Source organism: Arthrobacter sulfonylureivorans, from assembly GCF_022637435.1.
GTDB classification, from domain to species: domain Bacteria; phylum Actinomycetota; class Actinomycetes; order Actinomycetales; family Micrococcaceae; genus Crystallibacter; species Crystallibacter sulfonylureivorans.
This window is the reverse complement of sequence record NZ_CP093326.1, coordinates 2,274,016-2,330,225: the sequence shown is the minus strand read 5'-3', so window position 1 is coordinate 2,330,225 and position 56,210 is coordinate 2,274,016. Positions and strand designations below refer to the sequence as shown.

Here is a 56,210-nt window from a genome sequence, read left to right as displayed (position 1 = left end):
ACAACATTAAGTACTTCGTGCGCTCCACGGAGAAGCAGGCCAAGACGTGGGAGGACCTGCCTGAGGACATCCGGGTCACCTACGAAAAGCTGGGCATCCCCGAGGCCGAGCGTGAGCGCTTGGTGTCCGGAGTCGCCGCCCAGTACGAGTCCGAGGTGGTTTACCACCAGCTGCGTGAAGACCTCGAAGCCCAGGGCGTGATCTTCCTGGACACCGACACCGGACTGAAGGAACACCCGGAGATCTTCCAGGAATACTTCGGCTCGGTCATCCCGGTGGGTGACAACAAATTCGCCTCGCTCAACACTTCTGTCTGGTCCGGCGGGTCCTTCGTCTACGTCCCCAAGGGCGTCCACGTGGATATTCCGCTGCAGGCCTACTTCCGGATCAACACCGAGAACATGGGCCAGTTCGAGCGGACGCTGATCATCGCCGACGAAGACTCCTACGTGCATTACATCGAAGGCTGCACGGCGCCGATCTACAGCTCGGATTCGCTGCACTCCGCCGTCGTCGAAATCATTGTGAAGAAGGGCGCCCGCGTCCGCTACACGACCATCCAGAACTGGTCCAACAACGTGTACAACCTGGTGACCAAGCGCGCCATTGCACACGAAGGCGCCACCATGGAGTGGATCGACGGCAACATCGGTTCCAAGGTGACCATGAAGTACCCGGCCGTCTACCTGGTCGGCGAGCATGCCAAGGGCGAGACCCTGTCCATCGCCTTCGCCGGCGAAGGCCAGCACCAGGACACCGGCTCCAAGATGGTCCACATTGCCCCGAACACCTCCAGTGCCATCGTGGCCAAGTCGGTGGCCCGCGGCGGCGGCCGCTCGGCCTACCGCGGATTGGTCCAGGTCCGTGAGGGCGCGAAGAACACCAAGAACTCCGTGGTGTGCGATGCCCTGCTGGTGGACACGATCTCACGCTCGGACACCTACCCGTACATCGACGTTCGTGAAGACGATGTCACCATGGGCCACGAGGCAACCGTGTCCCGCGTCAGCGAGGAGCAGTTGTTCTACCTGATGTCCCGCGGTCTGGCCGAGGACGAGGCCATGGCCATGATCGTGCGCGGCTTCATTGAGCCGATCGCCCGGGAACTGCCGATGGAATATGCACTTGAGCTGAACCGCTTGATCGAACTGCAGATGGAAGGGTCCGTAGGTTAATGACTGAGATCACTGAGAAGGCACGTATCGGTGCTCCGGCCATCGACGGATTCACCGAAGAGGGCGAAAATCTCTCCCCGGTCAACGCCGCGGCGGGTCCTCTGGCCGGTGCCAGCGCCAAGAGCCACAGCCACGGCGGCGGCGTCGGCATTCCGGACAGCTCCCGTGCCGGCCGCCTGACCTCCTACAGGGCGGACGACTTCGGTCCGCTGACCGGCCGCGAGGAAGACTGGCGGTTCACCCCGCTCAAGCGGCTGCGCGGCCTGCAGAGCGACGCACTGGTCGGAACCGCCCCGGCGGTCACCGTCAGCGGTCCCGAAGGCACCGACCTTCCGGCCGGAGTCGTCGTTGAAACCGTCGGCCGGGACGATGCACGCATCGGCGTTGCCGGGATTCCCGAGGACCGCGTCTCCGCAGCAGCATGGGAGGCCTTCAAGGAAGCCACCGTGGTGACCATCCCGGCCGAGGCCCAACTGGAGACCGGGGTCGCCGTCGTGATCGAGGGCACCAGCACCGAACTGTCCGCCCAGCACGTAATCATCGTGGCCGAAAAGTTCTCCAAGGCCGTCGTCGTCCTGGACCACAAGGGCAGCGCTACCGTCTCCCAGAACGTGGAGATCGACGTGCAGGACGGCGCGGAACTCACCGTTGTCTCGGTGCAGGAATGGGCCGATGACGCCGTTCATGCCTCCTCGCAGCAGACCCGCGTGGGCCGCGACGCGAAGTTCAAGCACGTGACCGTCAGCCTCGGCGGCGATCTGGTCCGTTTAACGCCGTCCACCCGCTTCACCGGCACCGGCGGCGACGTGGAAATGTTCGGCCTCTACTTCGCCGACGCCGGACAGCACCTTGAGCACCGGTTGTTCGTGGATCACGCAGTCGCCAACTGCAAGTCACGCGTGCTGTACAAGGGAGCCCTGCAGGGTAAGAACGCGCACACCGTCTGGGTGGGCGACGTTCTGATCCGCAAGGAAGCCGAAGGCACCGACAGCTACGAGGCCAACCGGAACCTGGTTCTGACCGACGGCGCGCGCGCCGATTCGGTGCCGAACCTCGAGATCGAAACCGGACTGATCGAGGGTGCCGGCCACGCCAGCACCACCGGCCGCTTCGACGACGAGCACCTGTTCTACCTGATGGCACGCGGCATCCCCGAGGACGTCGCCCGCCGCCTGGTGGTACGCGGGTTCCTCCACGAGATCATCCAGCAGATCCGGGTTCCCGCCCTGGAAGAGCGCCTCAACGCATCGCTGGAACGCGAACTCGAGGCGGGCAACCTCTGATGAGCGAGGCTCCGCGCGGCGAACTGGTGTGCAACGCCTCGGACGTACAGGTCAATCAGGCCGTGCGCATCCTGGTCGATGACTATCCGGTAGCCATCGTCAGGGACTCCGAAGGCGTACTGCACGCCATCGGGGATACCTGTTCGCATGCGGACGTCTCACTCTCCGAAGGCGACGTCGAAGGCAGCACGATCGAATGCTGGGGCCACGGTTCCCAGTTCGATCTGCGCACCGGCGAGCCCCTGAGCTTGCCGGCGTTCGAACCCGTCCCGGTGTTCGCGCTGACGCTCGACGGCGACAGCGTCTACGTGGACGTCACGAACGTCCTCAACGGGGCGCCTGCTCCGGACCTCAACTAAAAACTTCAACACGCGAACTTACGCCCGCCCTCACCGGGCGCAAAGGAGAAAGCAGACAGATGTCTACTCTTGAAATCAAGGACCTGCACGTCAGCATTGACACCGAGCAGGGCAGCAAGGAGATCCTCAAGGGCGTCTCCCTGACGATCAACACCGGCGAAATCCACGCCATCATGGGCCCGAACGGTTCCGGCAAGTCCACTTTGGCTTCCACCATCGCCGGGCACCCCCGCTACAAGGTGGACTCCGGTTCCATCACCCTGGACGGCGAAGACGTGCTGGCCATGAGCGTGGACGAGCGCGCCCGCGCCGGCCTGTTCCTGGCCATGCAGTACCCGGTCGAGGTTCCCGGCGTGACCATGACCAACTTCCTGCGCACCGCCAAGACCGCCCTCGACGGCGAGGCCCCGAGCCTGCGCCACTGGACCAAGGACGTCAAGGCAGCCATGAGCCAGCTGCGCATCGACGCCGACTTTGCCCAGCGCAACGTCAACGAAGGCTTCTCCGGCGGCGAGAAGAAGCGCGTGGAGATCCTCCAGCTTGAACTGTTCAAGCCCAAGTTCGCCATCATGGACGAGACCGACTCCGGCCTGGACGTTGATGCGCTCAAGGTGGTCTCCGAAGGCCACAACCGGGTGCACGCCGAAGGCGCCATGGGCACCCTGCTCATCACCCACTACACGCGGATCCTGCGCTACATCAAGCCCAACTTCGTGCACGTCTTCGTAGACGGCCACATCGCCGAAGAGGGCGGCCCCGAACTGGCCGACCGGCTGGAAGAAGAGGGCTACGACCGTTACCTGACCGCAGCAAAGGCCTAATTATGACTGAAGTCAATGCCCCGCAGACGTCCCTGGAGGACGTCGAAGAAGCGCTCAAGGACGTCATCGACCCTGAGCTGGGCGTCAACATCGTGGACCTTGGCCTGCTGTACGGGCTGAAGTACGCGGACGACGGCGCCCTGCTGATCGACATGACGCTGACCACCGCCGCCTGTCCGCTCACCGACGTCCTCGAGGAGCAGACCGGCAAGGCATTGGACGGAGTCGTCGACGAGTGGCGGCTCAACTGGGTCTGGATGCCGCCGTGGGGACCGGAACGGATCACCGACGACGGCCGCGACCAGATGCGCGCGCTGGGCTTCAACATCTGATCCACAGTTTGAAATAACGACGGCGGACCGGTCACCTTCGGGTGGGCGGTCCGCCTCTGTCTGATCCCCTGTCTGGTGCCCGGCCGCCGCGTTAGGATCGGCGTATGGGAGTTTCCACCGTGGGCAAGGCGCAGGAGCGCGGGCGTTATGACGAAGTCCATGTTGCCGCGGCCTTCCACGGGCTGACGGCGCTGCTCGCCGTGGTTGGCCTCGCCCTCGGAATCACGGCTGTGCCGGCAGCGCCTGGCTATGCCGCTGCCGCCGCGCATTCGTGGTGGAACTACGCCAGCGCGCCCGGTGTCCAGTCGGCACTGCTGGTCTTCGTGGTGAGCCTGACACTGCTGATGGATTCGGCCATGGCCGGGGGACGGCTCTGGCGTGCGGCCCGCACGGCCACGCTGGCGGCCATGCTGCTGGTCTTCCTGGCCCAGTTCACCCCGTTCCGCGGACTGCCCGACACCGCCGAGATGAGCGTTGCCGGGGTGATGGCGGACCGGCTCCTGCTGTACGCGCTTCCGGTGGTGGTCGTGACCGGCTGGCTGATCTTTGGTCCCCGTCCCCGCATCAGCGCCGGTGCAGCCACCCTCGGTCTGGTCTTCCCAGGCTTCTGGCTGCTCTGGACGGGCCTCAGGGGAGCCATCACGGGCTGGCTGCCGTACACCGCCGGACCGGTGCCGGCAGCCGGGCAGTTGCTGATGATGGGCATCGGCCTGATCCTGCTCTGGCTGGGAGCCACCATGGTTTTCCTGCTGCTGGACTCAACGATGGGACGTGAGCCCGACGGTTACCTGCCGGGCTTCGGACCGCCTGATGCTGCCGCAGGCAAGGGCGCGGACGGCCTGCCGTTCGCCGGAGGCGCCCGGGAGGCCGAACCGGTGGATCCGCGCGACCTGTAGCCCCTGCAGACTGGATGGCTCGGGACGTGCCCGCGTCAGGCGGGCCTATCGAGGTCCGGCGCGGAGAAGGTGTCGCAGCGTCCGGCATCCCCGGTCTGGTAGCCCAGCAGGAACCAGCGCTGGCGTTGCTCACTGGAACCGTGTGTCCAGGTGTGTGGATTGACTTGGCCGGTGGCAGACTGCTGGATGCGGTCGTCGCCCACCGCGGCTGCGGCGGAAAGAGCGTCCCTGAGATCTTGCTCCGTCAGCGGTTGCATGAAGGGCTGGCCGGTCCGCTCATCGACTTGCTCGGTCGCATTCGCCGCCCAGACACCGGCATAGCAATCGGCCTGGAGTTCCACCCGGACCGCGCCGGATTCCGCTCCCTGCGGATCTTGCCGGGAGTAATCGATGGCCCCGGTCAGATTCTGAATGTGGTGTCCGAATTCGTGCGCCACCACATACTCCTCAGCCAACGGTCCGCCGCTGGCGCCAAACCGGCTGGTCAGTTCGGCGAAGAAAGCGGTGTCGAAATAGGCGGTCTGGTCTCTCGGGCAGTAAAAAGGGCCCACAGCGCTGCTAGCACTCCCGCAGCCGGTGCTGACACCGCCGTCGAAAAGGACCGTCTGGGGCACGGGATACTGCATGTTGTAGCGGGGGAGATAACCGGCCCAGAAATCGTTGAGACTGTTGACCGTTCCCACGATGCGGCAATCGGTTCGTTCGTTGGCGTCGGCACCGGTGAGGCATTCCTCCTGCAGGCCCGGGCCGCCCGCCTGCTGCTGTTCCTGGCCGCTGCCCAGCCCGAATCCCTCCAACAGTTCAGCAGGCACACCCAACAGGCTGGCAATGAGCACCAGCAGACCGCCGCCGCCGATGGCGATCTTGCCGCCTAAACCGCCTCGACGGTCCTGCACCTGGGACGTATCCAGCCGGGAGCCGCGAGAGAAACTCATGAGCCAAGAATAACCGTCCGGTCAGCGGGCGGCTGGCGGACTGGTGGGTGCGGGCTGCCGATACCGGTAGACTGGAAAGGTTGATTTCCGCCCCGTCCGTTCATGGACGGCGCCCGGGCATCTCGTCCCGCACCCTTTTGAAAGGCCTCCACTGTGATTACAGTCAACGATCTTGAGCTGCGTGCTGGAGCCCGTCTGCTCATGGAGGCGGTGTCCTTCCGGGTGGACAAGGGCGACAAAGTGGGCTTGGTGGGCCGCAACGGCGCCGGCAAGACCACGCTGACACGCGTGCTGGCCGGCGAAGGCCTGCCTGCCGGCGGAACCGTGGTGCGCAACGGGGAGATCGGCTATTTGCCGCAGGACCCTCGGACCCCGGACATGGAACAGTTGGCCCGCGACCGGATCCTCTCGGTCCGCGGACTGGACGTGGTAACCCGCAAACTCCGTGAAGCGCAGTCGGACATGGCCAGCAGCGATGCAGAGGTGCAAGCGAAGGCGATGCGCCGCTACGACCGGCTGGAGGCCGAGTTTATCTCCGGCGGCGGCTATGCGGCCGAGGCCGAAGCAGCTGCCATTTCCTCCAACCTGGCCCTGCCGGAGCGGATCCTGAACCAGCCGCTCAGAACGCTCTCCGGTGGACAGCGCCGCCGCGTGGAGCTGGCTCGGATCCTGTACTCCGGCGCGGAGACCATGCTTCTGGACGAGCCGACCAACCACCTTGACGCCGACTCGATCAGCTGGCTTCGCGAGTTCCTCAAGAATCATCAGGGCGGCCTGATCGTGATCAGCCACGACACCGGCCTGTTGGAAGCGACCGTCAACAAGGTGTTCCACCTGGACGCCAACCGCGCCACCATCGACATCTACAACATGAACTGGAAGCGCTACCAGTTGCAGCGAGAGACCGACGAACGCGCGCGCAAACGCGAGCGGGCCAACGCGGAAAAGAAGGCCCAGGTCCTGATGGACCAGGCAAACAAGATGCGGGCCAAGGCCACCAAGGCGGTGGCGGCGCAGAACATGGCCAAACGCGCCGAACGGCTGCTCAGCGGACTGGACGAGGTCCGGGCACAGGACAAGGTGGCGGCTTTGCGCTTCCCCGACCCCGCTCCGTGCGGCAAGACTCCACTCACTGCCGAAGGCCTGAGCAAGTCCTATGGCTCGCTGGAGATTTTCACCGACGTCGATCTGGCCATTGACCGGGGCTCCCGCGTGGTGATCCTGGGCCTGAACGGCGCGGGCAAAACCACCTTGCTGCGCATGCTGGCCGGCGTGGACACCCCTGACACCGGCGATGTGCTGCCCGGCCACGGACTGAAGATCGGCTACTACGCCCAGGAACACGACACCTTGGATGTGGAACGCACCGTCCTGGAGAACATGCGCACGGCTGCCCCGGACCTGCAGGACGCCGAGGTGCGGAACATCCTCGGTTCCTTCCTGTTCTCCGGCGACGACGTCAACAAGCCGGCAGGCGTGCTCTCCGGCGGTGAAAAGACCCGGCTGGCGCTGGCCACGATCGTGGCGTCATCGGCGAACGTGCTGCTGCTGGACGAGCCCACCAACAACCTGGACCCGGCCAGCCGCGCGGAGATCCTCGGCGCCCTGCGCAACTACAGCGGCGCCGTCGTCATGGTCAGCCACGACGAAGGCGCGGTCGCGGCACTCAATCCGGAACGCGTTGTACTGCTGCCGGACGGCGTCGAAGACCTCTGGAACGAGGACTACCTGGACCTCGTCACGCTGGCCTGAGTCTTGGGCCTACGCCGCTGCAATCGGAATTGCTAAGGCGCGCATCGCCGACCGAGGAACGAGGGAGGCGTCTAAGCGCCGTGCAATTTCGGTTGAAGGCGGCGCGGCAGTTCAGTCGTCGCGGCTGAGCAGGGACCCGTCGGTCCGGAAGCCCTGGGCGTCCAGCAGGGCGTCTTCCTCTTCTTCGGCGGTGGGCCGCTTCCGGCTGCGCTTTGGGGCTGCGGCGGCACGCGGGGCCGGGTTGGCCTGATGGAAGCCGCTGAGCGCCTCTTCTTCCTCGGTCAACCGGCCATGGTGTGCGTGCTGTCGCGCGGCGTAGCCGTAGCCGACGAACAGGAGCACGCCGAAGGCATACCACTGCATGGAGTACGACAGGTGGGGGCCTTCATCGATGGCGGGTTTGGGGATCTGCACAGGTTGCTCGGCGGCGGCGGGGGACTCCGCCGCCATCAGGCCGTAGCTGCCGGTGAAGATCGGGTAGTCCAGTTCGGCCGCATAGGAATCCAGCTGGATTGACGCCAACTGTCCTTCGGGGGCACCACGACTGACCGCACCTTCGCCCGGCTTAACACGTGCGACGACGGTGACCTCGCCCTTGGGGGCGGCCGGGATGGCGTCCGGATGGCCAGCCTGGTTGTTGCCGATCGGCAACCAACCGCGGTTGATGATGACGGCCTGCCCGTCCTCGAGGCGGAGCGGGATGAGAACCTCGTAACCCGGCCGGCCGTTCAGGGGCCGGTTCCGCACAATCCGCTGGCCGGCGTCGTCGTACTTGCCGTTGAGGACCACTGGGGTCCATTCCACCGAATCATCGGCAGTGGCGAAAATCTTCGGAACCTTGGTGAACGGCACAGGATTGGCGTCGTAATGGGTCTCCACGGCGGCGATAGTGGCACGCGCCTGGTCCCGGCGGTCCATCTGCCAGTTGCCCAGCACCACGCAGACCGCGGCGAGCAGGGCAACAATCAGCAGCCAACCCAGCCACTTGCCGCTGAGCAGGAATCGGTAGGACATTCAGGCACTGCTTTCCGGTGTAGCGGATTCTTCCAGGGGAAGCGTTTCCTTCCAAAGGCTTCGCTGGACCAGATAGTCCTGCAGCCACTCGCGATGCCCATCGCACGCGAGCCAGATCTTGCGGCGCCCGGGCGTATGGATTTTCGGGTTGTTCCAGAGCAGTTGCCACTGGGCGTCCCCGCGGCAACCTTTCCGTGAGCAGATTGGTGTCTCGGCGGCCGCTGCACCGCCAAGCTGGCCCAAGAGGTTCATGCGGCGGTCTTCCGGCGTCGCTTGACCACCGGGCTGAGGCTTCCCATAAACGCCGGCTGCTCATAGTCGTCTTGCTCTGCGGGACCGGGCGGCGGTTGGCTGGCCGTTGAGCCGGTGCCCGCCGATGCTGTCGGTTGGTCCGCGTCCGGGGCGGCCTCTGCAGGGCTGCGCCGTTCCTGGGCGGTGGTTGTGGGGTCCTGGCCAGTGGCCGAGGGCTGCGCGGCGTCGTCGATAACCACCCCGGTCAGGAAGTCGCCGTCGTCGGTTGCTCCGGCGTTGGCACCGGCGGAGGGGGCTTCCAGCTCCGGCAGGGGAGCCTGGTCCAGCAGCGCGGTGCTGTGCGTCAGGTGCGACTTGTCGCTGCCGCCATTGGCGATGATCACGGCTATCCACGGCAGGAATACGGCGCCGGCCACAAAGAACCAGCGGAACCAGCTGTCGATGAAGAAGAAGAGCAGCAAACAGGCCAGTCGGATGCCCATGGCGAGCGAGTACTTGACCATGCGCCGGTGCATCTCATCGGTGTGGCTTTCGGGGACGTCCGTAATGCTCAGGACTTCCGGTTTCTCGTCAGGCTGCTTGCTCATCACACTCCATCAGGGCTATATCAATTCTCCCACGACGGCCCGAATGTCTAAAGCCGACGCAACGATCACCAGCCGCAGGAACTCCCGGGCTAGGATTCCTTAGGAAAACAGCAGCTTCATGGAGGTAAGTGTGAGCAACGAACAGCAGACCGGCCGCAGCGTGCTGGTCACCGGCGGTAACCGGGGAATTGGCTTGGCCATTGCCCGGGCCTTTGAAGCCAACGGTGACAAGGTAGCGATCACCTACCGCAGCGGCGACGTGCCCGAAGGGCTTCTGGGTGTGAAGGCCGATGTCACGGACGCCGGGTCCGTGGATGCTGCGTTCACCGAGGTCGAGGCAGCCCACGGCCCGGTGGAGGTGCTGGTGGCCAACGCCGGCGTCACGCGCGACATGTTGCTGCTGCGGATGAGCGAAGAAGACTTCACCAGCGTGGTGGACACCAACCTTTCCGGAGCGTTCAGGGTGATCAAGCGTGCCTCCAAGGGGATGATCCGGCTGCGCAAGGGCCGCGTGGTGCTGATCTCCTCGGTGGTGGGCCTCTACGGGTCGCCCGGCCAGATCAACTATGCCGCGTCCAAGGCCGGCCTGGTGGGCATGGCCCGATCGCTGACCCGCGAGCTTGGATCCCGCAACATCACGGCCAACGTGGTGGCTCCGGGATTCGTCAACACGGAAATGACCGCCGTGCTGCCGGAAGACACGCAGAAGAGCTACCTGTCCTCTATCCCGGCGGGTCGTTTCGCCGAACCCGAGGAAGTGGCGAAGGTGGTCCGGTGGATTGCCAGCGACGAAGCTGCCTACATCTCCGGCGCCGTGATCCCGGTGGACGGCGGATTGGGCATGGGCCACTAAGCTGCCCAGCAGGTGAGCGGCCCGCTTTTGTGGGCTTTCTACAACGGATAAGGCTTCGGGGGCTGGCAAGATGGAACCCGAAGCCTTATCCGGTTAAGCGTTTCCTACAAGCGCGCGGCCGGACCACCACAGAAAACTTACCGAGAACCTTAAGGAGCAGCCATGGGCGCACTGGATGGCAAAGCAGCAATCGTAACGGGATCATCCCGCGGCATCGGCGCCGAGGTGGCCAAGCTGCTTGCGGCCGAGGGCGCAGCGGTAGTTGTCAATTACCGCCAGAAGGCACCGCGGGCCAACAAGGTCGTGGCGCAGATCGAGGAAGCGGGCGGCCGCGCCGTCGCCGTCGCTGCCGACCTCACGGCCGAAGAGGGCTCGCAGGCACTCGTGGACGCCGCCCGGCAAAACTTCGGCGGCCTGGACGTGCTGGTGCTCAACGCCTCCGGCGGCATGGAGACGAGCATGGGTGAGGACTACGCACTGCGCCTGAACCGCGATGCCCAGGTGAACATGCTCAAGGCGGCGGCCGAAGTGATGCCGACGGGATCACGGGTGGTTTTTGTCACCAGCCACCAGGCCCACTTCATCCGCACCGTGCCGACGATGCCGGAATACGAACCGGTGGCGTTGAGCAAGCGCGCCGGTGAAGACGCGCTGCGCGACCTGCTGCCGGAACTGGAAGCCAAGGGAATCTCGCTGGTGGTGGTCTCCGGCGACATGATCGAAGGCACCGTGACCGCCACTCTGCTGGACCGGGCACGCCCCGGTGCCCTCGAAGCCCGCCGTGCCGAGGCCGGCAAGCTCTACTCCGTGGAGGAGTTCGGCGCAGAAGTGGCGAAGATGGTCACCGCCGATGTTCCCTCCGGTCACACCGAATACGTGGGCGGGGCCGAGTCCTTCCAGTCCCAGGGCTAGGGGCACGGGCGGCTGTTGATGACGGCTGAGGGAACGGTGCCCTCCCGCGCCGTTCCCCGGACGCCATGTTCCTCAACGGCGCCCCTCAACGGCGTGACGCATCAGTGCCGGGAACGGCATGACGCATCAGTGCCGGGCATGCCGGGTAGAAATCCCCGACGCTGTCGGTAGCGGGTGCTACGTTGGCCGCATCCTTGGACCATTAGGAGGGTAGCGAAGATGGCAAAGACACATTCCCGCGGCGTCGGGATCGACTTCATGGAACCGAATTCGTGCGGACGTTGTGATGCCTGCGACGAATTACCCGCGCCGGCTATCTGCGAGGACTGTTCTTACGACGAGGACGGCAACTTTGTCCGGCTCGTGGAATGGCCCTGTCCGTCTGCGGAGGTCTCCCTCGCGGCCTAAGGGGCTGCCTTGGGCCCTTTAAGCCCAAGGGCTTCTGCGGTCGGGCAGGCGGCCCGCGGATTAGGCTGCCTGCTACCCGCGAACCAGGCTGCGCGCCGCCTCCGAAATGTGCCGCGCCGAAATGCCCGCCGCGTCCAACAACTCCTCCGGCGCGCCGGAGGTGGGCAGTCCCCGCACGGCCAATCGGACCAGTTTGAGTTCCGGGACCTGCGCCTGCGTCAGCGCATCGGCGACCGCTGACCCGAGGCCGCCCTCGGGATAGTGGTCCTCGACCGTGATGATCCGCCCGCCGGTGGCCCGGCACGCGGCCAGCAAGGTGTCCTGGTCGATGGGCTTGATCGAGTACAGGTCGATCACGCGGGCGGCAATGCCTTCACCGGCGAGTTGGGCGGCGGAGGCGAGGCATTCGTGCACGGTGACCCCCGCGCCGATGAGGGTGACAGCGTCGTCACCGGTGGCTCCGTGCACTTTGGAGCCGCCCAGCGGAAATTCCTCGCCCGCCTCGTAGAGCACGGGGTAATCGCCGCGGGTGGCGCGTAGATAGCAGATGCCAGGCGTGTCCGCCATGGTCTGGATCAGCCGTGCGGTGGAGGGTGCATCCGCCGGGTAAAGAACAGTCGAGGTGTGGATCGCGCGCATCGCGGCGAGGTCCTCGAGCGCCATCTGGGACGGCCCGTCCTGGCCGATCTCTACGCCCGCATGGGTCCCGACCAAGCGGATACTCACCTCGGAAACGCCGGCCATCCGGATGAAGTCGTAACCGCGGGACACCAGGAAGGCCGCAAAACTCGCGGCGAACGCCACATATCCGCGCACGGAGAGCCCCGCCGCCGCAGCCACCATTTGCTGCTCGGAGATGAACATCTCGAAGAAGCGGTCCGGGGCGGCCTTGCTGAATTCACCGGCCTTGGTGGAATTTCCCACTTCGCCGTCCAACATCACCACCTCGGGCCGTGCGGCGAGGGCAGAGACCGCTTCGCCGAAGGCGGTCCGGGTTGCCACGGCGTCGCCCACCGTGTAGCTGGGAAGTTTGACGGCGGCCGACGGGTTGGGCGTGATGGCCGGTGCGCCCGAGGCCGGGGCATGCGTGGTGACCCGGATCTGGGTGGGTCCGCCCAGCGCCTTAATGGCAGGCTCGGCGATGTCGTCCGGCAGCGCCTTTCCGTGCCAGCCGTTCTTGTCCTCCACCTCGGGGACGCCCTTGCCCTTGATCGTCCGCGCCAGGATGACGCTGGGCTGGTCCCTAGTGGCACGGGCCGTGGCGAGGGCGTTATTGATCGCGTCCAGGTCATGGCCGTCAATCGGCAACGGCTGGGCCCCGAAGGCCCGGACCCGCTCGGCGTATTGGTCCAGGTTCCACCCCAGCTCGGTCGGCCCGTTCTGGCCCAGCCGGTTCACGTCCACAATCGCCGTCAGATTTCCCAGCCGGTAGTAGGCGGCCTTGTCCAACGCCTCCCACATGGACCCTTCGGCCAGCTCGCTGTCGCCGCACAGCACCCAGGCCTGATACGGCAGCCGGTCCAGGAACTTGCCCGCCAGCGCGATGCCGACCGCGTCGGGCAGTCCTTGGCCCAGGGATCCGGTGGCCACGTCCACCCACGGCAGGGCAGGAGTGGGATGTCCCTGCAGCCTGCCGCCGAACTGCCGGTAGGTATCGAGCAACTCGGCTTCGTCGACCACGCCGGCAGCCCGGAAGATGGCATAGAGCAGCGGCGAGGCGTGCCCCTTGGAGAAGACCAAGTGGTCGTTCGCCGCCAGCTTGGGACGCTGCCAGTCATAGCGGAAATGGTTCACCAACAGCACAGCCATGAGGTCGGCCGCCGACAGGGAGGAGGTGGCGTGGCCGGATCCGGCCCGGCTGGTGACGCGGATTGAATCGACCCGCAGCTGCGCAGCCAGCGCACGGCAGGCCTCCGCCAGGCTCGGATCCCAGATGGTGGTTGACGTGGAGTCGGCGCTCATCACTGATCTCCTTCACGGAAGGTTCAGGGAATCCCGGGCCCCGTTGCACGCATCGGCAGCGCTGTCCGGGGGATGTTCAAACCGACCCTACTCCCGTGCGCGGTCCGGCGACAGGGCCGCGTTGCATCCCACGTGAGCAACATGCGGATGCCGGCCGGTTAGGCGTCAGACTCCGGCGAAGTAGCGCGCTACATCCAAGTAGGGGATGTTGATGGCGGCGTCTGCGGCCTCGCGGACGGCGGGCTTGGCGTTGAAGGCAACCCCCAGCCCCGCGGCGGCCAGCATGTCCAGGTCGTTGGCGCCGTCGCCGATGGCAATGGTCTGGGCCAAATCGATCTTCTCTGCGGCGGCCCATTCGCGCAGTGAGGCCTCCTTCGCCGCCCGGTCCACCACATCGCCATCCACCGTGCCGGTCAGCATGTCGGCGTCGATGCCCAGCGTGTTGGCCCGGTAGTACGTCAGGTTGAGTTCCTCGGCCAGCGGGTCCAGGATCTGGCTGAAGCCGCCGGAGACAACCGCCACCGCATGGCCGGCGGCCAGGAAGGCCTCCACCAGTTCCTTGGCGCCGTGCGTCAGCAGCAAGGCATCGCGCACCCGCTCGATCACGCCGAGCGGAAGGTCCTTCAGCGTGGCCACGCGGGCGTGCAGGCTCTCGGCGAAGTCCAGTTCGCCGCGCATCGCCGCTTCTGTCACAGCGGCAACCTCGTCCCGTTTGCCGGCGTGATCCGCCAGCAGTTCAATCACTTCCTGCTGGATGAGCGTGGAGTCCACATCCATGAGCAGCAGCTTCCGGTCCGGCCCGGCCAGCGACGCGTCCATCACGGCCGTGCCCAGCTCACCGGTGAGCACGGGGTCCACCGCCGCCCGCAAAGCCGTGACACCGTCGGAGGCACCGCCGTCGTACTCCACTATCAATACGGTGACCTGGAAGCGGCCGTTGGCCGCGTTCTCCAGTTCAACGATGTTCCCGCCGGCCCCGGTGACTGCGGCCTGCACGGCGGCAAGGTAGGCATCGGGCAGTTCCCGGCCGTAGGAGACTACACGGAGGAGCGAGGGCATGGTAATTCCGTTCTGCGTAAAGCTGGAGGGGATGGCCGGATCCATCAGGGCAGGGTCCGGCGTCGCGTTTGGCGATTACTACACGTTTTAGCCTACTGTCTACTGATATGAGCGATGTACTTGAGTTTGCCGGGGTCACTGTTGTCCGCGGGCGGAAAACCCTGCTGGACGGCGTCGACTGGCAGGTCAAGGAGGGGGAGCGCTGGGTGGTGCTGGGCCCCAACGGGGCGGGCAAGACCACCCTGCTGCAGATCGCCGGCGCGCGCATGCACCCCACCCGCGGGATGGCCGGCATCCTGGACGAGACCATGGGCAAGGTGGACGTGTTCGAGCTCCGCCCGCGGATCGGCCTGGCCTCCGCCGCCTTGGCCAACCAGATCCCGGAGCAAGAGCAGGTGCTCAACGTGGTGGTCACCGCCTCCTACGGCGTGACCGGCCGCTGGCGCGAACAGTACGACAAGATGGACGAGCGCCGGGCGTTCCGACTGCTTGACGCGTGGGGTATGTCCACCTTCATGAACCGCACCTTCGCCACGCTGAGCGAGGGGGAACGCAAGCGCGTGCAGATCGCCCGGGCGCTGATGTCCGATCCGGAACTGCTGCTGCTGGACGAGCCGGGCGCCGGCCTTGACCTGGCCGGCCGCGAAGACCTCGTGGAGCGCCTGAGCGAACTGGCCAAGGATGAGGACGCGCCGGCCCTGGTGCTGGTCACGCACCACCTGGAGGAAGTGCCGCCGGGCTTTACCCATGCCTTGCTGCTGCGCGAGGGCGGCGTGGTGGCCCAAGGCCCCATCGCCGAGGTGCTGACCGAAGACAACCTCAGCACCGCGTTCGACATGCCGCTCAGCCTTAAGCACGACGACGGCCGCTACACTGCCGTAGCCAAGCGCGCCTAGGCGGTCCCTACCCCCGTGGATCTACTCAACGCTGCCCTGATAGGGCTGGCCGGGCTGTGGGCCGGCACCATCAACAGCATCGTCGGATCCGGCACGCTGGTCACCTTCCCCGTCTTGGTGGCGCTGGGCTATGCCCCCGTGACGGCGACCATCTCCAACGCGATCGGCCTGATCGCGGGCAACGTCGGCGGGGTCTACGGCTACCGCCGGGAACTGGCCGGGCTGCGCCGCACGGTAGCCATCCTGTTGCCGGCGTCGCTGCTGGGCGGGGTTACCGGCGCGTGGCTGCTGCTGCACCTGCCGGAGGAAGTGTTCGGGATTGTCGCACCGTTCCTAATCGTAGTGGCGCTGTTCTTCGTGGTGTTCCAACCGAAGCTGCAGGCCTGGGTGCGGGAGCGTCAGGCAGCACAGGCCCGCACCCGGCCACGGCCCTGGCTGTTGCTGGGACTGGTTTTTTTCGCCGGCGTCTATGGCGGCTACTTTGTGGCCGCCCAGGGCGTGCTGCTAGTCGGCATCCTCGGCGTTTTCCTGCACGGCACGCTGCAGCAGGCCAATGCCATGAAGAACGTGCTGGTCCTGGGCGTGAACATCATTGCAGCGATCTCCTACATGCTGTTCGCCTTCGACCGGATCGAATGGCCCGTGGTGCTGGTGATCGCCATCAGTTCGCTGATCGGCTCGCTGATCGGATCCGCCGTAGGACGCCGGCTGAAGCCGGTGGTGCTGCGCGGCGTGATTGTGGCGCTGGGGCTGGTGGCCCTGGTTGTGCTGGTCAGGAACCTCTTCGTATGAACCTGGTCCGGCTGGATTCCGCCGACGACCCGCGGGTGGCCGACTACACCCAGCTAACCGACACCGCCCTCGCCGCCGCCGCGAACCCGCGGAGGGGATGTACATCGCCGAAAGCTCCAAGGTGCTGCGCCGGGCCGTTGCGGCCGGCCATATCCCGCGGTCCTTCTTCCTGACCGACAAGTGGCTGGACGACCTGCGCGACGTGATCGGCCGGTTCCCGGAGGTGCCGGTGTTCATCGGAACGCCGGAGGTCCTGGAGGCGATCACCGGATTCCACCTGCACCGCGGCGCCATGGCCGCCATGCACAGGCCTGCGCCGCGGTCCGCGCAGGACGTGCTGGCAGGTGCCCGCCGGGTGGCTGTATTGGAAGACATCGTGGACCACACGAATGTGGGAGCGATCTTCCGGTCCGCCGCCGCCATGGGCATGGATGCCGTGCTGCTGAGCCCGCAGTGCGCCGACCCGTTGTACCGGCGCAGTATCCGGGTCTCCATGGGCACCGTTTTCCAGATCCCTTGGGCCAGGCTCGAGGAATGGCCGGCGGGACTGGCCGTGTTGAGCAGCGAGGGATTCACGACGGCGGCGCTGGAGCTTGCCGCCGACGCCATCACCTTGGACGAGCTGGAACGGCGCACTTTCGACAAGCTGGCGCTGGTGCTTGGCACCGAGGGCGCCGGCGTGCAGCAGCAAACGCTGGAGCAGGTGGACCTGACCGTGATGATCCCGATGCGGGCCGGCGTCGATTCGCTGAATGTTGCCGCAGCCAGCGCGGTGGCTTTTTGGGCCTGCCGGCCGGACTAGGCTTCTGGTCTTGCGGTCCTGCCGTCCGGAATGTCCGTGTCGCTTCGACGCGGGACCGGGCGATGCGGTAGAGTTGTTTGCTGGCCCTCATGGGGCTGCCATCTTTCCATCCTTCTAGCCGCTGGCAAAATCCAGGGGCGTGTAGAAAAGGTTCAACTATGAAGTCTGATATCCATCCGGCATACGCCCCGGTTGTTTTCCGCGACCTGGCCTCCGGCGTTTCCTTCCTGACCAAGTCCACCGCTACGTCCAGCAAGACGGTGGAGTGGGAAGACGGCAACAGCTACCCGCTGATCGAGGTTGAAATCTCCTCGGAGTCCCACCCGTTCTACACCGGCAAGCAGCGCATCATGGACAGCGCCGGCCGCGTGGAGCGCTTCAACGCACGCTTCAAGGGCTTCGGCGGCAAGAAGTAACTCTTCGCCCCGCGCCCTTCAGCTGAGCCCGCACCGCTTGGTGCGGGCTCTGCTGTTTAAACAAGACGGTGGGCACGGCAGTAACAAACACGGTAGGCACGGCCGGCGGGGAGGGACACCGGCCGTGAATGCCAGCCGAAGCCGGTTTCGACGCTACGCTGCTGCCATGGCAGCACCTGGTAGCGGCGGCATGGTCCCGGTCCCCTTGAGCCGGCATCGGGGGAGCGGTTCCGGACGGCTGGCTTTCGCCGCACTCAACATGCTGGCCTTGTCTACGTTCCTGGTAACCGGCTGCGCCGCCGGCCCGCAGCAACTGCCTGCTGCGATTAGCTGCACCACCCAGTACCGTCCGGACTTCGGCAGCAGCGCCGGAGAGGAGGCCGCTCAACTCGTCCTGCCGCGGGTCGACGGGCCGGCGACAACCAGACAGGAATTGTCCACGGGCACTTTCCGGCTGTCCGGAAGCTATCTCGGGGAGGGTCCTGACGGCCGGGCCGTCTCGCTGTCCATCAGTAACGCTGAGGGGACAATGCTTGCCAGTGTGCTGTACCAATTGGAGGACGGCTCGTCCTTGGCATCGCGCTTCAGCGGTGGTCATGGGTTTACCGGGCTGCACAATGTCCGGGATGGCGAAGCCGAACTGCAGCTCTACTGCACTGCGGGGGAGTAGGCGTCATGGCCGATGGCTGGTCCGCTCTCGCAGCGCCGTTTGCCGGACCTGATCGTCCCGCCGTCGCACGGCGGACGCCCATACCCAGGTAACCCGCCGGTCCCCCGCATCCGTCCACGCGACCTCAACCGCCGCGGCGTCCAGCCGAATGCCTCACCCTGGACCAGCTCGGCGGCCCCCGGGAACCGGATCCACGCCCATACCGGCACCCCTGGTACCACGCGGGTCACCTTGCAATGCTCAAGATCCAGCTCCTCCGGCGTCAAATATCACCGACCGATCAATAGCTGCTGCCAATCGTCGACCACATAGACCGGGTAGCCTTCCGGCCCTGCCGGGTGGGCAACCGCCGTCATCGGGTGTAGTCGGACGATGCGACGCAACATGGTGCCCCGAGACGGGGTGAGCAAACCACGTACCCGTCTGATACACGGGCTCTCGGAATCGCGGTGTCCGATACAGGGTCCTCCACTAGGATGCCGCTGTCTGGCCAGTCGCATCACCGGTCCGGCCAAAAAGGCATTCCGTATGCCCAGTCCGGTGCACTGTCCGGTGAGGGAGCGGGAATTACCGGCGACCCCGCCCTATGCGATGAGGGCTACCGCCAAGACCATCGGTAGCGAAACCACCGACGCGATGGATGTACCCATCGTCAATGTCTTGAAGGTCCCCTGAGTCGACAGTCCGATCAGCGATTTGAACATCCAGAAAAAATTGCTGTTGACCTGAAGCGCGAACATCGCACCCGAGGCGATGGCTAGGCCGATGACGAGCGGCGAGATGTTGATCGACCCGAGTACCGGACCGATGATCCCGGCGGCCGCGATGGCCGCTACCGATACCGATCCGATCGCCAGGTGAAGCACAGCGGCGATGACCCAGGCGAGCAGGATGCTCAGGATTACAGGCGCCGCTGCATCGGCAGTGAAGAGGCCGGCCAGGATCGTGTCGAGCCCGGTCTCCCCGATGACTGCGCCCAGGGACCCGCCGATGCCGGTGATGAGCAGGATCTCGCCCGTGGTGTGGAAGCCCTCGCTCATTGCCGTGTCTGTGCCCTTCGAGCCCAATGTGCGCCGGCACAGCGCGTAGGCACCGAGGAGGCCGACAAAGAGCGCAAAGTTGGCGTCACCGAGGAAGGTGATGAAGTCGTTGGAGAACCCGAACAGCTCCGCGAATGCACCGAAGGCGATCATCACCAGCGGCACAAGAATGGGCAGCAGGCAGACGAACAGCGGGGGAGTTTTGGTGTCCTCTTCTACCAGTTCTGTGGTGTCCAGTTCGGCCATCGCCTCATCGACCTCTTCGTCCCTGTCCGATTTCCAGTACCGGCCGCGCAGGAGCCAGCGGAAGATCAGCGTTGTTAAGATCGCGGTCAGCGGCCCGAGCACGAGGCCGTAGATCAGCCAAAGGCCTAATGGGATATCCAGCAGGCCCGCGATGGAGACGGCGGCCAGACCCGGGATCACGAAGACGTAGCCGGCGAAGATCCCGGTCCCCAGTGCACCGGCCATGTGGGCCAAACCTGTCCGGCCAATAAGTGGCCCGCTTGAGCGGGCAACCGGAGAGGCCAGCACGACCTGCACGTCCACGTAGATCGAGGGGAAGATCGTCGACATCGCAGCGGTCAATGCGTACGGGAGCCGGCGTGCGCCGACACCGTTGACGAGCATCGTCACCATCTTCCCGAAGGCGCCGATCGCATGGAGCATCGCTCCAATGAGCACCCCGAAGCCGATAAGCAGGCCGACCTCGCCCATGATTTCGCCGAAGCCGGTGGCGATCGCCACGATCGTCGCCGTGAAACCGACACCGGTTGCGAGGCCGAGGTAGAGCGCGCCGATGATCAGCGAGATCACCGGGTCGACCTTGGCCTTGATGATGAGCACGATGATGACGACGATGGCTATGGCGGTATGAATGACGATCATGGCCTGCTCCTGCCTTTATGGAGTGGCAACGTCACTTAGTACCGTAGCCACATCGACCCCCGCTCTGGTACGGCGCCGCCGCCGCAGCCGTCGACGATGAGCTTGGCGTCGGTATGAGTACGGGCACCGCAGGTCCCCGCAAAGATGCACACCGGTCCTATACGGGAACTCATTAATGCACCTTAATCCCGGGACCAAGTTCATATTGGCAGGTTGGCGGTGTCAAGGCTCTAAAGGAAGTAATCCAGTTCCAGGCAGAGATCTCGTATCCGGGACTCCAACGCGGAGTCAAGAAGCTGGCGCAGATCTAGAACTCACCGATGGACTCTTTCGGGGGAGGCAAGGAGACGGAAGCTATCTGCTGCCGTGCATACTGCCTGTAGTGCCGGCGGATATCATCGGTCTGTCCTTACAATCAACACGTCGCAGGGTGCATTGCGGGCCACGCTGTTCGCGACGCTGCCCAACACACGACCGAGGCCCTTCAATCCGACGTTGCCCACAACCAGCAGCCCGGCCCCCACACGCGCCGCTTCCTCGACCAATGCCTCCTGCGGCTTCCCGCGAACGGCGACGGGGCGGATGATCAGGTCGGGATGTTCCTCGCGCAGTTTGGCCGCGACGCGTTCCGCCATTTTTTGCGCTTGCTTGGCGTCGTCAAGTATCCACGTGTCATTGCCGATCTTGATGACCTCGGTATTTTCCTTGACATGGGCGGTGAGCACGGCGAGTTCGGCGTTGAGGCCCTCAGCGATGTCTGCCGCCCGCGAAGCGGCTTTGAACGCAGTGTTGCTGCCGTCGACGCCCACCATGACGATTTCTGACATTGTTGCTTCCTCCTCATTGCTTCGCTCTCGGCCACGGTCTGGCCCTGTCCAAAGATAAATGTTTCGACTACGGCGGGTACCTTCTTGTCCCTGTCGACAACAGTAGATGTGGAAGAGGTTTCCACACATAGAAGATGGCGCCATACACCAGTCCTGGGACCTCGAGCCCACCCATTGCCGCGGGTTGGGGGCGCCGTTGAAAACTCCAGGAGCTATTCTCCTGAGACGATGGTGTATGACTTTGGTGACCGATGCTGTCCTCGGGCCCGTGGTCCTGCCCGTTGACAATCCGGAGACCGGCGCCTCCCTGCTGCGCCCCGAAAAGTGCCCGTCCGAGAGCCGACGTATGCTGCGTAACAAATTTCAATGCCGCACTAAAAGTTAGACTAGTTAGGCTTGGCTAACCTAAGCTTCGTTGAGGGTTCCAACATCCCCTCCATGTCTTCAGAAAGAAGCTCCCCCATGAAGCTCCGCAAGAACGCCCTGGTCGGCATCGCAGTGGCTGCCACCTCCGTCTTCGGCCTCGCAGCCTGTGGTTCGAACGCCGACACCGACTCCGGCGCGTCTGGATCCGTCGCCGCAGGCGAGGGCATCACGGTCTACAACGCGCAGCACGAGAGCCTGGCCAAGGAATGGATCGACGCCTTTACCGAGGAAACCGGCATCAAGGTCACCGTCCGTCAGGGCTCGGACACTGAAATGTCCAACCAGATCATCCAGGAGGGCGCAGCCTCGCCGGCCGATGTGTTCCTTACGGAGAACTCCCCGGCAATGACGCAGGTTGAGAACGCCGGACTCTTCGCGGACGTGGACAAGGCCACCGTCGACCAGATTCCGGCCGAATTCCGTCCTTCCACCGGCAAGTGGACCGGCATCGCTGCCCGTTCCACGGTCCTGGTGTACGACAAGAACAAGATCAGCGAAGACAAGCTGCCCAAGTCGATGCTGGACTTGGCCAACCCCGAGTGGAAGGGAAAGTGGGCCGCCTCGCCGACCGGCGCTGACTTCCAGGCCATCGTCTCCGCGCTGCTTGAGCTCAAGGGCGAAGCCGCCACTGACGCGTGGTTGGCGGGCATGAAGGAAAACTTCAAGGCCTACAAGGGCAACAGCACGGCCATGAAGGCTGTCAACGCCGGTGAAGTCGACGCCGCGCTCATCTACCACTACTACTACTACGGCGATCAGGCCGAGACCGGCGAGAACTCCAACAACGTGACGCCGTACTACTTCAAGAACCAGGACCCGGGAGCCTTCATCTCGGTTTCCGGCGGCGGCGTGCTGAAGTCCTCCAAACACGCAGCAGACGCGCAGGCCTTCCTGAAATTCATCACCGGCAAGCAGGGCCAGGAAATCCTGAAGAACGGCACCTCGTTCGAGTACCCGGTGGGCTCGCAGGTGGAGGCCAATGAGGCGCTGGTGCCGATCAAGGACCTCGAGGCTCCCACGGTGGACCCGGCCAAGCTGAACTCCACCCAAGTCACCGACCTGATGACCAAGGCAGGATTACTGTAGTTCTGTGACAACTGATCTATCGGCTCCCGGTACGCCGAGTACGGGGGCCACGACGGCGGGCGGGGGCAAGCGCCTTCGCCCGCCTTTCGGCGTGTCCACGGTGTCCCTGCTGGCGGTCTTGATCGCCCTGTTTTCGCTCGTCCCCCTGGGCTATGTCGCCTACATGACGGTCGCAACGGGCTGGGACACCGCCGTCGAGCTCATCTTCCGTCCGCGAGTCGGCGAACTGCTGCTGAACACCGTCATGCTCACTGTCATCACCGTCCCGCTGTGCCTGGTCCTGGGCGCAGGCGGCGCGTGGCTGGTGGAGCGCACCACGCTGCGCGGGCACCGCTGGTGGGCCGTCGCCCTGGCGGCGCCACTGGCCATTCCGGCCTTTGTGAACAGCTATTCGTGGGTCTCTGCCGTCCCGTCCCTTGCGGGAATCTGGTCCGGCGTGCTCATCGCCACCTTGTCCTACTTCCCGTTGGTCTATATTCCGGCGGCCGCGGCGCTGGGCCGCCTGGATCCAGCCATCGAGCAATCCGCCGCATCGCTCGGCCTGGGCCCGTGGGCAGTCTTTTTCCGAGTGGTGCTCCCACAGCTCCGGATCGCCCTCACCGGCGGTGCACTGTTGGTATCCCTGCACCTCTTGGCGGAGTACGGCGCGTTCGCCATGATCCGCTTCGATACCTTCACGACGGCGATCATGGTCCAGTTCCAGTCGACATTCAACGGCACGGCCGGAAACATGCTGGCCAGTGTGCTGGTGTTCCTGTGCCTCATTTTGCTGCTGGCTGAGGTGAAGAGCCGCGGCACCGCACGCTATGCCCGCATCGGCTCGGGCGCGCCGGCCAAGGCGACGCGGCTACCCCTTCGCCACTACCAGCTGCCTGCGCAGCTCGGGCTGGCAGCTGTCACGGTGCTGGCCTTCGGGGTGCCTGTCTGGTTTGTTTTGAAATGGCTCATCGCGGGCGGGACGGAGGTCTGGGCGGCCGACGAATTCATGCCCGCACTGCTGCAGACGCTGATGTACGGGGCCGTTGGTGCGGCAGTCACCACTGTGGTTGCCTTCCCGATGGCCTATCTGGCTGTGCGGCGACCCAGTGGGTTCAGCAAGCTGCTGGAACTCTCCAACTACGTGACCAGCTCGCTTCCGGGCATCGTGGTGGGCCTGGCATTCGTCACCGTCAGCATCCGGGCGGTCCCGGGGATCTACCAAACGGCGGGAGTGCTGATCGCCGCCTATGTGCTTCTGTTTCTTCCCCGGGCCCTGGTCAACCTCCGCTCGGGGCTGGCGCAGGCGCCCAAGGAACTCGACGAAGCCGCCCAGTCCCTCGGCAAAGCACCGCTGACTTCCTTTGTTCGGGTGACGCTGCGACTCACCGCACCGGCTGCTGCCGGCGGCGCCGCACTGGTTTTCCTCGCCATCGTCAACGAACTGACGGCCACGCTGCTCCTCTCTCCGAACGGGACCCGGACCCTGGCCACCGAGTTCTGGAGCAAGAGCAGCGAGATCGACTACACCGGCGCGGCACCCTACGCCTTGCTGATGATCTTGCTCTCAGCGCCCATGACCTACCTGCTCTTCCAACAGTCCAAGAAAGTGGCCGGACAGTGACCGAACAATCCCCTCCCAGCCTCCCGGCGTTTCGCGTCGCGCCCTCCGTGGCTCCGACCACCAACACGCATTTGGAGATCGCCGAGGTCACCAAGAACTTCGGTTCACAGTCGGTGCTCAAAGGCGTCGATCTGTCAGTGGCCAAGGGTGGAACCACTGCGATCGTGGGCCCGTCGGGCTCGGGCAAGACTACGCTGCTGCGGCTGATCGCCGGCTTCGAACATCCGGACACCGGCTCCATCAGCCTCAGCGGACTACCCGTTGCCGGAAACGGTGTGTGGATTCCTGCCCACAAGCGGCATGTCGGTTACGTAGCGCAGGACGGGGCGCTCTTCCCGCACCTGACAGTGGCGCAGAACATCGCTTTCGGTCTCAACGCCGGAAAACTCGACGGCGGTCGCCGGGCCCTGAATGCGCGCGTCCAGGACCTGCTCGAAATGGTCTCGCTGGACGCCGCGATGGCCAAGCGACGCCCGCACCAATTGTCCGGGGGCCAGCAGCAGCGCGTTGCGTTGGCGCGTGCGCTGGCCCGCGAACCCGAACTCATGCTCCTGGATGAGCCGTTCTCTGCACTCGACGCCGGGCTCCGGGTTGCCACCCGCCGCGCCGTGGCCAAGGTGCTTAATGAAGCCGGCGTGACCACCATTCTGGTGACCCATGACCAAGCCGAAGCCCTCTCCTTTGCGGATCAAGTAGCGATCATGCGCGGCGGAAAGCTGGCCCAGATCGGCAACCCCTTCGTGGTTTACACGCGGCCGGCCGACCGTGCCACGGCCGAGTTCCTGGGCGACGCGGTGATCCTGGATGCCTGGATGGAGGGTTCGCTGGCGACCTGCTCGCTGGGCGGAGTCCCGGTCCGCCGGCCGCCGGCGCAGGGCAAGGTCCAGCTGATGCTCCGCCCTGAGCAGATCCGGATTGCACCGGACGGTCCCATCCGCGGCGTGGTGGTAGACACCGACTACTTCGGTCCGGAAACCACTGTTCGCATTAAACTGGCCGAGAATAATGTGTCCGAGCGCGCCGCATCCAGCAACGGGCACCGATACCCCGGCGGCGGCGAGGTCATCACCATTCGGCACTGGAACGCATCCATCACGAAGCCCGGGACTGAGCTCTGCCTGCGGGTGGTCGGCGAAGGCGTGGCATTCCCGCAGGATAGCCCGTAGCAGCGTCACCGGATTCTCTAGCCGTTCTTGATCCTTGCTTCTGCCCGCGCCTCTACGACCGGCCGCCGCACATACTCGGATACCACCACACCGGAGTTGTAGGCGGTGGTCTCCACTTCATGGAAGCGCTGAGGCTCGTAGGCGCCCGGCGCGAAGAGCGGGATGCCGTCGCCGAAGAGCAGGGGATTGCGCTTGAGCACCAGCCGGTCGATCTCATCGGCCAACACGGACGCTATTGAACCACCGCCGCAGAGCCAGATTGATGATGTGCCGGGCTGGTCCTTCAACCGGCGGACGACGTCGACCGGGTTGTCATTGCTGACGCTAAGGTTCGGCGGATCTCCCGGGATATCAGCCTGGGTTCGGGACTGGGAGAACACGACCTGACGCAGGTGCCGGTACGGACTCGTGACGCCGGCGGGGAGCCCGACAGCATAGGTGTTCCAACCCATCACTACCGTGTCGAAGACCGAACCGTCCTGTTCGATGCCATAGGCATCGGAAATATTGGTCGGAATGGCGTCGGCGAATCGAGCGGTGAGCGGCTGCATGTGATCGCCCTCGAGCGGAAACGCGTCGAATTCTCCTGCTGGTCCGGCGATATAGCCGTCAAGACTGACGGCGACGAAATAGACGAGTTGCCGCATGGCGCTCCAATCACGACTTATCTGGTGAAGCGCAGACTACATCAAATGTAGTGGTTGGGCTAGGATGGAGCATGGCAAAGAATGATGAGCGGAGACGACTGCTCGCCGACGCAGGCTTGGCAGTTCTCGCTCGCGAAGGCTCGCGCGGACTAACTCATCGCGCGATCGACGAAGCAGCAGGCGTCCCGGTCGGGACCGCGTCGAATTACTTTCGCAGCCGCGACGCGTTGATCGCCGGCCTCGTCGACCGCATCGGCGAGCGTCTAGGCCCGGAGCCGGAGGTCCTCGAGCGCCTCGCGGCCGAGCCGCCCAGCCGCAGGCTTTTCTCCGACTATCTACGCGATATCGTGCGTCGGCTCACCGCGGAACGGGAGGTCACGCTCGCGCTCTTCGAGCTCCGCCTTGAGAGCACCCGGCGCCCAGCTGTCGCAGCCGTCCTGGCGGAATGGCAGCGGGCAGCCTTTGAGGGCGACATCGCGTTCAACACCGCTGCGGGGCTTCCCGGCGGCCGTCGAGACATCGCGCTCTTCCACTATGCGGTGGACGGCTTGCTGTTCGACCGGCTCACCAACCCGCTGGATCCGGACACGTCAACCGACGACGTTATCGAAGCGCTCGTCGCGGGACTCTTGGGCGGCGATGATTGATTCTGAACCAAGCACCGCACAAAGCACCGCGATCGGAGAGGACGCATGCACAACGAACCGATACCGGCCGGGGCAGGCGACCCCGGCCCGTTCTACCACGGTACGAAAGCCGACTTGGCGCCTGGCGAGTTGCTGGAACCGGGCTACAGCTCGAACTACGGAGCGCGGACGAAGGCGAACTACGTCTACCTCACCGCAACCCTGGACGCCGCCACCTGGGGAGCCGAACTCGGAGAGGGGGAGGGGCCGGGAAGGATCTACCGCGTAGAGCCCACCGGCCCGATTGACAACGATCCCAACCTGACAGACCAACGGTTCCCGGGCAACCCCACGAGGTCCTACCGCACGAAGGAACCGCTGCGCATCATCGAAGAGGTCCTGGATTGGGAACCGCATCCTCCCGAGGTGTTGCAGAACATGCGGAACCATCTGGAAGAACTCAAGCGGCAAGGCGTCGAAGCCATCAACGAGTGATCCGCCAGCGGGCCCCACCCGTCCGGCGCGCCGGTGAGGTCGGCCACCAAAGCTGCGCACCGGCGTCGTGCTTTGCTATTTTTGAGGTCAAGACCTCACTCCTAGGTCTCCGGACGACGGTTCAGTACCCGGTGCGCGACAAGACTGGCCAGAGGAATCAATCGTGGAATGGGTCATTCTCATCCTGTCCGGTGTCCTGGAAGCTGTGTGGGCCACGGCGTTGGGCGCATCTAAAAACTTCCGCCGGCTGTGGCCGTCAATCATTTTCGTTGTGGCCATGGCGTTGAGTATGGCCGGCCTGGCCTACGCCATGACCGTCATACCGGTGGGAACTGCCTACGCGGTCTGGGTTGGCATCGGCGCGGTGCTGACGGCCGCCGTCGCCATGGTCACCGGGGCCGAGAAGGCCTCGCTGATCCGGGTCGCCCTGCTGCTGGGCATCATCGGCTGCGTCGTCGGCCTCAAGGCGATCGGCTAACGGGGGCTCACATGTATTGGATCATTTTGCTGGTCAGCGCCGTCCTGGAAGCCGTATGGGCCACGGCGCTGAGCCTCTCCGACGGGCTGAGCGACCCGCTGCCGACCGCAGTGTTTTTTGTGGCCGTGACGCTGAGCATGCTGGGGCTGGGCTATGCGATGCGCGGCATCCCCATCGGCACCGCCTACGCGGTCTGGACAGGAACCGGCGCGGCACTGACCGTCGGCTACGCCATGGTCTTTGGCGGCGAGCAGGCCAGCGTGCTGAAGGTGCTGTTCCTCGCCGGCATCATCGGCTGCGTCATCGGCCTGAAGGTGGTCGACGGGAAGCGCAGCGAGAAGGCATGAAAAAGCGCCGGCAGGTAATGGAGAAGTCGGGGGAAATACTCCATACCCGCCGGCGCTTGGACCGGGCACGTCCGGTCCCTCTTTCACTCGCACCGTGATGAGGTGTCTATGACACTACGGCAGGCTTCTGGGCACAGCCCCGGCAGCAGCTGGGAGAAAGCTGGATTTATCGGCGGACCGCTGAGGCAGCAGGGGAGCGGCGCCCGACGGCAGGAGGCCGCGCCGTCGTGATAAGACTGTGGTGGCCCCAACCAGCGCCTGCCGACCCGACGGCTGCAGCCGAACCCGCCTGATCAAGGAGAGCGTGTATGTCCGACCATCGCCACGGAGAGTACAAGGTCCAGGGCGGCAAGCTTGTTGTTGTCGATTTTGACGTGACGGACCAGAGGATCGTCCGTCCGTCGGTCAGCGGTGACTTCTTCCTGGAACCGGACGAGGCGCTGGCGGACATCAACACGGCGCTGGACGGCATGAGCACCGAAAGCAGCCACACCAGTTTCGCCGCGGCCATCAGCGCCGCGCTACGGCCCGACGCCCAGCTGTTCGGCTTCTCCGCCGACGCCGTTGCCGTTGCCGTGCGCCGGGCCCTGAACAAGGCCACCGGATGGCTGGACCACCAGTGGCAGGTCATCCCGCCCACTCCGCTGCCCACGCACATGCATGTGGCGATGGACGAGGTCCTGACCCGCCAGGTGGGCGCCGGGAAGCGGCAGCCGACGCTGCGTTTCTGGGAGTGGGAGGCGCCCTCAGTGGTGATCGGCAGCTTCCAGTCGGTGCGCAACGAGGTGGATCCGGATGGGGCGGAACGCCACGGCATCATCGTGGTGCGCCGGATCAGCGGCGGCGGGGCCATGTTCATGGAGCGGGGCAACGCCATCACGTACTCGCTGTACCTCCCGCAGACGCTGGTGGACGGACAGAGCTTTGAGGCCTCCTATGAGTACCTCGATGCGTGGGTCATGGCCTCGCTGGAGAAGGTCGGCATCAAGGCGTTCTACCAGCCGCTTAACGACATCGCGACGCCGGAGGGCAAGATCGGCGGCGCCGCACAGAAGCGGTTGGCCAATGGCGGGATGCTCCACCATGTGACTATGTCCTACGACATCGACGCGGACAAGATGACGGACGTGCTGCGGATCGGCAAGGAAAAAATCTCCGATAAGGGCATTACCAGCGCCAAAAAACGCGTTGATCCGCTGCGGCGGCAGACCGGCCTGAGCCGGGAGGAGATCATCGCCGTGATGATCCGGACGTTCAAGGACCGCTACGCCGCCGTGGACAGCGGATTCTCGGACGAGGAGCTGGCCATGGCCCGGGAACTCGTGGACACCAAGTTCGGCACAGACGAGTGGCTGCACCGGGTGCCGTAGCGGCGGCCGGTAGGAGCTACCGGGTTAGCCGCGGCTCTCCGCCGGGGCAGCCACCTGCTGGGCGCGAAGTGCCCGGACCAAGTGGTCGCGCTGTTCGATGACGATGCGGCGCAGGGCCGCGGGTGCATCGCTGTTGCCGTCCAGCCAGGCGTCGGTGCGGACGACGACGGGGTGCTCGGTAGGTGCCTGCCCGGCGGCCAGATCCTCGCCGCCCGGGTAGAGCCCGCGGACCAGCCGGGCCGCTATCTCGATGCTCTTGGACGACCAGATCGCGACCAGTTCCGCAAAGTAGGGGTTTACGTACCCGCTGAGCAGCTCGTGCGGTCCCTGGCAGAAACCGTCGATCGTGGCGTCCAGCAGCTGGTTCGATAGCGAGTCGGTGTGCACGGCGGCGCGCCACGCGTCCGCCTTGACCTCCGGATCCGGCCGGGCCGTCAAGGCGGCCAGGTGGCCGGCCCGCGCAGCGACCGTCCGGTCTCCCTCCAGCGCCGCATCGAGTTCGGCCACCGCAGCGTGGCCGGTGGCGGCCAGCGCCTGCCAGAACCGCCAGCGCAGATCGGTGTCCACGGCCAGCCCGTCCACCACTACCTTGCCCAGCACCAGGTCGCGCAGGAACGGGGCCTGGCTGTCCGCAGCACGGGCCACCGCGGCCAGCGACCTCGCCCACGTCAGCTGCTGGTCGCTGCCCGGATCCGCGGCCTCCACCTGCCGCCGTGCAGCGGCGACGAAAGCTTCCTGGAGTGCCGGCCGGCGGGCCGCCGGTGCGTACCGGTCCATGGCCGTCTTGGCGCAGTCCAAAACCACCTGCAGCACACTGTTCTCGGTCTCGGCCGGGGCAAAGCGCTGCACGGCCTCCACATACTCCGCGGCCGGGAGCAGTCCGTCCCGCGTCATGTTCCAGAGGCCGGACCAGCACAGGGCACGGGCCAGCGGATCGGTGAGTCGGTCCAGCGAAGACAGCACGGTCTGCAGTGAGCGCTGGTCGAAGACCACCTTGGCGTAGGTCAGGTCGTCGTCGTTGAGCAGCAGCAGTGCCGGCTGCTCCCTGCCGGCCAGTTGCGGCAGGTCCGTGCGGGGACCGGCCACGTCCAGCTCCAGCTGGTCCGTGCGGAGCAACCGGCCGGAGGCATCCGGGTTGTAGAACCCCAACCGCAAACGGTGCGGGCGGTGCGCCGGTTCGTCCGTCACCGGATCCACCGCATCCTGGACGATGGCCGCAGCGGCGATCGCCCCGCCGTCGTGCCTCAGGTCCAGGGCCATGGTGGAGATGCCAGCGGTCTGCAGCCACTGGCGCGCCCAGTGTTCCATATCCCGGCCGGAGGCCGCGCTCAGGGCGGTGAGGAAGTCGGCCAGCGAGGTGTTCCCGTAGGCGTGTTCGCGGAAGTAGCGGCGCGACGCACCGATGAACGAGTCGAAGCCGGCGTAGGCCACCAACTGCTTGAGCACCGAGGCGCCCTTGGCATAGGTGATGCCATCGAAGTTCTGCTTGGCGGCTTCCAGATCGCGGATGTCGGCGACGATCGGGTGGGTGGTGGGCAGTTGGTCCTGCACATACGCCCAGCCCTTGCGCCGGTTGGCGAAGGTGATCCACGCATTGCTCCATTGCGTGGCCTCGGCCGAGGCGAGGGCACCCATGTAGTCGGCGAACGACTCCTTCAACCAGAGGTCGTCCCACCACTTCATGGTGACCAGGTCACCGAACCACATGTGCGCCATCTCGTGCAGGATGGTGTTGGCCCGGGCCTGGTACTGTGCCTCGGTGGCGCGGGAGGAGAAAACGTAGGCCTCGGTGAAGGTGACCAGGCCGGGATTCTCCATAGCGCCGAGGTTGTACTCGGGGACGAACGCCTGCTCGTACTTGCCGAACGGATACGGGTAGTCGAAGAGCTCGTGGAAGAAATCGAGGCCGGCCTTGGTGACGTCGAAGATCTGCTCCGGGTCGAAGGCATCGGCCAGCGAGGCGCGGCAGTAGGCGCCGAGCGGCACCTGCAGTTCGCCGCCGTCGGGCAGCGGGCGGTGCCAACTGTCCTTCGCGGCGTGGTACGGCCCGGCCAGGACGGTGGTGATGTAGGTGGAGATGCGCTGGGTCGGGTGGAAGCGGCGGACCGAGTGCCCGGGCGTGGAAGCCATGGGCTCGGTCGAGGCCACGGCGGCGTTCGAGGCGACGGTCCACCCGTCCGGCGCGGCAATGTGGAAGGTGAAGGGGGCCTTCAGATCGGGCTGTTCGAAGTTGGCGAACACCCGCCGGGCATCGGCCGGTTCGTACTGGGTGTAGAGGTAGGTGTTCCCGTCGGCAGGATCCACGAACCGGTGCAGGCCTTCGCCGCTGCTGCTGTACAGCGCGGTGCCGGTAATGATGGCCTGGTTCTGCGCGTCCAGCCCGGGCAGCTGGATGCGCGAACCGTCCACCACCTCGGCGGGATCCAGCGGACGCCCGTTGAGCAGCACGGAGTGGACGCCGCCGTGGATGAAGTCTGCGAACACGGTTGAGCCCGGCTCGCTGCAGCTGAAGGTGATGACGGTTTTGGAGATGAAGCCCGGTTCGTCCTGGTCCTCGGCACCGCGCAGGTCCAAGGAGACCTCGTAGCTCTCCACCCGAAGGATGGCTGATCGGGCCGCGGCTTCGCCGCGGCTGAGGTTCTGGTTCGTCATCCGGCCCATTTAACCATGCGCGGCCCTGGGTGCGTCAGCCTCCGGCCATGGCCAGCCAGGCCGCGCCGAGCCCCAGCCCGGCGATCAGCAGCCAGGACAGCAACGCGGTGGAGATCGCAGGCAGCGAGGAACGGAGCAGTTCCCGGAGCCGGACGGCAGATCCCAGCCCGAACAAGGCTGCGGCCAGCAAGATCTCCTGCACGAGGGCGGTTCCGTTCAGCACAGGCTGCGGCAGCCATCCCGTGCTGCGCAGCAGCACCAACGCCAGGAAACCGAGGATAAACAGCGGCACCACCGGCGGTTGTTTACCCTCCGAGCCGGTACCCCTTGCCCGTGTTGCCTTGGCTGCGTGGCGCCGGTGCACCGCGACGGCGGCCGCCAGCGGCGCGAGCATCACCACCCGCGCCAGCTTCACGACGACGGCGATGGTCAGCGCCGCCGTGCCCGCGCTTTGCGCCGTGGCCACCACCTGTCCAACGTCGTGCACTGATGCTCCGGCCCAGAAGCCGAAAACCTGCGCCGGCATGCCGGTGAGGGCCATGACCGCGGGCAGGACCCCGATGGCCAAGGTGCCGCACAGCGTGACCAGGGCGACGGGCATCAGGCTGTCCTGGGCGCGGCTGCCGCGGGCGGCGGCGATGGCGCCGATGGCCGAAGCCCCGCAGATAGCGAAACCGGCAGCCAACAGCACCGGTTGGTCGCCGGGCAGGCGGTGCCAGCGCGCCAGCAGGTAGGTTCCGGCAAACGCGAGCAGCAGCACCAGCACCACCAGCACCAGCGCGAACCAGCCCAGCTCGGCCAGATCCGACAGGGCCAGCCGGGCGCCGAGCAGCACTATCCCGGCGCGCATCAGCGTCCGGGCGCAGAAGGTAAGGCCGGGTTGTCCCGCGCCGCTAATCCGCGCTGCTGTCGGCGGCACGTTGGCGGCCAAAATGCCCAGCACGACGGCGAAGCTCATCACCGGGACCGCGGGCACCAGCCAGTGCAGGCCAAAGGAGACGAGGACGGCCGTTGCCGCTAGCAACAGTCCCGGCCTGGCACGGCGGATCCAGCGTTCGATGCGGGGCCGCGGAGCCGGAGCGGCCGGAATCCGGATTCTCCCGCCATCCGGCGGCTGGCTCGCGGTCACAAGGCTGAGGTGTTGTGGCGCAACCTACAAGCCTGCAGGTTTGTGGGCAGATTCGACATCGGTCCTGGTCGTGAGCAGCACGCGCTCGTTTTTGCTCAGCACCGTCAAACCGGAATCGGTCACCGTGAAGCCGCGCGCGCGGTCCAGCTCCGGGTCCACTCCGATGGTGGCCCCGGCCGGGACGCGGACGTTCTTGTCCAGGATGGCTTTCCGCACCACGGCGCCTTCGCCCACGGTCACGTTGTCCATCAGGACGCTGCCATGGACCTGGGCACCCTCGGCAACGAAGACATCGGTCGAGAGAACGGATTCGGTGACTTCTGCCCCTGAAACAACCACGCCTTGGGAGAGCAGGGAGTCGTGGGCGGTACCCGCAGTGCCGCTCATGCCGCGGACCAGCTTGGCCGGGGGCGAAACCGACTGCCTCGTGTAGATCGGCCACTGCAGGTTGTACAGGTTGAAGGCCGGCAGCGGACTGATCAGGTCCATGTGTGCCTCGTAGTAGGAATCGAGTGTCCCCACGTCGCGCCAATACTGCCGGTCCGCCCCGGTGGAGCCTGGAATGGTGTTGGCGGTGAAATCGTAGACCGCCGCTTCGCCGCGTTCCACGAAGTAGGGGACGATGTCGCCGCCCATGTCGTGGTCGGTGTCCAGCCGCTCGGCGTCGGCCTCCAGCGCCTGCAGCAGGGCGTCGGTGTTGAAGACGTAGTTTCCCATCGAGGCCAGGAAACTGTCCGGATCGTCGGCCAGCCCGGCGGTGGTCGCCGGTTTCTCGACGAACGCACGGATCTTGGTCGGTGCATCCGGTTCCGATTCGATGACACCGAACTGGTTGGCCAGCGCGAGCGGCTGGCGTACCGCAGCCACGCTGGCGGGTGCGCCGGAAGCGATGTGTTCCTCCACCATCTGGGAGAAGTCCATCCGGTAGACATGGTCCGCGCCGACCACTACGACGATGTCCGGCCTGGCGTCGTGGATCAGGTTCAACGACTGGTAAATCGCATTAGCGCTGCCCAAGAACCAGCTCTTGCCTCGCCGTTGCTGCGCCGGGACCGAGGCAACGTAGTTGCCCAACTGCGAGGCCATCCGCCATGTTTCGGAAATGTGCCGGTCGAGGCTGTGCGATTTGTACTGGGTCAGCACCACGATCTGCCGGTAGCCGGAATTCACCAGGTTGGACAGTGCAAAGTCGATCAAACGGTAGCTGCCGGCGAACGGCACCGCCGGTTTGGCCCGGTCCGCAGTGAGCGGCATGAGCCGCTTTCCCTCGCCGCCGGCGAGTACAACGGCCAGCACCTTCTTCTGTGCCATGTATTTCCCCCTTCACAGTCGCCACGGCCCTTTCGGGCCGAAACGTGACATCCCCCTCACACCTCACACTAGAGGAAGCCCCCGGCGTGCACTACGTTAGGTGTCGTGCGCGTAGATATTGTGACAAAAGAATTCCCACCGGAGATCTACGGCGGGGCCGGTGTGCATGTGGCCGAACTCAGCCGTGTGCTGGCCGGACGGCTGGACCTGCACGTGCATGCCTTCGGGGCTGAGCGGCCGTCCGACTTCCACGGCGCAACCGTGCGCAGTTATGCGGTTCCGGCCGGACTGGCGGAGGCCAACCCGGCCGTGCAGACCCTCGGCGTCGACCTGCAGATGCTGGATGGCTTCGCCGGTGCGGAGCTGATCCATTCCCACACGTGGTACGCCAATATGGCAGGGCATCTGGGCTCGCTGCTGCACAATGTCCCGCACGTGCTGAGCGCCCATTCGCTGGAGCCGTTGCGTCCGTGGAAGGCCGAGCAACTGGGCGGGGGGTACCGGCTCTCCTCCTGGGCAGAGCGCACCGCCTACGAGGCGGCGGCCGCCGTGATCGCGGTGTCGGCCGGGATGCGCAAGGACATACTGCGCTGCTACCCGGACGTGGATCCCGGCCGGGTGCAGGTGGTCCACAACGGCGTGGATGTGCAGCAGTGGAAACCGGATCTTAACGACGACGCCGTGCGTGCCTTGGGCATCGACCCGGAGCGGCCCAGCGTGGTCTTCGTGGGACGGATCACCCGGCAGAAGGGCGTGCCGTACCTGCTGCGCGCTGCCGCGCTGCTGCCGCCGGAGGTACAGCTGGTGCTCTGCGCCGGCGCCGCCGATACCCCCGAACTGGCGGCCGAGGTCAACGCCCTGATCGGCGGCCTGCGCGAAACCCGCGACGGCGTGGTGGTGATCGAGCGGATGCTCCCGCGCGCCGAACTGATCCAGGTTCTCAGCCACGCGACCGTCTTCGCCTGCCCGTCCATCTACGAACCGCTGGGCATCGTGAACCTTGAGGCGATGGCCTGTGGCGCACCGGTAGTGGCCAGCGCCACCGGCGGCATCCCGGAGGTCGTCGACGACGGCGTCACCGGCGCCCTGGTCCCCTTGGAACAGGTGGCCGACGGGACGGGAACCCCGCTGGACGAGGAACAGTTCGTGCGTGATTTCGCCGCGGCGTTGATCCGGACGCTGGCCGACCCGGCCGCTGCGCGCCGACAGGGCGAGGCCGGCCGCCGCCGCGCCGAGGAGCACTTCTCCTGGGACTCGATCGCCGACAAAACCCTGGAGGTCTACCGCAGCGTGCTGGGCTGAGGGAAGTGGCGCACGAACCGCCGCTGCCACGGCGTCTCGACGGCGCCCGGTCGGTAGCGCGCCCTGACGTACTCGACGGCCTCGGTCCGCGGGACGCCGTCCAGGATGGCCATGCAGGCCAACGCCGTGCCGGTCCGACCGCGTCCGCCGAAACAGGCCACCTCCACCCGCTCATCCGCTGCCCGCAGCCACGCCTCGCGGAAGGCGGCCGCGGCGTCGTGGAAATCATCCGGCAGCCGAAGATCGCGCCAGCGCACCCAGCGCTGTTCCCAGTCGGTGGGCAGCGGTGGCCCGTGCTTCAGGTAGAGGGCAAACTCCGGGGCCGGCCCCGCGGGCGTCGGCTTGAGCAAGGCCCGGCCGCGCACCAGCCGCCCCGACGGCAGCCGCAGCACACCTGGAAGTGCGGGATCCCACGGCGTTCCCATGGCAGAACTTTAGTCCTCCGGCGGCGCCTCCGGGAGCCGGGCCTGCGGGCGATCCACGTCTTCAGCCTGGCATGGTTCAGGGATCGAACCGGTAGCCGAGCCCGGGCTCGGTGATCAGATGCTTCGGCCGGGCCGGGTCGGCTTCCAGCTTCCGGCGCAACTGGGCGATGTACACCCGCAGATACTGGGTCTCCTTCACATACGCCGGTCCCCACACCTGCTCCAGCACCTGCCGATGGGGTACCAGCCTGCCGGGTTGGCGGGTCAACACCTCAAGGATCTTCCATTCCGTCGGCGTGAGCTTGATGGAGGTGCCCTGCTTCTCCGCCCGGCGTGCTGCAAAATTGAGCGTGAAGCCAGCGGCCTCCACCAGGTCCTCCTGAGTTCCGGCCGGGCCGCGGCGCAGGAGTGCCCGCAACCGGGCCAGCAGTTCGTCCAGTCCGAACGGCTTGGTCACGTAGTCGTCGGCCCCCGCATCCAGGGCGCCGACCTTTTGGGCGGAGGCATGGCGCGCGGACAGCACCAGAATGGGGGTCTGCGTGCCGGACCGGACAGCGCGGATGATCTCTACGCCGTCCATGTCCGGCAGCCCAAGGTCGAGCACCAAGGCGTCGACCGGCCCTTCCGCCAACGTCGCCAGCGCGCTGCTGCCCGTCGGCGCGGCGATCACGGTGTACCCATTGGCCCGCAGCGTCAGCTGCAGCGCCCGCAGCAACCGGTGCTCGTCTTCTACCACCAGGATGGTTGTCACCGGTCTTCCTGCCGGATGCCCGGGGCATCGGATGGGGCGTTGGATGGCGCACGGGGAGCGGCCAAGGGAAGGCGCAGCACCATCGTCAGCCCTCCGCCGGGCGTACGCTCAGGATGCAGGGTTCCGCCCATCGCCTCGGTCAAGCCCCGGGCGACTGCAAGACCCAACCCGACGCCGGCGTCTTCCCCCGAATCGGTCATCCGCTGGAAGGGTTTGAACATGTCTTCCAGATCCTGCGGCAGCGGACCGGTCCCGGCATCGATGATCCGCAGCTCTCCGTGCACATCGCTTCCCGCTGACGGCGCTTCCCCGGCCCGTAGCGTGATCACCGAGGAGTGGGCGTGACGGGCTGCATTTTCGACCAAGTTCGCAATCACCCGCTCCAGCAGCCCGGGGTCGGCCTCCACCGGCGGGCAATCCTCGGGAATCTGGAAGGCCACCGACTCGGGCGGCACTGAACGCAGGGCTCCCGGAAGCACGTCTTCCCAGTGGACCGGACCAAGCAGTGGCCCGACGGATCCGCTGCTGATGCGGGACATGTCCAACAGGTTCTCCACCAGCAGCCCCAGTTGGTCGGCGTAGGCATCGGTAGTCTGCAGGAGCTCACGCCGCTCCTCGGTGCTGAACGAACCGCCCTGATGCAACAGGCTGCTGACCGAGAACTTGATGCCGGCCAGCGGGGTGCGCAGATCATGGCTGACAGCCTGCAGGATTGAACCGCGCATCAGGTTGTCCTGGGCCAGGCGTTCGTTCTCGAGCCGGCTGATCATCAACTGTTGGCGGGCACGCAATGCCGTGGCCTGCGCGGCGAAAGCCTTCAATAGATGGCTCTCGCCCGCCGTCAGGTGGGGACCCAGCAGGGCCATCACCGTGGTGTCGTCCACTCGTTCGACGGTGTCGGCGGCGTCCGGAGACCCCAGTTGCTGGCCGGCACCGGCCAGCAGGACCCAACCGGAATCATCACCGGTGTCCGATCCGCTGCCGGAAGGCCGCACGAACAGCGCGGCGGCATCGGCCTTGAACACCTGCCGCGCCTGGTCCAACAAGCTCCGCAGGGGGTCCTCGGTGGCGATCGCCACCCGGGTCAGCTCATTCAACACCGCAGCCTCGGCGCCGGCCCGGCGCGCCCGCGCGGCCCGACGGGCAGATACGTCCACGACCCAGGCCACCGCCCCGGCGACGGCGACAAAACACACCAAGGCCACGGCCATGTCGGTTTCGTGGATCAGCAGCTGGCCGGTGGGCTCGGTCATGAAGTAGTTCAGGAGCAGGCTGCTCCACAGAGCGGCCAAGAGGGCAGGCCAGATCCCGCCCACCAGTGCCACGCCAACGGCTCCGGTGAGCTGGATTAACGACGCAGTGGTCAGATTGGCGTGCCACACCTGCAGCAACAGGAACTGTAAGCCGGCCGGCAGTACAACGGCCAGCACCAGGCCGGCCAACACCCTCCGGACACTCAATGACCGTGGAGACGGCCAGCCACGCATCCCCGCGTGCACCTTCGACATGCCCTAGTCATACCACTGCATCAGCCGGCGAGGTTCAGCGCAGGACGATGTCCACCGGGCGGGCCAGCGAACGGCCGCGTTCCAGGATGCCGGAGCGGTTGGCGGATTCGTCGCGCAGGACTTCGGTGACAGAGCCGAGGAAGCGGGCCAGATCCACCTTGTCCTCCGGAGCGGCCAACAGCAGCTGGAAGCCGAACTCGTGCAGCGCGTTGATGCTGGCCTCGGCGAAAGCCAGCGACGACTTCACGAACGCCTCGTCCATCATGACCGTGCCGAAGGTGCTGAAGCCCTGTCCTGCGATGCCGAGCTGGTAGGCCAGCGCCGAGGCCATGATGAACGCCGTGAAGCGCTGGCCCTCCCCGCCGGACATCAGGCTTGCCTGCAGGTTGGTATACGCGCGGCCGTCCGCGAGCAGGTTCGTGCAGGTGATGTCCACGTGCGACCGCACGTCCAGGACCTCGGCACGCCAGCGGCGGTCGTCCTCCGAAGCCAGCCGCTCCACGATGCGGTCCAGGGCCAGGTAGCGGGCGTCCATGTCATCGCCGGTCTGCCGCCGGCCCATCACCGGCAGCGCGTTCTTTAGGTCGGTCCGGAACTTGTGCGAAGCGTCCGGAACGGCGTTGGCAATCTCGATCTGCAGGTGGCTGTCCGCGTGGTAGTTGACCCGCCGCAGGATCTGGTTCAGCGGCTGTAGCCGGGACGCTATGCTGCGGCGTTCTTCGTCCAGCAGTTGGAGCAGGTCGCTGAAGCGTTCGTAGGTGCGGTTGTTGAAGTACTCGCGGAACTCCGCCTCCCGCTGCGGCAGGCCTTCGCCCACAATGTCGTGGTAGCGGGCCGCATAGTCGGCGGCACCATCCAGCGAGGTGCCGTGGTCCGACCCCCACTGCCGGTTGTAGGCCTCGAAGATCTTCACCAGCTGGTTGCCGGCCTCCAGCTTGGCCCGGTCCAGCGTTCCGCGGGAGCTAAGCAGCTCGCGCTCCACCTTGGTGCAGACCTCGCCGAGGATCTCCAGATCGGTCACTTCGCCATGCGGGGCAAACAGTGCGTCAAGTTCGGACGCCAGTTCCACGGTCAGCTGGCCGGCCGGTTCGCCGTCCCCAGCCAAGCCCTCGCGGCGGTGGCGCGCGGCAGCCAGCCCGGCGGACAGCCGGGCGGCTTCGCCCTTGAGCACCCCGATCTTCTCGGTCGCAGCCGTGAGGTCCAGCTCGGCCGTTTCCAGTTCGAAGCGCAGCTGCTCCAGGTCCGTGTTGGCGTCACGGGCCTGCTCCAACCGTTCAACCGCCGCCGCCACCGCCGCGGCGTGTGCGTCGGAAGAGATCTCCTCCCAGCCCCGGGTGTCCGCAGCCACTGCCTTGGCCGCGGCCAGCCGCCGGCCCAGGTCCTGCTGTTCCCGGGCGCGTTCGACAGACTCTGAATCGGCCGTGCCGTAGGTGTCGCGCAGTTCCAGCAGCCGGGTGGCCAGCGCGGCGATCTTGTCCTCGTTGTCGAAGCCCAGCAGGTGGTCGGAAGCCCCGGTATGCCGGTCGTCCTTCTCGGTGGTGCTGCTGCTGCGCTTGACCGCTCCGCCCAAGGTCACGCCGCGGGGGACCCCGGCCAACTGCTCCGGCTCCTCGACGCAGACGTAGTCGTAATGCGCCGTGATTTTGCGCCGGACCCACTGGCCCATCGCGGTGTCCTTGGTGACCAGCTTGGTGACCAGGTCGTCCGTTTCGGCCTCGGCCTTGCCGTCCAGCGGAGCGCTGACATCGATGATCCGCAGGAAGCCGCGGATGTTGTGCTCGTTCAGATACCGGGTGACGGCGTTCATCCGCTCGCCCGGCACCAGCAGCGCTGACGCCAGGGAGCGCAGCGCGCGCTCGGCTGCCGGCCGCCAGCGGGCTTCGGCGGGGGCAAGATCGATCAGCTCGCCGGCAAAGGGCAGTTCCTCTTCCGCGATGCCGGTCGCTGCGCAGATCTGCCGCCGGCGTTCCAGGCTCTCCGGGCGGATGTTGCTGGTGCGGCGGCGGAAGGACTCGATTTCCTGCTCCAGCGACCGGATCTGCCCCTTGAGGCTCCAGGCCTCGCCTTGGGCGTCGTTGCTGCGTTCGCGGACGGATTCGGCGTCGGTGAGCAGTTCCTTCACCAGCACCGCGGCGCGGCTGCGCGCGGCCGCCAGTCCGCCGGGGCTGAAATCGGCGTCAAGGCCCGCGGCCTGCGCTTCGGCCCGGAAGGATTCCTCAACCGACTGGCGGGCCCGCATCTCGGACTGGGCTGCGGCCAGCTCCCGCTCCAAGGTGGCGACGGCGGCGCCGCCCTCGCTGCCGTACCGTGCGGTCAGCTGTGCCGTCTGCTGCTTGAGTGCGGCGCGTGCAGCTTCAGTCGCTGCCAATTCCTGTGCTGCGGTGGCCGCCTCCGCGTCCAGCAGGTCGATCTGCCGGTCCTGGCACTGAAGTGCCAGCCGGCGCCGGTAGAGCGGCAGCGCGACATCGGCCAGGAGGATGGCTCGGTCCAGCTGCGACTGCGTCTCCCGCAACTGTTGGTGCAGCCGGGGCACGGGAGCCAGCAGGTCCCGTTGCTGCCGGACACGTTCCAGCTGCCGCCGGATGCTGCGCAGGTGGCTGAAGTCCTGCACCGCCTCTTCGGCAGCGACCAGCGTCCGCGGCGTGTCCAGCACATGGTTGCGGAAGAAATCGTTGACGGTGCCACCCAGCCCCTTGCCGGTCTGCAGCGTGCGCAGCAGTCCGAAGGCTTTCTCCTGATCGATGCCCAGTGCCTGCCGGAAACGTTCCGCGAAGGCCTTGTGTGAATCGAAGACCTGGCTGCCCGGCAGCAGCGTCTCCAACGATGTCTTGCTGAAGCGGCCCGCCATGCCGGACTCCAGCCGGGGGATGTCCAGCGGCTTGTTGTGCAGGACGTAGAAACGGCCCACGTTGTGTTCGGTGCCGTTCGCCGGGAGGTCCAGCATCACGGCGAGACTGGTGGTCTGGCCCAGGGCATTGTCGAAGGTCAGGCAGACCGCCGACCAGATGGCGCCGGGACGCTGGTAGAACGTGGCAGTCTGGGAATCATCGCCGTCGGCCGGCGTGGCACCCAACCGGCCGCGCATGTAGCTGAACGCGGTGCGCCGTTCCTCGGACGCCTGGCCGGAGTTGGTCTGGGCCGCCTCGTTCATCCTTGGCCGGGCGTCCAGTACCTGCAGCATGCCGTCGAAAATGGTGGACTTGCCCACGCCGGAGCCGCCGGTCAACAGCGTGCCGGCCCGGTCCACCCGGATGGTGTGGGCGCCGTCGAAGGTGCCCCAATTGACCAGCTGCACGGACGTGAGCCGGTGCTGGCCCGGGTTGAGCAGCCCGTCCATCGGCAGGATTGTCTCAATGCTCATGCTCAGGCCTCTCCGCCGTCGAAAGCCAACTGGTCCGTCTCCGGCGCACCGTCCGCCGGTAGGTCTTCGCCGGCCAGCGAGCCAATCACCGCAGGGATGTCGCCGATGTTCTCGAAAGGCAGGGCCAGCGGCAGCGCCGGCGAAATGACCCACACATCCGGAAGCTCGGTTGCCTGCAGCAACCGGCGCTCGTTGGCCAGCTTGCGGATGGAGGCGTCGGCCAGATCCTCCACATGCTTGGCATCGCGCTGTTCCGGATCCACGTAGTCCTGCAGCACGTCGATGACGTCGGCGCGGCTAATCAGCGGTTCGGTTCCGGTGCCGGCATGGCGGTCCTGAACCAGGCGCATGCGCAGCAGAAGAAGCGTCTCTTCCCGGGTCATGTCCCGCTGCCGTTGCAGGGCAGTGGTGTGCGGCTCGGCCATCGGGACCTGGCGCAGCATGGCGACCTTGCGGTCTTCGTCGATGACCAGTTGCAGGAACAGCTCGCTGAGCCGGGAAGCAAGGGTCCAGCGGTGTTCCACCACGGTGTCGTACACCCGGTCGGTGGAACCGGCATCCAGATACGGGCCGCGCAGCAGCCTGATCAGGGCCTGGCGCAGCTTCAGCGGCAGGGTGCCGGTATCGCCGTCGAACAATGCCGGCCCGTCCCGGACTTCGTCCCGTGCAGGCGCTTCGCGTTCGTCCGGTTCTTCCAATCCGGTCCGTTCGTCCAGACCTGCCCGGTCATCCAGACCTGCCCATTCGTCTGGCCCCTGATCTTGAAGCTCCGGCGATTCGACCAGCGGGACGCCGTCGTGCGGACTTCCGTCGGGTGCAACGCGGACCTCGGTCATCTCGTTCATGAATCTGCAGCTTTCGTGAAGGTAACGGCGGGCAGCACCGCGGTGCGTTCGCTGCCGTCGATCTGGATCAGGGTCACGGTGTCGGATGCGTCCGCGTCCAGCGTGCCACCGGAGTTCAAGGCATGCTGCAGCAGCCAACGTAGGCTGTTCAGATGCCGGTGCTGCGGTTCCAACTGGGCGTAGACCGCGGACAACGGAGCCGGCCCGCGGGCCTCCACGGCGGTGCGGACGGCGTGGGAGAGGACCGCTGCGTCCGCCTGCGGCGTGCGGAGGACACGGTGGATGTCCGCCTCGGTGAAGGCCGGCGGCGCCGGCAGCTTGGCCGGTGCCTGGTGGTCCTGCGGGTCATAGAGCCGGACCATGCTCACCGATTCAAAGCCGGAGCCGAAGAGTTCGGGCGCGGGGATCACGGCGCGGCGGCCCGGCAGGCTGCGCCGGGACTTGAGGATGGCGGCCTCGGCGGCACGGATGGCCTGCCGCAGCTGGATCGATTCGCGGACGTCGTCCGACTGCACAAAGGTGTGCATGCTCTCCGAGAGACGGCCGTAGATCCGGTGGATCTCCGCCGATTGCGCCCGCAGCTGGGGCATGAGCCGCTGCAGCGCCCGCCGGTCCTCGGCGTCCAGCGCGTCGGCGAAGTCCCGCTCGAGTACCTCGGCGATCGCCTGCCGGAAGCGCTGCTGCTGCTCCTCGTCGTTCAGGAAGGCCGTGAAGCTCTCGTACGTCCGGCCTTCGCTGGTGCCGCGCAGCCGTTTGTCTGCCTCGAGGACCTCGCCCATGGTGATGCCCTTGGTGGCGTTCGACTCCACGATCTCGGCGCGCAGCGTGTGCAGCATCAGTTCCAGGCCGTCGCGCATCCGCTTGAAATCGGCCGGCAGGCCGGCGGCCAGCGCCAAGACATCGCGGGCGGCCTCCACCGCCGTGGCGTCGGGCAACGACGCCGGTGCTTCGCCGGCTTCCAGCGCGCGGATCTTTTCCTGCCGCTGGGCGATTTCAGCCTGCAGCACGGTGATCCGGGCCTCGGGATCGGGATCGGTCTCATGGGCCAGCGCTTCAACGCGGGTGAGCAGGGTGGCCAAGCGGGAGCTGTTCAGCGACGAGGAAGTCCCGGTCAAGCCATCCAGGTACTCCAGGAACCGCACGGTGGTTTCGGTGGGTTCGTAGACGAACCGGCCGTCCTCGCGCAGCCGGGACAGGTAGCGCCGGGCCACCCAGTCATCGGCATACTGGCGAGCGGACCAGTCCACGCGCAGTTCCACCCCGGCTCGGCGCAGCTCGGCCAGAAACGAGTCGGTGCTGCGGTGAAACTCTTCCAGCGGCAACTGCGGCCGGGAGCGGGTGAAAGCGGTCCTGAACAGCGCCGGCACCCAGGGGCTGGCGGAGGCGAGCTTGAGGCCGGGCGTGGCGGCCAGCGCCTGCAGCTCCTGCCAGCGGGCAAGGGCATTCTGGGTGAAGGACATGAAAGGTGCTTTCCGCCCGCGGAAGGGAGTAGCGGGCCCAGAAAATCTTAGCTGGTCCGGTTCCGCTCACGACGGCGGGGCCCCGCCAAGGCGAGCCGTGTCGCCTGGGGCGAGCCCCGCCGTCGTTGTCCTAGCCCTTGGCTTCCAGTTTCTGCCGCTTCTGGCTGAGCTTCTCCGTGGCCTTGCGTCGGGCGATGAGTACCTTTTCGTCCATCGGGGCCTCGCCGCTGGCGCGCCGGGAGCGGGCATAGGCCATGGCTTCGTCCTGGCGTTCCTGTTCGGCGCCGCTGGCAATCTTCGCGCGCAGGTGCTCCGGGCCATAGCCGAAGGCATCCACCAGATCGCGGGCGTGCGGGCGGAGCCGGGACAGCAGGCGGTTGATGTAGGTACCGAGGATGCGGGCGCGCTGCGCCGACAGCCGGCCGTACATCAGGTACCAGCCCAGGTTCTTCTCCACCAGCGACAGCCCGAACAGGTCCCGCAGCCAGGTCAGCACCTGCCGGGTGCCGTGGTCGTCGATCTGGGTGAGCGCGGCGGTGAAGGCTTCCCACTGCAGCAGTTCGGCGTGCGCGCGGGCCGCCTCGATCAGCTCATGCTGGTGTTCGTTGAACAGCGCCGCGGCCTCCTTTTGCGGAAGCCGGGTGGCGTTGCGCAACGCGCCGCCGATGCCCGCCACCATGGTGGAGACCCGGTCGGTGAGCAGCTGGCGCTGGGTTTCCGGATCCTTGAGGTAATTGGCGCTCTTGCGCTCCGATCCGCTGTCCGCGAAGGTCTGGGCCACCTGGCGCAGGCCGGTGCGGTGCAGGGTGACGTCGGCCGCCTGGTGCGCCACCCAGCGGGCCATCACGCCGAAGTCGGCATGGCGGAATTCGTTGGCGTAGTCCGCCAGTAGGCGCTTGGCGACCAGTTGCAGCAGCACGGTGTTGTCGCCTTCGAAGGTGGCGTAGATGTCCAGGTCGGCGCGCAGGGCGGCGAACCGGTTTTCGGCCAGGAACCCCGCGCCGCCGGTCGCCTCGCGGCACTCCTGCAACGTGTCCAGGGCGTGCCAGGTGCTGAGCGACTTCAGTGCCGCCGCCAGGGTTTCCAAGTCCTGCCGGTCCTCGTCCGTGTCATGGGCGCCGGAGAAGACGTCGTCGAACTTCTGCAGCAGTTGTTCATGCGCGAACGACGCCGCGTAGGTGGTGGCCAGCCGGGGCAGCAGTCGGCGCTGGTGGCGTTGGTAGTCCAGCAGCACCTCTTCGGCCGTGTCCGAGGAGGCGTTGAACTGGCGCCGTTCGGTGGCATAACGGACGGCGATCGCCAGCGCCACCTTGCTGGCGGCCACCGCGGCGCCGTCCAGCGAGACCCGGCCCTGCACCAGGGTGCCCAGCATGGTGAAGAAGCGGCGGCCGGGGCTGGCGATGGGGGAGGAGTAGGTGCCGTCCTCGGCCACGTCGCCGTACCTGTTCAGCAAGTTGGTGCGCGGAATACGGACCTGGTCGAAGTGCAGCCGGCCGTTGTCGATGCCGTTCAGGCCGCCCTTGTAGCCGTCGTCCTCGCCGCCGATGCCGGGCAGGAAGTTGCGCTGCTCATCGCGAAGGGGGACATAGAACGCGTGCACGCCATGGTCCACGCCGTGGGTGATGAGGTGCGCGAACACCACGGCGGCCAAACCGTCATTGGCGGCGTTGCCCAGGTAGTCCTTCCACGCGGCGCGGAACGGGGTGTGGATGACGAATTCCTGCGTCTCCGGTTCGTACGTGGCGGTGGTGGCGATGCTGGCAACGTCCGACCCGTGGCCGGTCTCGGTCATGGCGAACGCGCCGGGGGTCTTCAGGCTCATGATGTCCGGCAGCCACCTGTTGTGGTGTTCCGTGGTGCCCAGGTGCAGCACGGCGGCTCCGAACAGGCCCCACTGCACCCCGGCCTTGATCTGCAGCGAGGGGTCGGCGGTGACCAGTTCCTCGAAACCGGCGATGTTTCCGCCGTGATTGTCCTCTCCGCCGAGCCGCCGGGGGAAGGCACGGTGCACGGCCCCGGCGTCCACCAGGTACTTCAACTGGCCAACGACGCGTTCGCGGTGCTCAACCATCGGCAGGCCGTCGATCCGGTGGATTTCCGGCCGGCCGGCGAGGTCGCGCGCGGCTTGGCGGATCTCGGCCCAGCGGCCCAGCAGGACCTCGCCGAGCCCGGCCACGTCAACGGTAGCGCCGCTGTCTTCAACCGGTTCCGGGGTTTCGGCGGTGGGGGTATACGTCATCGGTTGTTCCTTCAGTCGTCACGAATGGGTCGGATGGTCTGCAGCGGCCGCGTCGGCGGCGACATGGCCGGCTCAGTCTGCGGCGCCGCGGGTCAGGCCCGGCGGTCCGGAACCTGCTCCCGGGTCTGCACGGCTGGGAGCGACTCCATGGAGCAGCCATTGGGTGAGCAGGCTGGTCATCAGCTCACGGCTTGGTTTGCTGCCGTCATCGGGTGCGGCCAGCCAGCGTTCGCCGGCAGCACGCACCATGCCGATGGCGGCCTTGGGCCAGTAGGATGCCGCGGCCAGTTCCGCGGCGCTGCCCGCGGAGGCGCTCAGGTGGCCGCGCAGCGGGGCTTCGATCATCGCCGTCACGTTGGCGAAGAAATCGTGAAGCACCGCGGAACTGCCGGTGTCCGGGGCAGCGGCGGCCAGTGCCGGCTCGCCGCGCAGTTGCTGCGGCACCGATGGATCGAAGGGGCCGTCCCGGGTGACGAACGCGTAGACGTGCGGCGAGGATTCCGCCATCTGCAGGTAGACCGAGACCATGGCGTGCAGGCCTTCCTGCGGAGTGGTCGCGCTGGCGGCGGCCTCCTGCAGCCGGGCCTGCATGCGGCCGATGACCACTTCGCCCATGGCCTGCTGCAGCCCGGCTTTGTCGCCAAAATACCGGTAGAAGACGGGCTTCGAGGTTCCGGCGGCCGCCGCGATGTCCTCCATCGAAGCGTCGGGGCCCAGCCGGTGCACTGCGTGCCGCGCGGCACGGATCAGTTCCCGGCGGCGCTCGGTCCGGTGGCGGTCCCAGCGGGCGGAGCGGCCGTCGGGACCGGACGTCGGAACCGCGGGGCGGACTGTGGCGCTATTCACGTTACCCAGCGTATCAGGTACGCTTGGTTACGGTAACTGACTTCGTTCCACCCTGCACCCGATTCACGAGGAGAGCCTTCATGGCCGCTTCACCTGACGCCACCGGCACCCGCACCGCCAACGTTCTGCGCAAGGCAGTCGTCATCGGCGGCAACCGTATCCCGTTTGCCCGTGCCAACGGGGCCTACACCCAGGCCAGCAACCAGGACATGCTGACTGCCGCATTGGACGGGCTGGTGGCCCGCTTCGGGCTGCAGGACGAGCGGATCGGCGAGGTGGCCGCCGGCGCGGTGCTGAAGCACTCGCGCGATTTCAACCTCACCCGTGAAGCGGTGATAGGATCCGCGCTGTCGCCGGAAACGCCCGCCTACGACCTGCAGCAGGCCTGCGCCACCGGACTGGAAACGGTGGTTGGCCTGGCCAACAAGATCAAGCTGGGGCAGATCGATTCCGCCATCGCCGGCGGCGTCGACTCCGCCTCCGATGCACCGATTGCCGTGAGCGAGGGGCTCCGGGCAGTTCTGCTGGAACTGCACCGCGCCAAAACGGTGCAGCAAAAGCTGACCACCTTGGCCAAGCTGCGCCCCAAGGACCTGGCACCCAACGCGCCGGACACGGCCGAGCCGCGGACCGGGCTGTCCATGGGGGAGCACCAGGCGCTGACCACTGCGGCGTGGAACGTCACCCGCGAGGCGCAGGACGAACTGTCCCTGGCCAGCCACCGCAATCTGGCGGCCGCCTATGAGCGCGGGTTCTTCGACGACCTGATGACGCCTTACCGCGGCCTTGCCAAGGACTCCAACCTGCGCGCCGACACCACGCTGGAGAAGCTGGCCAAGTTGCAGCCGGTCTTCGGCAAGAACCTGGGCGCCGAAGCGACCATGACCGCCGGCAATTCCACGCCGCTGACCGACGGCGCCTCCGCGGTGCTGATCGGTTCGGAGGAGTATGCGCGGAGCAATGACCTGCCGGTGCTGGCCGAGGTGGTCGACTCCGAGGCCGCAGCGGTGGATTTTGTGCACGGCAAGGAAGGCCTGCTGATGGCCCCCGCCTATGCCGTACCGCGGCTGCTGGCCCGGCAGGGCCTGACCTTTGCCGACTTCGATTTCTTCGAGATCCACGAAGCCTTCGCCGGCACCGTGCTGTGCCATATGGCGGCGTGGGAAAGCGAGGAATTCTGCCGCAACAAGCTGGGCCTGCAGAAGCCGTTGGGCGCCATCGACCGGACCCGCCTGAATGTCAACGGTTCGTCGCTGGCGACCGGACACCCCTTCGCCGCCACCGGCGGCCGGCTGGTGGCTACCCTCGCCAAGATGCTGCGCGAGAAGACCGACGCCGAGTCCCGCCCCACCCGTGGTCTGATCTCCGTGTGCGCCGCCGGCGGCATGGGCGTGGTGGCCATCCTGGAGGCAAACTAATGGCGGACCGGTACCTGGACCTGGTCAACGCCGGGCCCGCGAAGATCCTGGCCAAAAAGCTGGGACTGCCGCAGCCTGCCGTGCTGCGGCGCTACCGGCCGGGTGCTCCGCTGCTGCCCGGTCCCGTCCTGGTGCTGGGCTCCGGTTCCGGCGCCGACGTCCTGGCCAAGGAACTGCTCGGCTGGGATCTGGATGTCCGGCGGCATGTGGCGCCGAAGGAACGGCTGGGCGGCATCGTGCTGGTGCTCGACGAACTGGCCGCGCCGGAAGAACTAGCGGATCCGATGCTCACCGCCGGCTCCAGCCTCAGGGACCTGGCACCCGGCGGCCGGATCGTCACGATCTCCCGCCCCGCAACCGGGACCGGACAGCCCGCCCAGGCTGCGGCCAGGCAGGCGGTGGACGGGGCCTTGCGGTCGCTGGCCCATGAGCTGCGCGGCGGTGCCACCGGCAACGGGATTGTGCTGGGCGAGGGCGTGGATGCCGGTGCGCCGGCCGTCCTCGGCGCCTTGCGCTTCCTGCTCTCCGGCCGAAGCGCCTACGTCAACGGGCAGTTCCTCCTGGTTGGCTCCGGCGTGGCCTCGCTGCCGGCGGACCCGGACCGTCCGCTGGCGGGCAAGGTCGCCGTCGTTACCGGTGCCGCCCGCGGCATCGGTGCAGCAATCGCCGAGACCCTGCACCGCGACGGCGCCCGGATCATCGCCGTCGACGTCCCCGCGGCCGGGGAGCAGTTGGCGCAGGTCGCCAACCGGATCGGCGCTACCGCGCTGCAATTGGACATCACCGCCGCGGACGCGGGCGCCAAGATCGCAGCCCACGCCGCGGAGCGGAACCACGGGCTGGACATCGTGGTGCACAATGCCGGCATCACCAGGGACAAGCTGCTGGCCAACATGGACCAGGCGAAATGGGACTCGGTGATCGCGGTCAATCTTGCCTCGCAGCTGAGGATGAACGAGCAACTGCTGGCGTCGGGCGTCCTCCGCGAAGCTCCGCGGGTGGTGTCGCTGGCCTCCACCAGCGGGATTGCAGGCAACCGCGGGCAGACCAACTACGCCGCCTCCAAGGCGGGCATCATCGGCATGGTCCGCGCCTCGGCGGCCGCCTTCGCCGACGCCGGCGGCAGCATCAACGCGGTCGCGCCCGGCTTTATCGAGACGGACATGACCGCCCGGATGCCGTTCGTGACCCGCGAAGTGGCACGCCGGCTGTCCTCGCTGCAGCAGGGCGGCAGGCCGCTGGACGTCGCCGAAGCGGTCTCCTTCCTGGCCAGCGATGCCGCGGGCGGGATCAATGGCCAGACGCTGCGCGTCTGCGGCCAGAGCATGGTCGGCGCATGAGCGAGGTCATCCTGGGGGAAATGCCCACGCTCTCGCGGCTGTATCTGACGGCTGCCTCCACGGCGGCGCGGCACAAGCTGGGCGTCGGCCAGCAGACCGATCAGCTCCCGGCGGTGCGGCACACCGTGGACGGCGTGCACATCGCCCCGGAGCGGCTCAGCGGCTTCCAGCAGCTGATGCACGGCACCGTGCGGGACACCTTGCCCTCGGTGTTTCTGCACTCGGTTGCCTTTCCGGTGGTGATGAGCGTGATGACACGGCCGGACTTCCCGCTCCCGCTGCTCGGCATGGTGCATCTGGCCAACCGGGTGAACCATCTGCGGCCGGTCCACTTCGCGGAGCCGTTGACCGTGACAGCTTGGGCCGAAGGCCTGCGCGGCCACCACGCCGGCACCCAGGTGGAACTTCATACCCGGATCGAGGCCGGGGGCGAAACCGTGTGGGAGGGCGTATCGGACTATCTGGCCAAGGCGGTCTACCTGCCCGGACTGGACAAGGCTTTGAGGCCGGAACGCACCGATTTCATCCCGCCGCAGCCGACGGCGCGTTGGCGGCTCGGTCCCGAAGCCGGCCGCGAGTACGCCGGTGTCTCCGGTGACTTCAACCCGATCCACTTGAGCGCGGTATCGGCCAAGATGCTGGGACTCAAGCGGTCCATCGCGCACGGCATGTACCTGGCCTCCCGGGTCCTGACCAGCGTGGAAGCCACGGCCAGCGAACCCTTTGCTTGGCGCATTGATTTCGCTGCCCCGGTCTTCCTTCCTGCCACGGTGGCCGTACGGATCCATGACACGGAACGGGACGGATCGTGGGAAGCGTCCGAGTTCACCGGCTGGGGAGAGCGCAGCCACCGGCTCCACTTCACGGGCAGCGTCAACACGCTCGCGGGGTAGCACGGGACCGTACGCCGGTTCAGGTGGCAGCTGCCTTGCGTTCAAGCACGTCGCGTTCGCGGTCGTTCTTGGCCAGGGCGGCTGCGGCGACGAACTCGGCCCGTGCCTCGTTCGGCCGGCCGAGCCTGGCCAACAGCTCGGCCCGCACGCTGGGCAGCAGATGCGATCCGCGCAGCGCCCCCGTCGAGACCAGGCCGTCCACGATGGCCAGCGCTGTGGCGGGCCCGGTGGCCATGGACACCGCCACGGCCCGGTTGAGCTCGACCACCGGGCTGGGCGCAATCCGGCCGAGCGCCTCGTAGAGCAACACGATCTGTGCCCAGTCGGTCCGGTCGACGCTGGGCGCCACCGCGTGGCACTCGGCGATGGCGGCCTGCAGCGCGTAAGTGCCGCGGCCGCGGCCCAGCCTGTCCGCCCGGGCCAGTGCCGCGCGGCCGCGTCCTATCTGCGCGCGGTCCCAGCGGGTGCGGTCCTGGTCGGCCAGCAGCACGGGGGTGCCGTCCGGCCGGGTGCGGGCGCCGAACCGCGAGGCCTGCAGTTCCATCAGGGCGACCAGCGCGTGCGCCTCGGGTTCCCGCGGCACCAGCGAAACCAGCACCCGGCCGATGCGCAGGGCTTCGCCGGCCAGATCCGGCCGGATCCAGCGTTCCCCGGAGGTTGCGGCATAGCCTTCGGTGAACATCAGGTAGATGACCCGGAGGACACCGCCCAGCCGCGGCCCCCATTCGTTTGGTTCCGGGACGTCGAAGGGGACTTTCGCCGCGGCCAGTGTCTTCTTGGCGCGGACAATCCGCTGCTGGACCGTGGCTACCGGGAGCACGAACAGCCTGGCGATTTCCTCGCTGGACAGACCGCCCACAATCCGTAGCGTCAAGGTCACTTGTGCCTCCCGGGAGAGCACCGGATGGCAGGCGGTGAAGACCAGCCGGAGCACGTCGTCCGGAACCGGATCCCAGGACGTGGCGTCCTCGTCCTGCAGCCCGCGGGCCAGCAGTTGGTAGCGGTTGTCGAGGCGTTCGGCCCGGCGCCAGGCGTCAATCGCCTTGCGCTTGGCCACGGAGGTCAGCCAGGCGGCAGGATTACGCGGCGTACCGGTGTCCGGCCATTGGAGCAGCGCATCGGCTACGGCTTCCTGCGCCATGTCCTCGGCAAACCCGACGTCACCCGTGGCCCGGGCCAGCGCGGCAACGATCCGGGCACCTTCGATGCGCCAGACGGCATCCAGGCGGCGCCGGACCACCGCTGCCCCTTCCGGGTCCGTGCCCGCCACCGCTGCCCCCTCCCGCGCCGCGGAGGCTACGCGTTCTCCGCGCGCAGCTTCGCCTCTTGTTCGCGCCAGCCTTCTTCCTTCTGGATGTACTCGTTGTCGGAGAACTCGGCGAAGTCGGCGGCCTCGGTCACGCGGCGCACTTCCAGCTTGGAGCCGGGGCCCAGCGGACAGCGGCTGGCCCATTCGGCAGCTTCTTCCTTGGACGCCACCTGAACTATCCAAAAGCCATTGAACAGCTCGTGGGTTTCGCCGTAGGGGCCGTCGGTGACGAGCGGCGGATCTTCCGAGAAGTCGACGACGAAGGCCGTGCCGTCGGACAGGTCGGCCAATCCGTCACCGCCGAGCATGATGCCGGCGTTGATCATGGACTCGTTGTAGGCGCCCATTTTGTTGATCATTTCTTCGAACGGCATGGCCTTGGAGGCCTCGAGGGCTTCGTCGGTGGACCGCATGATGAACATGTACTTCACGGCTATCTCCTTCTGTGACCGAGGACGCGGTGTGCGCCTTCTACTATGCCGTCGAACGGCGAACAGGGATATCGACACGGGCGGAAAATTTTCTTTCATCACCGTGTCGGCCGTCGTTCCGGCCACCGCCGCCGCGCTTATGCTGTCCCTATGACCGCCGATGCTCAGCTAGCCGACCGCGCCCGGACGCTCGATGCCACCGACCCGCTGGCCGCTTACCGTTCCCGTTTTGTGGGCCACGACGACGAATCTGTCACTGCCTACCTGGATGGCAATTCGCTGGGCCGGCCGCTGGCCGCCAGCGTGGACCGGGTCCGGGACCTGATGCTGCAGCAGTGGGGCGGCCGGCTGATCCGGGCCTGGGACGAGGGCTGGCTGGCGCTGCCCGAGCGGATCGGCGACGAATTGGGCCGGGTGGTGCTGGGTGCCGCTCCGGGCCAGTGCGTGGTGGCCGATTCCACCACCGTGCTGCTCTACAAGCTGGCCCGTGCCGCGATTGCCGCCCGTCCCGGCCGGCGGCGCATCCTGGTGGACCGGGACAATTTTCCGTCCGACCGCTTCATCGTGGAGGGCATTGCCGCCGAATGCGGCCTGGAGCTGGACTGGCTCGAACCGCCGCATGCCGGGGGAGTCACGGCGGAAGCGGTGCGCGCCGCCGTCGGGCCGGACACGGCGCTGGTCTTGCTCAGTCATGTGGCCTACCGCTCCGGCTACCTTGCGGACATTCCCTCCATCACCACAGCGGCGCACGACGCCGGTGCCTTGGTTTTGTGGGACCTGTGCCATTCCGCGGGGGTGCTTCCCGTGGAACTGGATGCGTGGGGCGTGGACCTGGCCGCAGGCTGCAGCTACAAGTACCTGAACGGTGGCCCGGGTGCGCCCGCGTGGGCCTACGTGCGGACAGAGCACCAGCACTTCCAGCAGCCGATCCAGGGCTGGCTGGGCAGTACGGAGCCCTTCGAGATGGGCCAGGGGTACCAACCCGCCGGCGGCATCCGCCGGTTCGCCTCCGGGACTCCACCGATCCTCGGGATGACCGCGATCCAAGACATGATCGCGCTGATCGACGAGGCAGGCCTGGCCGCCGTCCGGGACAAGTCCGTCGCCCTGACCGAGTTCGCCATCGAAGCCGTGCAGGCGGCGTTGGCCGATTTCGGCGTCGCCATCGCCTCGCCGCTGGATGCGGCAGAACGCGGTGGGCACGTCACCATCGACCATCCGGCCTTCAAGCACGTCACCGTCCGGCTCTGGGAACAGGGCGTGATCCCGGACTTCCGCGAACCGGACGGCATCCGGCTGGGGCTCTCGCCGCTGTCCACCAGCTTCGCGGAAGTGTGGCGTGGGATCGCGGCGATCCGGGCCGAGTTGGAACGCGCCTGACTAGACGGGCTTAGCCGGCCCTGCGGACCATCCGGATCTCGTGCAGGCCGGCCCACAGGCCGGTCAGCGGTTCGCGGCGCCCGTCCGGAGCGAACCCGTGCTTGTGGAAGAACGCCCGGGCGCGGGGACTGTCCTCGAGGACCCACAGCAGCGCCGGCTTGCTGCCGATGGCGGCATCCAGCAGCCGCTCGCCCAGCCCGGTGCCGTGGGCCTGCTCCAGCACGTAGAGCATCTGCAGTTCGAACGGCAGGTTGGCGTCGCCGTCGTCGTCCTGAGCGGGGCCGGCGCCGGCACAACCCACGATCCGGCCGGAAGGATCCTCCGCGATCCACAGTTCTGCCCCGGCCGCCAAGCCGCGTGCCCACCAGTCGATCTGCTGCTTCCGCCGGGCGGCTTCGGCGGCAAAGAAGGATGCGGGACGCTGCGTGGCGTAGGTTTCCCGCCACGCAGCCAACTTCATGTCCAGGGTTGCGGGAACATCATCGCCGGTGGCGCGGCGGACGCGGTAATCGGGAGTTGGCACCTATGAATCTTAGCGGTGCGGGCAGGCCGTCACCGGCGGAAATGGTCTACCGCCAGCTGGTAGCTGTGTGCCGTCAGCGCAGCGGTCTGCTCCCAGCCGAAGGAGGAGGCGTGCACGGCCGCATTCGCGCCCAGCCGCCGGCGGAATTCCGGATAGTCGTGCAGTTCGCGCAGCGCACCGGCCCACCGGGCAGGGTCGTGTCCATCCACCAGCAGGCCGGTGAGACCGTGGCTGACCGCCACCGGCAGCCCGCCCACGTTGGTGGCGACCACTGGAGTGCCGCATGCCTGCGCCTCCAGGGCCACGAGCCCGAACGATTCGCTGAAGGATGGAACCGCCACCACATCGGCGCTGCGGAAGGTGGCCGCCAGCTCGGCCGGCTCCACGGGCGGCGAGAGCGCCACGATGTCGTCCAGCCCCAGCTGCGTGGCCAGGGCAGGCAGGTCCAGCTCGGCGGCCCCGCTGGCCTCGCCGGTGATGGAGATCCGCAGCCGGACGTCCGGCCGCTGCCGGCGAAGTTCCGCTGCCGCGGCCAACAGCACTTGCGGCCCCTTGAGCGCCTGGATGCGGCCCGCGAACACCAGGTGGAAGGTATCCGGCCCTAGCCCGGCCGCCGCCCGGTCCCGCACCCGGCCCTCCGGACGAAATGTCCGCAGGTCCACGCCGGGCGGGATCACGTCCACCGTCCCCTCATCGGCGCCGTAGAGGTCCACCAGTTCGCACGCCTCGGTCAGCGTGTTGGCGATCAGCCGGCCAGCCCCGGAGGCAATGGCTTGTTCGCCGCGGACCCGGGACTCCGGCTCCGGTGCCTCGCCGGGCTGCAGGTGAAGGTTCTTGACCAGCCCCATGGTGTGCATTGAATGCACCAGCGGAATCTGCCAGTCCCGCTGCAGGCGCAGTCCCACCGCACCCGAGAGCCAGTAGTGCGAGTGCAGCACGTCGTATTTGGCACCGTCCTGCTGCGTGAACTGCCGCAGCGACGCCTCCAATGCGGCCAGCCGCTGCGGCACCTCCTCCTTGGCCACGATGTCGGCCGGTGCGCCGTCCAGGTGGATCACGCGAACGCCGGCGCGGGGATGCTCCACCGGTTCCTGGCCGTCATGTTGGGAGCGGGTGAAAACGTCGACGGCGGTACCCAGGGCCGCCTGTTCCCTCGCGAGCGCGCGGACGTAGACGTTCATGCCGCCGGCATCGCCTCCGCCGGGCCGGGCCAGCGGCGACGTATGCAACGACAGCACGGCGATGCGGTCCGCGCCGACCATGCTCCACCTCCGTGCCGTGTGCCCGGCCGGTACGTCTCCAGCCGTGGAAAACCGACCTGTTGCCGATTTTGTCTAGCAGCAACTGTAGCCGTCCGGACCCGTGGCAGCCGCTCGATGACAAGTCAGTGCATGGTGAAGCGGTTCGCGACCGCGTCGTGGGCCCCGGGGATGTGGGTCAGCGCGCCGAACACATGGTTGCGGGCGGCGAGCATTGCCGGCGGCAGCGGCCGTCCCAGCGCCATGTTCAGGTGGGCCTGCCAGGTGGCGGTGGCTGCAGCCCGGTGCCGGTCCGCTTCGAACTGCCGTAGCGCCGCCGCCGTCGGCTCGCCCCGCAGTGCCGCGGCCATGATCGGGGCCAAGGCCGCCGCGTCCAGCCAGCCCAGGTTCATGCCCTGCCCGCCGATCGGGCTGATTTGGTGTGCCGCGTCCCCGATTAGCGCGAGCCGGCCCGCGACCAGGCGGCGCGGCATCCTGGAACTGACCGAGAAGGCACTGAGCATGGTGCAGCTCTCCGGTTCCGGTCCTATGCCGGTGCGCCGCGCGATGAGGGAGGCCAGGCCTGCGGCCGTGGGATGACTGACCACGCCGGGCATCCGGGCCACCCAGCGCCGGGTGCCGCCGGGCAGCGGAAAGGATTCGACGATTCCACCGGC

51 protein-coding genes, 1 pseudogene and 1 riboswitch (2 of these 53 only partly in view) are annotated in these 56,210 nt (G+C 66.8%); of the genes and pseudogenes, 27 read left to right on the top strand and 25 right to left on the bottom strand.

What is annotated here, in order from left to right; translation table 11 throughout:
- From sufB to MNQ99_RS10875, 6 genes are all read left to right on the top strand, one after another.
- Positions 1 to 1,175, top strand: the 3' portion of a protein-coding gene (sufB, locus tag MNQ99_RS10900; protein ID WP_127512508.1) for a Fe-S cluster assembly protein SufB. 286 nt of this gene lie to the left of the window's left edge; only the last 1,175 of its 1,461 coding nucleotides appear in the window; the start codon falls outside the window, past its left edge; it ends in the stop codon at positions 1,173 to 1,175.
- Complete coding sequence (gene sufD / locus MNQ99_RS10895) at positions 1,175 to 2,458, top strand: Fe-S cluster assembly protein SufD (RefSeq protein ID WP_241912962.1); 1,284 nt, start codon at positions 1,175 to 1,177, stop codon at positions 2,456 to 2,458. The genes sufB and sufD overlap by 1 nt, the downstream gene beginning before the upstream one ends.
- Positions 2,458 to 2,817, top strand: coding sequence for a non-heme iron oxygenase ferredoxin subunit (locus MNQ99_RS10890; protein WP_241912961.1), 360 nt, complete (start codon positions 2,458 to 2,460; stop codon positions 2,815 to 2,817). Before sufD ends, MNQ99_RS10890 begins: the two co-directional genes overlap by 1 nt.
- Positions 2,818 to 2,876: 59 nt before the next feature.
- A complete protein-coding gene (sufC, locus tag MNQ99_RS10885) occupies positions 2,877 to 3,638 on the top strand; it encodes a Fe-S cluster assembly ATPase SufC (protein ID WP_127512511.1) in 762 nt (253 codons plus the stop codon).
- Positions 3,639 to 3,640: 2 nt separating this feature from the next.
- Positions 3,641 to 3,970 carry a metal-sulfur cluster assembly factor gene (locus MNQ99_RS10880; protein WP_127512512.1) on the top strand — a complete coding sequence of 110 codons (330 nt, stop codon included), beginning with the start codon at positions 3,641 to 3,643 and terminating at the stop codon, positions 3,968 to 3,970.
- Positions 3,971 to 4,074: 104 nt separating this feature from the next.
- Entirely contained in the window at positions 4,075 to 4,866 is a 792-nt protein-coding gene (locus MNQ99_RS10875; protein WP_127512513.1) for a Pr6Pr family membrane protein, read from the top strand.
- 35 nt (positions 4,867 to 4,901) lie between these two features.
- Here MNQ99_RS10875 and ypfJ read toward each other — a convergent pair whose 3' ends face one another.
- Positions 4,902 to 5,801, bottom strand: coding sequence for a KPN_02809 family neutral zinc metallopeptidase (gene ypfJ, locus MNQ99_RS10870; protein WP_241912960.1), 900 nt, complete (start codon positions 5,799 to 5,801; stop codon positions 4,902 to 4,904).
- A gap of 153 nt (positions 5,802 to 5,954) precedes the next feature.
- On the opposite strand from ypfJ, the gene abc-f reads away from it, so the two are divergent.
- Entirely contained in the window at positions 5,955 to 7,553 is a 1,599-nt protein-coding gene (gene abc-f, locus MNQ99_RS10865) for a ribosomal protection-like ABC-F family protein (protein ID WP_127512515.1), read from the top strand.
- 111 nt (positions 7,554 to 7,664) lie between these two features.
- Here the strand turns inward: abc-f and MNQ99_RS10860 are convergent, their stop codons facing one another.
- The 3 genes from MNQ99_RS10860 to MNQ99_RS10850 are packed head-to-tail and all read right to left on the bottom strand — an operon-like array spanning position 7,665 to position 9,406.
- Positions 7,665 to 8,567 (bottom strand): SURF1 family cytochrome oxidase biogenesis protein, encoded by a 903-nt coding sequence (locus MNQ99_RS10860; RefSeq protein WP_241912959.1) that lies wholly within the window; start codon positions 8,565 to 8,567, stop codon positions 7,665 to 7,667.
- Entirely contained in the window at positions 8,568 to 8,819 is a 252-nt protein-coding gene (locus tag MNQ99_RS10855; RefSeq protein WP_241912958.1) for a hypothetical protein, read from the bottom strand.
- Entirely contained in the window at positions 8,816 to 9,406 is a 591-nt protein-coding gene (locus tag MNQ99_RS10850; RefSeq protein WP_241912957.1) for a DUF3099 domain-containing protein, read from the bottom strand. The genes MNQ99_RS10855 and MNQ99_RS10850 overlap by 4 nt, the downstream gene beginning before the upstream one ends.
- Before the next feature lie 118 nt (positions 9,407 to 9,524).
- Here MNQ99_RS10850 and fabG point away from each other — a divergent pair, with 118 nt between their 5' ends.
- The gene (fabG, locus tag MNQ99_RS10845; protein ID WP_127512519.1) at positions 9,525 to 10,259 is read left to right on the top strand and encodes a beta-ketoacyl-ACP reductase; all 735 of its coding nucleotides are present in this window, start codon (positions 9,525 to 9,527) and stop codon (positions 10,257 to 10,259) included.
- 162 nt (positions 10,260 to 10,421) lie between these two features.
- Positions 10,422 to 11,171, top strand: a complete 750-nt coding sequence (locus tag MNQ99_RS10840) for an SDR family oxidoreductase (RefSeq protein WP_241912956.1) — start codon at positions 10,422 to 10,424, stop codon at positions 11,169 to 11,171.
- Positions 11,172 to 11,651: 480 nt separating this feature from the next.
- Here MNQ99_RS10840 and MNQ99_RS10835 read toward each other — a convergent pair whose 3' ends face one another.
- Positions 11,652 to 13,541, bottom strand: a complete 1,890-nt coding sequence (locus MNQ99_RS10835) for a transketolase (protein ID WP_241912955.1) — start codon at positions 13,539 to 13,541, stop codon at positions 11,652 to 11,654.
- Positions 13,542 to 13,706: 165 nt separating this feature from the next.
- Positions 13,707 to 14,600: a phosphoserine phosphatase SerB gene (gene serB, locus MNQ99_RS10830; RefSeq protein ID WP_127512745.1), complete on the bottom strand. Its 894-nt coding sequence runs from the start codon at positions 14,598 to 14,600 to the stop codon at positions 13,707 to 13,709.
- 107 nt (positions 14,601 to 14,707) lie between these two features.
- Between serB and MNQ99_RS10825 the strand changes: the two genes are divergently transcribed.
- From MNQ99_RS10825 to MNQ99_RS10805, 5 genes and pseudogenes are all read left to right on the top strand, one after another.
- Positions 14,708 to 15,496, top strand: a complete 789-nt coding sequence (locus MNQ99_RS10825) for an ABC transporter ATP-binding protein (protein ID WP_241912954.1) — start codon at positions 14,708 to 14,710, stop codon at positions 15,494 to 15,496.
- Positions 15,497 to 15,511: 15 nt separating this feature from the next.
- Positions 15,512 to 16,288: a sulfite exporter TauE/SafE family protein gene (locus MNQ99_RS10820; RefSeq protein WP_241912953.1), complete on the top strand. Its 777-nt coding sequence runs from the start codon at positions 15,512 to 15,514 to the stop codon at positions 16,286 to 16,288.
- Positions 16,285 to 17,090: pseudogene (locus MNQ99_RS10815) on the top strand (TrmH family RNA methyltransferase). Before MNQ99_RS10820 ends, MNQ99_RS10815 begins: the two are co-directional and overlap by 4 nt.
- Positions 17,091 to 17,248: 158 nt before the next feature.
- Positions 17,249 to 17,506 carry a type B 50S ribosomal protein L31 gene (locus tag MNQ99_RS10810; RefSeq protein WP_127512525.1) on the top strand — a complete coding sequence of 86 codons (258 nt, stop codon included), beginning with the start codon at positions 17,249 to 17,251 and terminating at the stop codon, positions 17,504 to 17,506.
- Positions 17,507 to 17,672: 166 nt separating this feature from the next.
- Positions 17,673 to 18,176 (top strand): hypothetical protein, encoded by a 504-nt coding sequence (locus tag MNQ99_RS10805; RefSeq protein WP_241912952.1) that lies wholly within the window; start codon positions 17,673 to 17,675, stop codon positions 18,174 to 18,176.
- A 584-nt stretch (positions 18,177 to 18,760) separates the two neighbouring features.
- Here MNQ99_RS10805 and MNQ99_RS10800 read toward each other — a convergent pair.
- Complete coding sequence (locus MNQ99_RS10800) at positions 18,761 to 20,104, bottom strand: GntP family permease (RefSeq protein ID WP_127512527.1); 1,344 nt, start codon at positions 20,102 to 20,104, stop codon at positions 18,761 to 18,763.
- Positions 20,105 to 20,499: 395 nt separating this feature from the next.
- A complete protein-coding gene (locus tag MNQ99_RS10795) occupies positions 20,500 to 20,931 on the bottom strand; it encodes a universal stress protein (protein WP_127512528.1) in 432 nt (143 codons plus the stop codon).
- A 462-nt stretch (positions 20,932 to 21,393) separates the two neighbouring features.
- On the opposite strand from MNQ99_RS10795, the gene MNQ99_RS10790 reads away from it, so the two are divergent.
- The 3 genes from MNQ99_RS10790 to MNQ99_RS10780 are packed head-to-tail and all read left to right on the top strand — an operon-like array spanning position 21,394 to position 25,209.
- Positions 21,394 to 22,443: an iron ABC transporter substrate-binding protein gene (locus tag MNQ99_RS10790; RefSeq protein WP_241915333.1), complete on the top strand. Its 1,050-nt coding sequence runs from the start codon at positions 21,394 to 21,396 to the stop codon at positions 22,441 to 22,443.
- Between the two features lie 4 nt (positions 22,444 to 22,447).
- Positions 22,448 to 24,043: an ABC transporter permease gene (locus tag MNQ99_RS10785; RefSeq protein ID WP_241912951.1), complete on the top strand. Its 1,596-nt coding sequence runs from the start codon at positions 22,448 to 22,450 to the stop codon at positions 24,041 to 24,043.
- On the top strand, positions 24,040 to 25,209 hold the full coding sequence (locus tag MNQ99_RS10780) for an ABC transporter ATP-binding protein (protein ID WP_241912950.1): 1,170 nt from the start codon (positions 24,040 to 24,042) through the stop codon (positions 25,207 to 25,209). The genes MNQ99_RS10785 and MNQ99_RS10780 overlap by 4 nt, the downstream gene beginning before the upstream one ends.
- Positions 25,210 to 25,226: 17 nt before the next feature.
- Here the strand turns inward: MNQ99_RS10780 and MNQ99_RS10775 are convergent, their stop codons facing one another.
- A complete protein-coding gene (locus MNQ99_RS10775; protein WP_241912949.1) occupies positions 25,227 to 25,856 on the bottom strand; it encodes a dihydrofolate reductase family protein in 630 nt (209 codons plus the stop codon).
- Between the two features lie 71 nt (positions 25,857 to 25,927).
- Here MNQ99_RS10775 and MNQ99_RS10770 point away from each other — a divergent pair, with 71 nt between their 5' ends.
- The 5 genes from MNQ99_RS10770 (at position 25,928) to MNQ99_RS10750 (ending at position 29,172) form a co-directional block, all read left to right on the top strand.
- Positions 25,928 to 26,503: a TetR/AcrR family transcriptional regulator gene (locus tag MNQ99_RS10770; RefSeq protein WP_241912948.1), complete on the top strand. Its 576-nt coding sequence runs from the start codon at positions 25,928 to 25,930 to the stop codon at positions 26,501 to 26,503.
- 45 nt (positions 26,504 to 26,548) lie between these two features.
- Complete coding sequence (gene arr, locus MNQ99_RS10765) at positions 26,549 to 26,977, top strand: NAD(+)--rifampin ADP-ribosyltransferase (RefSeq protein WP_241912947.1); 429 nt, start codon at positions 26,549 to 26,551, stop codon at positions 26,975 to 26,977.
- 87 nt (positions 26,978 to 27,064) lie between these two features.
- A riboswitch (guanidine-III (ykkC-III) riboswitch) is annotated at positions 27,065 to 27,130 on the top strand.
- 10 nt (positions 27,131 to 27,140) lie between these two features.
- Positions 27,141 to 27,455 (top strand): DMT family transporter, encoded by a 315-nt coding sequence (locus MNQ99_RS10760; protein ID WP_127512533.1) that lies wholly within the window; start codon positions 27,141 to 27,143, stop codon positions 27,453 to 27,455.
- Between the two features lie 11 nt (positions 27,456 to 27,466).
- Positions 27,467 to 27,802 carry a DMT family transporter gene (locus tag MNQ99_RS10755; RefSeq protein ID WP_127512534.1) on the top strand — a complete coding sequence of 112 codons (336 nt, stop codon included), beginning with the start codon at positions 27,467 to 27,469 and terminating at the stop codon, positions 27,800 to 27,802.
- Between the two features lie 308 nt (positions 27,803 to 28,110).
- Positions 28,111 to 29,172, top strand: a complete 1,062-nt coding sequence (locus MNQ99_RS10750; RefSeq protein WP_241912946.1) for a lipoate-protein ligase LplAB — start codon at positions 28,111 to 28,113, stop codon at positions 29,170 to 29,172.
- Positions 29,173 to 29,196: 24 nt separating this feature from the next.
- On the opposite strand, the gene pepN is transcribed toward MNQ99_RS10750, so the two are convergent.
- From pepN to glgC, 3 genes are read right to left on the bottom strand one after another with little or no spacing between them, the layout of a single operon-like run.
- Positions 29,197 to 31,824, bottom strand: a complete 2,628-nt coding sequence (gene pepN / locus MNQ99_RS10745) for an aminopeptidase N (protein WP_241912945.1) — start codon at positions 31,822 to 31,824, stop codon at positions 29,197 to 29,199.
- Between the two features lie 34 nt (positions 31,825 to 31,858).
- Positions 31,859 to 32,953, bottom strand: coding sequence for a YeiH family protein (locus MNQ99_RS10740; RefSeq protein ID WP_338423089.1), 1,095 nt, complete (start codon positions 32,951 to 32,953; stop codon positions 31,859 to 31,861).
- A gap of 24 nt (positions 32,954 to 32,977) precedes the next feature.
- Positions 32,978 to 34,264, bottom strand: coding sequence for a glucose-1-phosphate adenylyltransferase (gene glgC / locus MNQ99_RS10735; RefSeq protein WP_338423088.1), 1,287 nt, complete (start codon positions 34,262 to 34,264; stop codon positions 32,978 to 32,980).
- A gap of 105 nt (positions 34,265 to 34,369) precedes the next feature.
- Here glgC and glgA point away from each other — a divergent pair, with 105 nt between their 5' ends.
- A complete protein-coding gene (gene glgA / locus MNQ99_RS10730; protein WP_241912944.1) occupies positions 34,370 to 35,566 on the top strand; it encodes a glycogen synthase in 1,197 nt (398 codons plus the stop codon).
- On the opposite strand, the gene MNQ99_RS10725 is transcribed toward glgA, so the two are convergent.
- The 8 genes from MNQ99_RS10725 to MNQ99_RS10690 all read right to left on the bottom strand — a co-directional run bounded on the left by MNQ99_RS10725 (position 35,545) and on the right by MNQ99_RS10690 (position 47,001).
- Positions 35,545 to 35,991 (bottom strand): protein-tyrosine phosphatase family protein, encoded by a 447-nt coding sequence (locus tag MNQ99_RS10725; RefSeq protein ID WP_127512539.1) that lies wholly within the window; start codon positions 35,989 to 35,991, stop codon positions 35,545 to 35,547. The genes glgA and MNQ99_RS10725 overlap by 22 nt on opposite strands.
- A gap of 76 nt (positions 35,992 to 36,067) precedes the next feature.
- Complete coding sequence (locus MNQ99_RS10720) at positions 36,068 to 36,742, bottom strand: response regulator (protein ID WP_241912943.1); 675 nt, start codon at positions 36,740 to 36,742, stop codon at positions 36,068 to 36,070.
- Positions 36,739 to 38,202: an ATP-binding protein gene (locus tag MNQ99_RS10715; protein ID WP_241912942.1), complete on the bottom strand. Its 1,464-nt coding sequence runs from the start codon at positions 38,200 to 38,202 to the stop codon at positions 36,739 to 36,741. Before MNQ99_RS10715 ends, MNQ99_RS10720 begins: the two co-directional genes overlap by 4 nt.
- Positions 38,203 to 38,284: 82 nt before the next feature.
- A complete protein-coding gene (locus MNQ99_RS10710) occupies positions 38,285 to 41,611 on the bottom strand; it encodes an ATP-binding protein (protein ID WP_241912941.1) in 3,327 nt (1,108 codons plus the stop codon).
- A gap of 2 nt (positions 41,612 to 41,613) precedes the next feature.
- Positions 41,614 to 42,456, bottom strand: a complete 843-nt coding sequence (locus MNQ99_RS10705) for a DUF4194 domain-containing protein (RefSeq protein ID WP_241912940.1) — start codon at positions 42,454 to 42,456, stop codon at positions 41,614 to 41,616.
- Positions 42,453 to 43,916 carry a DUF3375 domain-containing protein gene (locus tag MNQ99_RS10700; protein WP_241912939.1) on the bottom strand — a complete coding sequence of 488 codons (1,464 nt, stop codon included), beginning with the start codon at positions 43,914 to 43,916 and terminating at the stop codon, positions 42,453 to 42,455. The genes MNQ99_RS10705 and MNQ99_RS10700 overlap by 4 nt, the downstream gene beginning before the upstream one ends.
- Before the next feature lie 130 nt (positions 43,917 to 44,046).
- The gene (locus MNQ99_RS10695) at positions 44,047 to 46,155 is read right to left on the bottom strand and encodes an acyl-CoA dehydrogenase family protein (RefSeq protein ID WP_241912938.1); all 2,109 of its coding nucleotides are present in this window, start codon (positions 46,153 to 46,155) and stop codon (positions 44,047 to 44,049) included.
- A 72-nt stretch (positions 46,156 to 46,227) separates the two neighbouring features.
- On the bottom strand, positions 46,228 to 47,001 hold the full coding sequence (locus MNQ99_RS10690) for a TetR/AcrR family transcriptional regulator (protein WP_241912937.1): 774 nt from the start codon (positions 46,999 to 47,001) through the stop codon (positions 46,228 to 46,230).
- A gap of 80 nt (positions 47,002 to 47,081) precedes the next feature.
- Between MNQ99_RS10690 and MNQ99_RS10685 the strand changes: the two genes are divergently transcribed.
- Genes MNQ99_RS10685 through MNQ99_RS10675 form a run of 3 tightly spaced genes read left to right on the top strand, consistent with a single transcriptional unit; the run spans position 47,082 to position 50,652 of the window.
- Positions 47,082 to 48,419: an acetyl-CoA C-acetyltransferase gene (locus MNQ99_RS10685; RefSeq protein WP_241912936.1), complete on the top strand. Its 1,338-nt coding sequence runs from the start codon at positions 47,082 to 47,084 to the stop codon at positions 48,417 to 48,419.
- Positions 48,419 to 49,759: a 3-oxoacyl-ACP reductase gene (locus MNQ99_RS10680; RefSeq protein ID WP_241912935.1), complete on the top strand. Its 1,341-nt coding sequence runs from the start codon at positions 48,419 to 48,421 to the stop codon at positions 49,757 to 49,759. The genes MNQ99_RS10685 and MNQ99_RS10680 overlap by 1 nt, the downstream gene beginning before the upstream one ends.
- The gene (locus MNQ99_RS10675; RefSeq protein WP_241912934.1) at positions 49,756 to 50,652 is read left to right on the top strand and encodes a MaoC family dehydratase; all 897 of its coding nucleotides are present in this window, start codon (positions 49,756 to 49,758) and stop codon (positions 50,650 to 50,652) included. Before MNQ99_RS10680 ends, MNQ99_RS10675 begins: the two co-directional genes overlap by 4 nt.
- A gap of 19 nt (positions 50,653 to 50,671) precedes the next feature.
- Here the strand turns inward: MNQ99_RS10675 and MNQ99_RS10670 are convergent, their stop codons facing one another.
- The gene (locus MNQ99_RS10670; RefSeq protein ID WP_241912933.1) at positions 50,672 to 51,922 is read right to left on the bottom strand and encodes an RNA polymerase sigma factor; all 1,251 of its coding nucleotides are present in this window, start codon (positions 51,920 to 51,922) and stop codon (positions 50,672 to 50,674) included.
- Between the two features lie 26 nt (positions 51,923 to 51,948).
- Positions 51,949 to 52,392 carry a YciI family protein gene (locus tag MNQ99_RS10665; protein WP_241912932.1) on the bottom strand — a complete coding sequence of 148 codons (444 nt, stop codon included), beginning with the start codon at positions 52,390 to 52,392 and terminating at the stop codon, positions 51,949 to 51,951.
- Positions 52,393 to 52,542: 150 nt separating this feature from the next.
- Between MNQ99_RS10665 and MNQ99_RS10660 the strand changes: the two genes are divergently transcribed.
- Positions 52,543 to 53,772: a kynureninase gene (locus MNQ99_RS10660; RefSeq protein WP_241912931.1), complete on the top strand. Its 1,230-nt coding sequence runs from the start codon at positions 52,543 to 52,545 to the stop codon at positions 53,770 to 53,772.
- Between the two features lie 10 nt (positions 53,773 to 53,782).
- Here the strand turns inward: MNQ99_RS10660 and MNQ99_RS10655 are convergent, their stop codons facing one another.
- The 3 genes from MNQ99_RS10655 to MNQ99_RS10645 all read right to left on the bottom strand — a co-directional run.
- Positions 53,783 to 54,295: a GNAT family N-acetyltransferase gene (locus MNQ99_RS10655; protein WP_241912930.1), complete on the bottom strand. Its 513-nt coding sequence runs from the start codon at positions 54,293 to 54,295 to the stop codon at positions 53,783 to 53,785.
- A gap of 29 nt (positions 54,296 to 54,324) precedes the next feature.
- Complete coding sequence (gene mshA / locus MNQ99_RS10650) at positions 54,325 to 55,557, bottom strand: D-inositol-3-phosphate glycosyltransferase (protein WP_241912929.1); 1,233 nt, start codon at positions 55,555 to 55,557, stop codon at positions 54,325 to 54,327.
- 122 nt (positions 55,558 to 55,679) lie between these two features.
- Positions 55,680 to 56,210, bottom strand: partial view of an FAD-dependent oxidoreductase gene (locus MNQ99_RS10645; RefSeq protein ID WP_241912928.1) — the end only. The gene runs 738 nt beyond the window's last position; the window shows 531 of its 1,269 coding nt (coding positions 739-1,269); its start codon lies off the right edge, out of view; its stop codon occupies positions 55,680 to 55,682.

Excerpts from the sequence above, each read along its gene's own strand:
- MNQ99_RS10705 (WP_241912940.1), bottom strand. The coding sequence starts at position 42,456 with ATGAACGAGATGACCGAGGTCCGCGTTGCACCCGACGGAAGTCCGCAC.
- MNQ99_RS10680 (WP_241912935.1), top strand. The coding sequence starts at position 48,419 with ATGGCGGACCGGTACCTGGACCTGGTCAACGCCGGGCCCGCGAAGATC.
- MNQ99_RS10825 (WP_241912954.1), top strand. The coding sequence starts at position 14,708 with ATGAGCGATGTACTTGAGTTTGCCGGGGTCACTGTTGTCCGCGGGCGG.
- MNQ99_RS10675 (WP_241912934.1), top strand. The coding sequence starts at position 49,756 with ATGAGCGAGGTCATCCTGGGGGAAATGCCCACGCTCTCGCGGCTGTAT.
- MNQ99_RS10770 (WP_241912948.1), top strand. The coding sequence starts at position 25,928 with ATGGCAAAGAATGATGAGCGGAGACGACTGCTCGCCGACGCAGGCTTG.
- MNQ99_RS10710 (WP_241912941.1), bottom strand. The coding sequence starts at position 41,611 with ATGAGCATTGAGACAATCCTGCCGATGGACGGGCTGCTCAACCCGGGC.
- MNQ99_RS10835 (WP_241912955.1), bottom strand. The coding sequence starts at position 13,541 with ATGAGCGCCGACTCCACGTCAACCACCATCTGGGATCCGAGCCTGGCG.
- MNQ99_RS10880 (WP_127512512.1), top strand. The coding sequence starts at position 3,641 with ATGACTGAAGTCAATGCCCCGCAGACGTCCCTGGAGGACGTCGAAGAA.
- MNQ99_RS10725 (WP_127512539.1), bottom strand. The coding sequence starts at position 35,991 with ATGGGAACGCCGTGGGATCCCGCACTTCCAGGTGTGCTGCGGCTGCCG.
- MNQ99_RS10810 (WP_127512525.1), top strand. The coding sequence starts at position 17,249 with ATGAAGTCTGATATCCATCCGGCATACGCCCCGGTTGTTTTCCGCGAC.
- MNQ99_RS10875 (WP_127512513.1), top strand. The coding sequence starts at position 4,075 with ATGGGAGTTTCCACCGTGGGCAAGGCGCAGGAGCGCGGGCGTTATGAC.
- MNQ99_RS10890 (WP_241912961.1), top strand. The coding sequence starts at position 2,458 with ATGAGCGAGGCTCCGCGCGGCGAACTGGTGTGCAACGCCTCGGACGTA.
- MNQ99_RS10805 (WP_241912952.1), top strand. The coding sequence starts at position 17,673 with ATGGCAGCACCTGGTAGCGGCGGCATGGTCCCGGTCCCCTTGAGCCGG.
- MNQ99_RS10685 (WP_241912936.1), top strand. The coding sequence starts at position 47,082 with ATGGCCGCTTCACCTGACGCCACCGGCACCCGCACCGCCAACGTTCTG.
- MNQ99_RS10855 (WP_241912958.1), bottom strand. The coding sequence starts at position 8,819 with ATGAACCTCTTGGGCCAGCTTGGCGGTGCAGCGGCCGCCGAGACACCA.
- pepN (WP_241912945.1), bottom strand. The coding sequence starts at position 31,824 with ATGACGAACCAGAACCTCAGCCGCGGCGAAGCCGCGGCCCGATCAGCC.
- MNQ99_RS10795 (WP_127512528.1), bottom strand. The coding sequence starts at position 20,931 with ATGTCAGAAATCGTCATGGTGGGCGTCGACGGCAGCAACACTGCGTTC.
- MNQ99_RS10800 (WP_127512527.1), bottom strand. The coding sequence starts at position 20,104 with ATGATCGTCATTCATACCGCCATAGCCATCGTCGTCATCATCGTGCTC.
- serB (WP_127512745.1), bottom strand. The coding sequence starts at position 14,600 with ATGCCCTCGCTCCTCCGTGTAGTCTCCTACGGCCGGGAACTGCCCGAT.
- sufD (WP_241912962.1), top strand. The coding sequence starts at position 1,175 with ATGACTGAGATCACTGAGAAGGCACGTATCGGTGCTCCGGCCATCGAC.
- MNQ99_RS10700 (WP_241912939.1), bottom strand. The coding sequence starts at position 43,916 with ATGTCCTTCACCCAGAATGCCCTTGCCCGCTGGCAGGAGCTGCAGGCG.
- MNQ99_RS10860 (WP_241912959.1), bottom strand. The coding sequence starts at position 8,567 with ATGTCCTACCGATTCCTGCTCAGCGGCAAGTGGCTGGGTTGGCTGCTG.
- MNQ99_RS10750 (WP_241912946.1), top strand. The coding sequence starts at position 28,111 with ATGTCCGACCATCGCCACGGAGAGTACAAGGTCCAGGGCGGCAAGCTT.
- MNQ99_RS10755 (WP_127512534.1), top strand. The coding sequence starts at position 27,467 with ATGTATTGGATCATTTTGCTGGTCAGCGCCGTCCTGGAAGCCGTATGG.
- MNQ99_RS10840 (WP_241912956.1), top strand. The coding sequence starts at position 10,422 with ATGGGCGCACTGGATGGCAAAGCAGCAATCGTAACGGGATCATCCCGC.
- ypfJ (WP_241912960.1), bottom strand. The coding sequence starts at position 5,801 with ATGAGTTTCTCTCGCGGCTCCCGGCTGGATACGTCCCAGGTGCAGGAC.
- MNQ99_RS10660 (WP_241912931.1), top strand. The coding sequence starts at position 52,543 with ATGACCGCCGATGCTCAGCTAGCCGACCGCGCCCGGACGCTCGATGCC.
- MNQ99_RS10775 (WP_241912949.1), bottom strand. The coding sequence starts at position 25,856 with ATGCGGCAACTCGTCTATTTCGTCGCCGTCAGTCTTGACGGCTATATC.
- MNQ99_RS10790 (WP_241915333.1), top strand. The coding sequence starts at position 21,394 with ATGAAGCTCCGCAAGAACGCCCTGGTCGGCATCGCAGTGGCTGCCACC.
- MNQ99_RS10850 (WP_241912957.1), bottom strand. The coding sequence starts at position 9,406 with ATGAGCAAGCAGCCTGACGAGAAACCGGAAGTCCTGAGCATTACGGAC.
- glgC (WP_338423088.1), bottom strand. The coding sequence starts at position 34,264 with ATGGCACAGAAGAAGGTGCTGGCCGTTGTACTCGCCGGCGGCGAGGGA.
- arr (WP_241912947.1), top strand. The coding sequence starts at position 26,549 with ATGCACAACGAACCGATACCGGCCGGGGCAGGCGACCCCGGCCCGTTC.
- mshA (WP_241912929.1), bottom strand. The coding sequence starts at position 55,557 with ATGGTCGGCGCGGACCGCATCGCCGTGCTGTCGTTGCATACGTCGCCG.
- MNQ99_RS10695 (WP_241912938.1), bottom strand. The coding sequence starts at position 46,155 with ATGACGTATACCCCCACCGCCGAAACCCCGGAACCGGTTGAAGACAGC.
- sufC (WP_127512511.1), top strand. The coding sequence starts at position 2,877 with ATGTCTACTCTTGAAATCAAGGACCTGCACGTCAGCATTGACACCGAG.
- fabG (WP_127512519.1), top strand. The coding sequence starts at position 9,525 with ATGGAGGTAAGTGTGAGCAACGAACAGCAGACCGGCCGCAGCGTGCTG.